Annotated in this window: 42 protein-coding genes and 1 riboswitch; of the genes, 38 read left to right on the top strand and 4 right to left on the bottom strand. The window is 42.5% G+C overall.

Annotated features, from left to right (window positions below; genetic code table 11):
• The first annotated feature begins 181 nt into the window (after window positions 1-181).
• The 13 genes from BFU02S_RS04415 (at window position 182) to purD (ending at window position 13,445) form a co-directional block, all read left to right on the top strand.
• Window positions 182-379 carry an NETI motif-containing protein gene (locus BFU02S_RS04415; RefSeq protein ID WP_066367129.1) on the top strand — a complete coding sequence of 66 codons (198 nt, stop codon included), beginning with the start codon at window positions 182-184 and terminating at the stop codon, window positions 377-379.
• 85 nt (window positions 380-464) lie between these two features.
• A riboswitch (purine riboswitch) is annotated at window positions 465-566 on the top strand.
• A gap of 155 nt (window positions 567-721) precedes the next feature.
• Window positions 722-1,210 (top strand): 5-(carboxyamino)imidazole ribonucleotide mutase, encoded by a 489-nt coding sequence (gene purE, locus BFU02S_RS04410; RefSeq protein ID WP_066367127.1) that lies wholly within the window; start codon window positions 722-724, stop codon window positions 1,208-1,210.
• Window positions 1,203-2,351 carry a 5-(carboxyamino)imidazole ribonucleotide synthase gene (gene purK / locus BFU02S_RS04405; RefSeq protein ID WP_066367125.1) on the top strand — a complete coding sequence of 383 codons (1,149 nt, stop codon included), beginning with the start codon at window positions 1,203-1,205 and terminating at the stop codon, window positions 2,349-2,351. Before purE ends, purK begins: the two co-directional genes overlap by 8 nt.
• A gap of 3 nt (window positions 2,352-2,354) precedes the next feature.
• Complete coding sequence (gene purB / locus BFU02S_RS04400; protein ID WP_066367122.1) at window positions 2,355-3,653, top strand: adenylosuccinate lyase; 1,299 nt, start codon at window positions 2,355-2,357, stop codon at window positions 3,651-3,653.
• 127 nt (window positions 3,654-3,780) lie between these two features.
• Complete coding sequence (purC, locus tag BFU02S_RS04395; RefSeq protein WP_066367119.1) at window positions 3,781-4,494, top strand: phosphoribosylaminoimidazolesuccinocarboxamide synthase; 714 nt, start codon at window positions 3,781-3,783, stop codon at window positions 4,492-4,494.
• Window positions 4,487-4,741 carry a phosphoribosylformylglycinamidine synthase subunit PurS gene (gene purS / locus BFU02S_RS04390; protein ID WP_066367116.1) on the top strand — a complete coding sequence of 85 codons (255 nt, stop codon included), beginning with the start codon at window positions 4,487-4,489 and terminating at the stop codon, window positions 4,739-4,741. The genes purC and purS overlap by 8 nt, the downstream gene beginning before the upstream one ends.
• Window positions 4,738-5,421: a phosphoribosylformylglycinamidine synthase subunit PurQ gene (gene purQ / locus BFU02S_RS04385; protein ID WP_066367110.1), complete on the top strand. Its 684-nt coding sequence runs from the start codon at window positions 4,738-4,740 to the stop codon at window positions 5,419-5,421. The genes purS and purQ overlap by 4 nt, the downstream gene beginning before the upstream one ends.
• Window positions 5,405-7,630 carry a phosphoribosylformylglycinamidine synthase subunit PurL gene (purL, locus tag BFU02S_RS04380; protein ID WP_066367108.1) on the top strand — a complete coding sequence of 742 codons (2,226 nt, stop codon included), beginning with the start codon at window positions 5,405-5,407 and terminating at the stop codon, window positions 7,628-7,630. Before purQ ends, purL begins: the two co-directional genes overlap by 17 nt.
• Window positions 7,606-9,012, top strand: coding sequence for an amidophosphoribosyltransferase (gene purF / locus BFU02S_RS04375; protein ID WP_066367106.1), 1,407 nt, complete (start codon window positions 7,606-7,608; stop codon window positions 9,010-9,012). The genes purL and purF overlap by 25 nt, the downstream gene beginning before the upstream one ends.
• 5 nt (window positions 9,013-9,017) lie before the next feature.
• On the top strand, window positions 9,018-10,052 hold the full coding sequence (gene purM, locus BFU02S_RS04370) for a phosphoribosylformylglycinamidine cyclo-ligase (protein ID WP_066367134.1): 1,035 nt from the start codon (window positions 9,018-9,020) through the stop codon (window positions 10,050-10,052).
• Entirely contained in the window at window positions 10,049-10,651 is a 603-nt protein-coding gene (gene purN / locus BFU02S_RS04365) for a phosphoribosylglycinamide formyltransferase (RefSeq protein ID WP_066367105.1), read from the top strand. The genes purM and purN overlap by 4 nt, the downstream gene beginning before the upstream one ends.
• On the top strand, window positions 10,626-12,167 hold the full coding sequence (purH, locus tag BFU02S_RS04360) for a bifunctional phosphoribosylaminoimidazolecarboxamide formyltransferase/IMP cyclohydrolase (RefSeq protein ID WP_066367100.1): 1,542 nt from the start codon (window positions 10,626-10,628) through the stop codon (window positions 12,165-12,167). Before purN ends, purH begins: the two co-directional genes overlap by 26 nt.
• A gap of 15 nt (window positions 12,168-12,182) precedes the next feature.
• Window positions 12,183-13,445 (top strand): phosphoribosylamine--glycine ligase, encoded by a 1,263-nt coding sequence (purD, locus tag BFU02S_RS04355; RefSeq protein WP_066367099.1) that lies wholly within the window; start codon window positions 12,183-12,185, stop codon window positions 13,443-13,445.
• Here the strand turns inward: purD and BFU02S_RS17620 are convergent.
• Both BFU02S_RS17620 and BFU02S_RS04350 read right to left on the bottom strand, forming a co-directional pair.
• Window positions 13,426-13,542 (bottom strand): EYxxD motif small membrane protein, encoded by a 117-nt coding sequence (locus BFU02S_RS17620; protein ID WP_369690640.1) that lies wholly within the window; start codon window positions 13,540-13,542, stop codon window positions 13,426-13,428. The genes purD and BFU02S_RS17620 overlap by 20 nt on opposite strands.
• A gap of 149 nt (window positions 13,543-13,691) precedes the next feature.
• Window positions 13,692-13,961, bottom strand: a complete 270-nt coding sequence (locus BFU02S_RS04350; RefSeq protein WP_066367096.1) for a YgaP family membrane protein — start codon at window positions 13,959-13,961, stop codon at window positions 13,692-13,694.
• A gap of 165 nt (window positions 13,962-14,126) precedes the next feature.
• Here BFU02S_RS04350 and BFU02S_RS04345 point away from each other — a divergent pair, with 165 nt between their 5' ends.
• From BFU02S_RS04345 to BFU02S_RS04275, 16 genes are all read left to right on the top strand, one after another.
• Window positions 14,127-15,872 (top strand): adenine deaminase C-terminal domain-containing protein, encoded by a 1,746-nt coding sequence (locus BFU02S_RS04345; protein ID WP_066367095.1) that lies wholly within the window; start codon window positions 14,127-14,129, stop codon window positions 15,870-15,872.
• A gap of 62 nt (window positions 15,873-15,934) precedes the next feature.
• The gene (locus BFU02S_RS04340; protein WP_066367094.1) at window positions 15,935-16,249 is read left to right on the top strand and encodes a YerC/YecD family TrpR-related protein; all 315 of its coding nucleotides are present in this window, start codon (window positions 15,935-15,937) and stop codon (window positions 16,247-16,249) included.
• 260 nt (window positions 16,250-16,509) lie between these two features.
• Window positions 16,510-17,193 (top strand): heptaprenylglyceryl phosphate synthase, encoded by a 684-nt coding sequence (gene pcrB / locus BFU02S_RS04335; protein WP_066367093.1) that lies wholly within the window; start codon window positions 16,510-16,512, stop codon window positions 17,191-17,193.
• Window positions 17,194-17,265: 72 nt separating this feature from the next.
• Window positions 17,266-19,506, top strand: coding sequence for a DNA helicase PcrA (gene pcrA, locus BFU02S_RS04330; protein WP_066367090.1), 2,241 nt, complete (start codon window positions 17,266-17,268; stop codon window positions 19,504-19,506).
• A gap of 82 nt (window positions 19,507-19,588) precedes the next feature.
• Window positions 19,589-21,595, top strand: a complete 2,007-nt coding sequence (ligA, locus tag BFU02S_RS04325) for an NAD-dependent DNA ligase LigA (RefSeq protein ID WP_066367088.1) — start codon at window positions 19,589-19,591, stop codon at window positions 21,593-21,595.
• 13 nt (window positions 21,596-21,608) lie between these two features.
• Window positions 21,609-22,772: a CamS family sex pheromone protein gene (locus BFU02S_RS04320; protein ID WP_066367086.1), complete on the top strand. Its 1,164-nt coding sequence runs from the start codon at window positions 21,609-21,611 to the stop codon at window positions 22,770-22,772.
• Window positions 22,773-22,925: 153 nt separating this feature from the next.
• Window positions 22,926-24,473 (top strand): L-glutamate gamma-semialdehyde dehydrogenase, encoded by a 1,548-nt coding sequence (gene pruA / locus BFU02S_RS04315; protein WP_066367084.1) that lies wholly within the window; start codon window positions 22,926-22,928, stop codon window positions 24,471-24,473.
• A 178-nt stretch (window positions 24,474-24,651) separates the two neighbouring features.
• Window positions 24,652-24,885 carry a hypothetical protein gene (locus tag BFU02S_RS04310; RefSeq protein ID WP_066367082.1) on the top strand — a complete coding sequence of 78 codons (234 nt, stop codon included), beginning with the start codon at window positions 24,652-24,654 and terminating at the stop codon, window positions 24,883-24,885.
• Between the two features lie 20 nt (window positions 24,886-24,905).
• A complete protein-coding gene (locus BFU02S_RS04305; protein WP_066367081.1) occupies window positions 24,906-25,892 on the top strand; it encodes a hypothetical protein in 987 nt (328 codons plus the stop codon).
• 139 nt (window positions 25,893-26,031) lie between these two features.
• Complete coding sequence (gene cobA / locus BFU02S_RS04300; protein ID WP_066367074.1) at window positions 26,032-27,483, top strand: uroporphyrinogen-III C-methyltransferase; 1,452 nt, start codon at window positions 26,032-26,034, stop codon at window positions 27,481-27,483.
• Window positions 27,480-28,097 carry an NAD(P)-binding protein gene (locus tag BFU02S_RS04295; RefSeq protein WP_066367072.1) on the top strand — a complete coding sequence of 206 codons (618 nt, stop codon included), beginning with the start codon at window positions 27,480-27,482 and terminating at the stop codon, window positions 28,095-28,097. The genes cobA and BFU02S_RS04295 overlap by 4 nt, the downstream gene beginning before the upstream one ends.
• A gap of 166 nt (window positions 28,098-28,263) precedes the next feature.
• Window positions 28,264-29,856, top strand: a complete 1,593-nt coding sequence (aceB, locus tag BFU02S_RS04290) for a malate synthase A (RefSeq protein ID WP_066367069.1) — start codon at window positions 28,264-28,266, stop codon at window positions 29,854-29,856.
• Window positions 29,857-29,892: 36 nt separating this feature from the next.
• A complete protein-coding gene (gene aceA / locus BFU02S_RS04285; protein WP_066367063.1) occupies window positions 29,893-31,170 on the top strand; it encodes an isocitrate lyase in 1,278 nt (425 codons plus the stop codon).
• A 181-nt stretch (window positions 31,171-31,351) separates the two neighbouring features.
• Complete coding sequence (locus tag BFU02S_RS04280) at window positions 31,352-31,792, top strand: YueI family protein (protein ID WP_157075850.1); 441 nt, start codon at window positions 31,352-31,354, stop codon at window positions 31,790-31,792.
• Window positions 31,793-32,078: 286 nt separating this feature from the next.
• The gene (locus BFU02S_RS16245) at window positions 32,079-33,548 is read left to right on the top strand and encodes a Mur ligase family protein (protein WP_084360983.1); all 1,470 of its coding nucleotides are present in this window, start codon (window positions 32,079-32,081) and stop codon (window positions 33,546-33,548) included.
• Window positions 33,490-34,155, top strand: coding sequence for a type 1 glutamine amidotransferase (locus BFU02S_RS04275; RefSeq protein ID WP_169797572.1), 666 nt, complete (start codon window positions 33,490-33,492; stop codon window positions 34,153-34,155). Before BFU02S_RS16245 ends, BFU02S_RS04275 begins: the two co-directional genes overlap by 59 nt.
• Window positions 34,156-34,253: 98 nt before the next feature.
• On the opposite strand, the gene BFU02S_RS04270 is transcribed toward BFU02S_RS04275, so the two are convergent.
• A complete protein-coding gene (locus BFU02S_RS04270; protein WP_066367061.1) occupies window positions 34,254-34,706 on the bottom strand; it encodes an OsmC family protein in 453 nt (150 codons plus the stop codon).
• A gap of 229 nt (window positions 34,707-34,935) precedes the next feature.
• Here BFU02S_RS04270 and gatC point away from each other — a divergent pair, with 229 nt between their 5' ends.
• From gatC to BFU02S_RS16960, 4 genes are all read left to right on the top strand, one after another.
• The gene (gene gatC / locus BFU02S_RS04265) at window positions 34,936-35,229 is read left to right on the top strand and encodes an Asp-tRNA(Asn)/Glu-tRNA(Gln) amidotransferase subunit GatC (RefSeq protein WP_066367054.1); all 294 of its coding nucleotides are present in this window, start codon (window positions 34,936-34,938) and stop codon (window positions 35,227-35,229) included.
• A gap of 15 nt (window positions 35,230-35,244) precedes the next feature.
• The gene (gene gatA / locus BFU02S_RS04260) at window positions 35,245-36,714 is read left to right on the top strand and encodes an Asp-tRNA(Asn)/Glu-tRNA(Gln) amidotransferase subunit GatA (RefSeq protein WP_066367053.1); all 1,470 of its coding nucleotides are present in this window, start codon (window positions 35,245-35,247) and stop codon (window positions 36,712-36,714) included.
• Entirely contained in the window at window positions 36,714-38,141 is a 1,428-nt protein-coding gene (gene gatB, locus BFU02S_RS04255; protein ID WP_066367052.1) for an Asp-tRNA(Asn)/Glu-tRNA(Gln) amidotransferase subunit GatB, read from the top strand. The genes gatA and gatB overlap by 1 nt, the downstream gene beginning before the upstream one ends.
• A gap of 67 nt (window positions 38,142-38,208) precedes the next feature.
• Window positions 38,209-38,352 (top strand): hypothetical protein, encoded by a 144-nt coding sequence (locus BFU02S_RS16960; protein WP_169797573.1) that lies wholly within the window; start codon window positions 38,209-38,211, stop codon window positions 38,350-38,352.
• Window positions 38,353-38,654: 302 nt separating this feature from the next.
• Here BFU02S_RS16960 and BFU02S_RS04250 read toward each other — a convergent pair whose 3' ends face one another.
• Window positions 38,655-39,086: a VOC family protein gene (locus BFU02S_RS04250; protein WP_066367047.1), complete on the bottom strand. Its 432-nt coding sequence runs from the start codon at window positions 39,084-39,086 to the stop codon at window positions 38,655-38,657.
• A gap of 209 nt (window positions 39,087-39,295) precedes the next feature.
• On the opposite strand from BFU02S_RS04250, the gene BFU02S_RS04245 reads away from it, so the two are divergent.
• From BFU02S_RS04245 to rlmD, 5 genes are all read left to right on the top strand, one after another.
• A complete protein-coding gene (locus BFU02S_RS04245) occupies window positions 39,296-39,850 on the top strand; it encodes a thioredoxin family protein (RefSeq protein WP_066367045.1) in 555 nt (184 codons plus the stop codon).
• Window positions 39,851-40,086: 236 nt separating this feature from the next.
• Window positions 40,087-41,028: a diacylglycerol kinase gene (locus BFU02S_RS04240; protein WP_066367042.1), complete on the top strand. Its 942-nt coding sequence runs from the start codon at window positions 40,087-40,089 to the stop codon at window positions 41,026-41,028.
• Between the two features lie 125 nt (window positions 41,029-41,153).
• Entirely contained in the window at window positions 41,154-41,699 is a 546-nt protein-coding gene (locus tag BFU02S_RS04235) for a cysteine hydrolase family protein (RefSeq protein WP_084360982.1), read from the top strand.
• Window positions 41,700-41,761: 62 nt separating this feature from the next.
• Complete coding sequence (locus BFU02S_RS04230) at window positions 41,762-43,222, top strand: nicotinate phosphoribosyltransferase (RefSeq protein ID WP_066367038.1); 1,461 nt, start codon at window positions 41,762-41,764, stop codon at window positions 43,220-43,222.
• A gap of 127 nt (window positions 43,223-43,349) precedes the next feature.
• Complete coding sequence (rlmD, locus tag BFU02S_RS04225) at window positions 43,350-44,726, top strand: 23S rRNA (uracil(1939)-C(5))-methyltransferase RlmD (protein ID WP_066367035.1); 1,377 nt, start codon at window positions 43,350-43,352, stop codon at window positions 44,724-44,726.
• Window positions 44,727-44,890 lie beyond the last annotated feature (164 nt).

Here is a 44,890-nt window from a genome sequence, read left to right as displayed (position 1 = left end):
CAATAAAAAAGGACAATCTGTAAAGATTGTCCTTTTTTATTGTTTTCCTCAATTTTGAAAAACAAATATAACATTTTGCCCCTTTTGTTCCATATCTTAACGTATTTAAGGGGGATAATTATTGAAAATTAAGAAATAAGAAATAGGTATAGAGGAAATTAGGAAAAGGAGTTATTATAGAATGAATAAAAAGAAAATGCTATTTGAAGTTCAGGAAAATGAAACAATTGAACAGTGCCTGAATCGGATGAAGCAGCAGGGATATACACCTGTTCGGAGATTGGAAAAGCCAATTTTTCAAGAGATCAAAAGGGATAGTGAAACGATTTACGAACCAATTGGTCGTCAAATCATCTTTGAAGGCAAGATTTTAGAGTAAAACACGAACATTTTTTTTGTTAATTCGATAAATGTTCGATATATTGGTTGACAGTCAGTGATATTAGTTGTTATGATTGAGTTGTTAATTGAAATGTTTGCACCCTCGTATATCCATGGGAATATGGCCCATAAGTTTCTACCCAATAACCGTAAATTATTGGACTATGAGGGAAAGTCAATATGTTCGGCAACTACTAGGGGATGTTCCCCCTATTTTGTGATGATCATTTTAATGCCCGGACAAATGGCTTTCTCTTAAAGAGAGGCCATTTGTTTCGGGCTTTTTTATTGAGATTGAATGTACTCTATATATAAAAGTTACAAGATTAGGGGGATGAGGATGAAGAATTTAGTTGGTGTTATTATGGGAAGTAAATCAGACTGGGAAACGATGAAGCATGCTTGCGAGATTTTGGATCAGCTTGAAATATCCTATGAGAAAAAGGTCGTTTCCGCCCACCGTACCCCTGATTTGATGTTTACTTATGCAGAAAAAGCAAAAGAAAGAGGAATAAAAGTGATTATTGCTGGAGCCGGCGGGGCAGCGCATCTTCCGGGTATGGTGGCTGCTAAAACTACTTTGCCGGTCATTGGGGTTCCAGTACAATCACATGCTTTAAATGGCTTAGACTCTTTGTTATCTATAGTGCAAATGCCAGGTGGTGTGCCGGTTGCAACCGTAGCAATCGGTAAAGCAGGCGCCTTGAACGCGGGCTTGCTGGCAGCGCAAATTTTAGCAGTAGAGGATGCAGAACTGGCGGGGAAATTAACAGCAAGGCGAGAAGCAATTAAAGATGAAGTGCTAGAAAGTAGTGATCACCTTGAATAACAAAACGATTTTACCCGGGGCGACGGTCGGAATCATCGGCGGAGGTCAGCTTGGAAGGATGATGGCATTGGCTGCGAAAGCGCAAGGCTTTCGAATTGCTGTTTTAGAGCCAACCGAAGATTCACCATGCGGCCAGGTGGCTGATATAGAAGTCATCGGTGCCTATAATGACCGCGATGCCATTAGTAAGCTGGCAGAAGTAAGTGATGTTATAACATATGAGTTTGAAAATATAGATGCCGATACGTTAGGATGGCTTGTAGAACGGGCATATGTGCCGCAAGGGAAAGACTTGTTAACCATTACGCAGGACCGGATTAAAGAGAAAGCTGCGATTCAAGGAGCGGGTGTAGAAGTTGCACCATACGCCGTTATTGAAAGTATGGAAGACTTATTGGTTAGCATTCATGAGATTGGTTATCCCGCTGTTTTAAAAACCGCGCGCGGGGGTTATGATGGAAAAGGCCAATTGGTCATAAAAAGTGAGCAGGATCTGGCCAATGGAAGGGAACTTTTAGCAGTTGGAGAATGTGTATTGGAAAAGTGGATTCCGTTTGAAAAGGAAATATCAGTTATTGTTTCGCGGAGTGTCAAAGGAGAAACCTCTATTTTTCCAGTAGCGGAAAATGTTCATAAAGAAAATATTTTACACAAAACGATCGTTCCGGCAAGAATTTCAAAAGATATTCAGGCTGATGCTATCGAAAAGGCAAGAAAAATTGCGGATGCTTTAGGTGTCATCGGAACGCTCGCTGTTGAAATGTTTGTAACCGAAAATGGTACGATTTATATTAACGAATTGGCGCCCAGACCGCATAATTCAGGACATTTTTCAATTGATGCCTGCGTGACGTCGCAATTTGAACAGCATATCCGTGCGATCTGCGGCTGGCCATTAGGAAGTACGGAACTGTTAAAACCTGTCGTAATGGTCAACCTATTAGGAGAGCATCTGGAAAGGCTGTATACAGAAATACCATCTGTGGAAAATTGGAAAATTCATTTGTATGGAAAAAAAGAGCCCAAGGTGAAGCGAAAAATGGGGCATGTGACATTAATGCGTGATACAGTAGAAGATGCTCTTCATGAAATTCAAGGAAGCAGCATTTGGAGCATAGCAAAGGAAAAGATCGGAGGATAAAAGATGATTGATCGTTACACAAGACCCGAAATGGGAGCTATTTGGACGGAAGAGAACCGTTTCAAGGCATGGCTTGAGGTGGAAATTCTAGCATGTGAAGCATGGTCCGAATTAGGAGAAATCCCGAAAGAGGATGTACAAAAGCTTCGCGAAAATGCCTCATTCGATATCAACAGAATTAAAGAAATTGAGGAAGAAACACGGCATGATGTCGTGGCGTTTACCCGGGCGGTATCCGAAACATTGGGCGAAGAACGGAAATGGGTGCATTACGGACTAACCTCGACTGACGTTGTCGACACAGCCCTTTCCTACTTATTGAAACAGGCCAATGCGATTTTATTAAAAGACATTGAAAACTTTATTGAAATATTAAAAAATAAGGCCATTGAACATAAGTTTACAGTGATGATGGGACGGACACATGGTGTGCATGCCGAGCCAACTACATTTGGACTGAAAATGGCCCTTTGGTATGAAGAAATGAAACGCAACTTGGAGCGTTTTAAGCAGGCAGCAAAGGGTGTGGAAGTTGGAAAAATATCTGGTGCTGTCGGCACTTACGCTAATATCGACCCGTTTGTGGAACAGTATGTTTGTGAAAAATTGGGACTCGCCAGCGCACCGATTTCAACGCAAACACTGCAACGCGACCGCCATGCTCACTATATGGCCACGCTTGCGCTAATTGCAACATCTATTGAAAAATTTGCTGTAGAAGTTCGTGGATTGCAAAAAAGCGAAACACGTGAAGTTGAAGAATTTTTCGCGAAAGGGCAAAAAGGGTCATCGGCAATGCCGCATAAACGAAACCCAATCAGTTCAGAGAATATGACGGGGATGGCCCGTGTGATTCGCGGTTACATGTTAACCGCTTATGAAAATGTGCCGCTTTGGCATGAACGCGATATCTCTCATTCTTCTGCTGAACGGGTGATCTTGCCAGATGCGACGATTGCATTAAATTATATGTTGAACCGTTTTGGCAATATTATTAAGAACTTGACCGTTTTTCCGGAAAATATGAAGCGTAACATGGACCGGACTCTCGGCTTAATTTATTCACAGCGCGTGCTTTTAGCATTGATAGACAAAGGATTATCCCGTGAAGAAGCATATGACACTGTACAGCCAAAAGCAATGGAGGCATGGGAAAAACAAGTACCATTCCGCGGACTGATAGAGGCCGATGCCAAAATTACATCTTTACTATCACCAGCCGAAATTGCTGATTGCTTTGATTACAACTACCATTTAAAGCATGTAGACACTATTTTTGAGCGATTAGGGCTGAATGAATAACCTTGCCGGTCTTACTCGACCAAGATGTATAATGCCGAAAAACAAAATATGGGGGCAAACTGCCATGCAAAATGCCCCCTCATTATAATGAAGATTCCCAACATTCCGAATAAGGAGCGATTCACAAATGAAAGAACTGCTGTATGAAGGAAAAGCGAAGCGTATTTATACAACAGAAGAAGAACAAGTTGTTTTGGTGGAGTATAAAGATTCCGCTACTGCCTTTAACGGAGAAAAAAAGGCAGAAATCACTGGTAAGGGTCGTTTAAACAATGAGATTACGAGTTTGCTATTTTTAAAGTTAAAGGAAAAAGGCATTGATTCTCATTTTATTAAACGGATTTCCGAAACCGAACAGCTTGTGAAAAAAGTGTCCATCATCCCGCTTGAAGTGGTTGTACGTAATGTAGCGGCAGGAAGCTTTTCAAAAAGATTGGGAATCGAAGAAGGCCGTCCGCTGTCAGCACCGATCGTTGAATTTTATCTGAAAGATGACTCTCTTGGTGACCCGCTGGTTACTGTTGACCATATTCGGGAATTAAAAGTGGCAACAGCTGAAGAGATTGAAATTCTGAGGGAAAAAGCATTGAAGGTGGATGCGGTTTTATCGAGCTTTTTTGCAGAACTTGGCATCAGATTAATCGATTTTAAACTCGAGTTCGGCAAAGATGCACAGGGACAAATTTTACTAGCAGACGAAATCTCTCCCGATACTTGCCGCCTATGGGATCAGCAAACGAATGAAAAGCTGGATAAAGATGTATTCCGCCGTGATTTAGGTAGTTTAACAGAAGCATATGAAACGATCTTAAAAAGACTTGGAGGGCCACAACATGTATAAAGTGAAGGTATTTGTTACATTAAGAGAAAGTGTTTTAGATCCGCAGGGAAAAGCCGTTACCCATTCTTTAAATTCATTGAATTATCATGAAGTGACCGATGTCCGAATCGGCAAATATATGGAATTAACAATCGAAAAATCTGAACGCAATATTGATGAAGTGGTGAATGAAATTTGTACGAAGCTTTTGGCAAACCCGGTTATTGAAGATTACCGTTACGAGGTAGAGGAGGTTGTCGCTCAGTGAAGTTTGCAGTGATCGTCTTTCCGGGATCCAATTGTGATGTCGATATGTACCATGCCATTAAAGATGAGCTTGGCGAAGAAGTTGAATATGTATGGCATGATGCCGAAAGCCTAGACGAATATGACGGAATCCTTCTCCCTGGCGGATTTTCCTATGGTGATTACCTCCGGTCAGGAGCCATTGCCCGTTTTAGCAGGGTGATGCAGGAAGTAGTCAAAGCAGCTGAAGCAGGCAAACCGGTCCTAGGGGTATGCAACGGATTTCAAATTTTGCTGGAAGCAGGCTTGCTTCCTGGCGCAATGAGACGAAACGAAAGTCTTTCCTTTATTTGTAAACCGGTTGACTTAGTCGTCCAAAACAATCAAACCATGTTTACTGGCGAGTACCAGCCAAATCAAACCATTTCTATTCCTGTTGCCCATGGGGAAGGCAATTACTACTGTGACGAGGAAACTTTGGCTGCACTAAAGGCCAATCATCAAATTGTGTTCACATACCGAAACAATCCGAACGGAAGTCTCGCTGATATTGCCGGCATTGTGAATGAAAAAGGAAATGTTCTTGGGATGATGCCTCACCCTGAGCGAGCAGTTGATGTTCTTTTAGGCAGTGCTGATGGGCTGAAATTGTTTCAATCAATCGTAAAAACTTGGAGGGAAGCACATGTTGTCAACGCTTGAACCAAATGCGGAACAAATTAAGCAAGAAAAAATCTATCAGCAAATGGGTTTGTCCGATGAAGAGTTTGCGATGATCGAAAAAATTCTCGGCAGAACTCCGAATTATACAGAAACAGGACTATTTTCGGTCATGTGGTCCGAGCATTGCAGCTATAAAAACTCCAAGCCTGTTTTAAAAAAATTCCCAACAACCGGTGAAAAGGTCCTTCAAGGTCCTGGTGAAGGTGCAGGAATTGTTGATATCGGTGACGGCCAGGCAGTTGTGTTTAAAATTGAAAGTCATAACCACCCATCCGCTATTGAGCCATATCAAGGCGCAGCAACGGGTGTTGGCGGGATTATCCGCGATGTTTTTTCTATGGGAGCACGTCCGATTGCCCTATTAAATTCGCTTCGTTTCGGCGAACTGGATTCCGCAAGAGTCCGCTATTTGTTTAAAGAAGTGGTAGCAGGGATTGCCGGTTACGGTAACTGTATTGGCATTCCGACAGTTGGCGGTGAAGTTCAATTTGATCCATGTTATGAAGGAAATCCGCTTGTCAATGCGATGTGTGTCGGGCTAATCGATCATAAGGATATTAAAAAGGGACAGGCACATGGTCTTGGCAATACGGTCATGTATGTAGGGGCAAAGACGGGACGTGATGGAATCCACGGTGCGACATTTGCTTCGGAGGAGTTAACGGAGCAGTCTGATGAAAAACGGCCGGCCGTACAAGTGGGCGATCCATTTATGGAGAAGCTGTTGCTGGAAGCCTGTCTTGAACTGGTCCAATCTGATGCGCTTGTCGGAATTCAAGATATGGGTGCGGCGGGACTTGCTAGCTCTTCATCGGAAATGGCCAGCAAAGCTGGTATGGGGATTGAGCTGAATCTTGATTTGGTACCTCAACGGGAAACTGGCATGACCGCTTATGAAATGATGCTGTCCGAATCACAGGAACGGATGCTTATTGTTGTGAAAAAGGGCAGGGAACAAGAAATTAAAGATCTTTTTGCAAAATATGACTTGGAATGTGTGGCAATCGGCAAGGTTACGGATGATAAACAATTCCGTCTGCTACATAAAGGAGAAGTAGTGGCGGATATCCCAGTGGACGCCTTGGCTGAGGACGCTCCGGTTTACCATAAACCATCAAAAGAACCGGCTTATTTTGCTGAATTCCAAGCGATGGATAATGAAGTTCCACAGGTTGATAATCTAAAAAGTACATTGCTGCAACTTTTAAGCCAGCCAACCATTGCCAGCAAGGAATGGGTATATGAGCAATATGATTACATGGTGCGTACCAATACAGTTGTTTCTCCTGGTTCTGATGCCGCTGTAACCCGAATTAGAGGAACTCGTAAAGCATTAGCGATGACGACAGACTGTAACGCAAGATATGTCTATCTCGATCCTGAAACCGGTGGGAAAATTGCTGTTGCTGAAGCAGCTAGGAATATCATTTGCTCCGGCGCCGAGCCGTTGGCCATCACCGATAACCTTAATTTTGGAAACCCGGAAAAGCCGGAAGTATTTTGGCAGATTGAAAAAGCGGCAGATGGCATCAGCGAAGCGTGCCGTGTCCTAGGAACACCAGTCATTGGCGGAAACGTATCACTTTATAATGAAACAAGTGGAACAGCCATCTACCCGACTCCAGTAATCGGCATGGTAGGCCTTATCACTAACCTTGACCATATTACGACTCAGCATTTCAAGAACGCTGGCGACTTAATTTATCTAGTTGGGGAAACAAAGGGTGAATTTGGCGGCAGCGAACTACAAAAGCTGCTTTATGGCCGGATTTTCGGCAAAGCACCAGAAATTGATATGCAAGTTGAAAGAGAAAGACAGGCACAGGTTCTGGCAGCTATTCGCACTGGAATTGTTCAATCTGCGCATGACTTGTCAGAAGGCGGCCTGGCGGTTGCCTTGGCGGAATGTCTATTTGCCGGAAACGGGCTCGGTGCAACAGTGACGATTACTGGAAACCAGGCATCGGCCCTTTTCAGTGAAACGCAATCCCGCTTCTTGTTATCCATTAAAAAAGAACACCAAGCTAAGTTTGAAAGTTTAGTAGAAGCGCAATTGATCGGGGAAGTTAATCAATCTGGAATGTTAACAGTTGCAGCCGAGGGAGAAACAGTTCTTGAGAGCACAGTAGAAGAACTAAAAGCTGCCTGGAAAGGAGCGATCCCATGCTTGCTGAAATCAAGGGATTAAATGAAGAGTGCGGAATTTTTGGTGTGTGGGGTCATAAAGATGCAGCCCAGCTGACCTATTACGGGCTGCACAGTCTCCAGCACCGCGGCCAGGAAGGAACCGGAATTGTTGTTTCCGATGGGAAACAGTTAACCGGTGTAAAAGGTGAGGGGCTTGTTACGGAGATTTTCACGGCAGAAGCCATGAAGCAGTTAAACGGACATGCTGCCATCGGCCATGTACGCTATGCCACAGCAGGCGGGGGCGGTTATGAAAATGTTCAGCCCCTCCTGTTTCATTCGCAAAGCGGCAGTCTGGCACTCGCCCATAACGGCAATCTAGTCAATGCAAATTCTTTGAAGCATCAGCTTGAATCACAGGGAAGTATTTTTCAAACAAGCTCAGACACTGAAGTGCTTGCGCATTTGATTAGAAGAAGCGGATATAAAGAAATGAGAGACCAAGTGAAAAATGCCCTTTCGATGTTAAAAGGGGCGTATGCCTATCTAATTATGACCGAAACAGAGTTGATGGTGGCACTTGATCCGCATGGTTTAAGACCGCTGTCGCTCGGCTGTCTTGGCGAAGCCTATGTCATTGCCTCAGAAACATGCGCGTTTGATGTCATTGGTGCTGAATACACCCGGGACATCATGCCTGGGGAATTATTGATAATTAATGAAAAGGGACTAACCTCTGACCGATTCGCTCTTAGTACAACAAAATCGATGTGCATGATGGAGTATGTTTATTTTTCAAGGCCTGACAGCAATATTCATGGCATCAATGTCCATACAGCACGTAAAAATATGGGGAAACGTCTAGCATTTGAGGCGCCAATTGAAGCGGATGTTGTAACAGGCGTGCCAGATTCCAGCATTTCAGCGGCCATCGGTTATGCCGAAGCAGCGGGGATTCCTTATGAAATGGGTTTAATTAAAAATCGTTATGTTGGCAGAACGTTCATCCAGCCGTCACAGTCATTACGTGAACAGGGCGTTAAAATGAAACTTTCCGCTGTTCGCGGTGTTGTGGAAGGAAAGCGTGTAATTATGGTCGATGATTCGATCGTCCGCGGAACGACAAGTAGACGAATTGTTTCCTTGTTAAAAGAAGCCGGAGCAACAGAAGTTCATGTGGTCATTAGCTCACCGCCAATTACCAACCCGTGTTTCTATGGAATTGATACATCCACAAAGGAAGAATTAATTGCTTCGGATAAAAGCGTGGAGGAAATTCGGCAGTTGATCGGTGCGGATTCCTTAACATTCTTAAGTTTGGAGGGCATGGTAAAAGCACTTGGCCAAGATGGAGAGCCCAAATTCTGCCTCGGCTGTTTTACCGGTAATTACCCTACCGAAATTTATCCTGATACATTGCAATATTATTACCAGAGGGGGTAAGGATGATGGCAAATGCCTACAGAGAAGCCGGAGTTGATATTGAAGCAGGCTACGAAGCCGTAGCCAGAATGAAGCAGCATGTACAAAAAACAGCAAGGGCAGGCGTCATCGGAGGTCTCGGTGGCTTTGGCGGCATGTTTGACCTTTCTAGCTTAAACTACAAAGAGCCGGTCTTGGTGTCAGGCACCGATGGAGTCGGAACCAAATTGAAAATCGCTTTTATGATGGATCGTCATGATACGATTGGCATTGATGCGGTGGCTATGTGTGTGAATGATATTGTCGTTCAAGGAGCCGAGCCGCTTTACTTTTTGGATTATATTGCTCTTGGGAAAGCCTTACCGGAAAAAATCGAGGCCATTGTAAAAGGTGTCGCGGACGGATGTGAAGAGGCGGGCTGTGCTTTGATCGGTGGAGAAACAGCGGAAATGCCCGGGCTTTATCGGGAGAACGAGTACGACTTGGCTGGGTTTGCTGTCGGTGCCTGTGAGAAATCGAAGCTGATCACAGGTGAACGGGTAAAGCCGGGAGATGTGCTGATTGGTCTGGCGTCAAGCGGGATCCATAGCAATGGTTACTCACTTGTTCGGAAGGTCTTTAACAACTGGTCGTTAATCGAATATGTTTCAGAACTTGGCTGTACATTAGGCGAGGAATTATTGAAACCGACAAAGATTTATGTGAAGCCGATTTTATCCGCTTTGGAGAAATTCACGATTAAAGGGATGGCCCATATTACCGGCGGCGGTTTTATTGAGAATATTCCGCGGATGCTCCCCAGTGGATTTGGTACGGAACTGGATGAAAAAAGCTGGAACATCCCTTCTATATTCAAGCTAATTTCTGAAGTTGGACAAATTGACTATAATGAGATGTACAATATTTTTAACATGGGAATTGGCATGGTCATTGCTGTCAGCCCGGAAACTGCGGCACCGCTAATGGAGCACTTTCAGCAAGTGGGCGAAACAGCTTATCAAATTGGTGTTGTGACGGAAGAATCAGGCATTCGCATTCATGGCAGAGGTGGCCGCCAATGAAAAAGATCGCCGTATTTGCATCAGGAAGCGGAAGCAATTTTCAGGCGATCATTGATGCCGTAAGAAAAGGCGAACTAGAGGCGGCGATTTCGTTGCTTGTTTGCGATAAACCTGGCGCTTACTGTATTGAACGGGCAAGAACAGCGAACATTCCAACTTTTGTATTTAACCCTAAGAATTATCACAGTAAAGCTGATTATGAACAGGAAATATTGCGGCTGCTTGAGAATGAAAAGGTTGATTTTGTTATCCTTGCCGGTTATATGCGGCTGATTGGCCCAACTTTATTAAAGGAGTACCAAGGGCGCATTGTGAATATTCATCCTTCGCTTCTGCCGGAGTTCCCTGGAAAAGATGCAATCGGCCAGGCTTTGGCAGCAAAAGCAAAATGGAGCGGAGTCACAATCCACTATGTGGATGAAGGGATGGATACAGGTCCGATTATTGCTCAAGAGCGGATAAGACTAGAAGAAAATGAAACAAGAGAGAGTTTGCAACAGAAAATTCATGCGATTGAACACAAACTATATCCAGCAATTCTGCAAGTGCTGTTGACGAAAGGAGAGGTTATAAGTGGCAAGAAAGCGTGCACTTATTAGTGTTTCAGACAAGAATGGAGTTGGTGAATTCGCAAAAGAGTTAGCCAGCCTTGGCTTTGAAATTATTTCAACCGGTGGAACGAAAAAAATGCTTCAGGAGCTGGGACTGCCTGTCTTAAGTGTCAGTGATGTTACCGGGTTCCCGGAAATTTTAGAAGGACGTGTTAAAACGTTAAACCCGTTTATCCATGGCGGCCTGCTGGCGAAACACGATGACGAATCTCATCAAAAGCAATTGCAAGAGCATAGCATTGAGCCGATCCAGCTTGTAGTAGTCAACCTCTATCCTTTCCAGCAGACGATTGAAAAACCGGACGTGACGGTAGCTGACGCGATCGAGAACATTGATATCGGTGGACCGACGATGCTTCGCGCCTCAGCAAAAAATCACCAATATGTAACGGTTGTAGTGGATCCAACTGATTATGAGACAGTGTTAAATGAGTTAAAGACAAGCGGTGAAACAACCCTTGAAACGAGGGCAAAGCTGGCTGCTAAAGTATTCCGCCACACGGCAGCATATGATGCCTTAATCGCTGAATACATGACAAATCTTGCAGGGGAAGAAACACCAGAAAAATTAACGGTTACCTATGAATTGAAGCAGACACTACGCTACGGGGAAAATCCGCATCAAAAGGGAGCGTTCTATAAAAAACCGCTTGGTTCCGAATTTTCCATTGCCTATGCAAAACAACTTCATGGCAAGGAACTATCTTACAATAATATCAATGATGCCGATGCCGCATTGCAGATTGTGAAAGAGTTCAAGGAGCCTGCTGCTGTTGCAGTGAAGCATATGAACCCATGCGGTGTTGGTACTGGCAAAACAGTTTTTGAGGCATTTGAAAAAGCATTCGCTGCAGATCCAGTTTCAATTTTTGGCGGAATTATTGCCTTTAACCGTGAAGTTGATGCGAAAACGGCTACCAAACTTCACGAGATCTTTCTAGAAATTATTATTGCTCCCTCTTTCTCGGAAGAAGCTGTTGCTATTTTAACGGAAAAGAAAAAGAATCTGCGCTTATTAACCATTTCCTTTGAAAAAGAAAACAAGGCAGAACTCAAAATGACAACGGTCGAGGGTGGCTTGCTCGTACAAGAGCAAGATGATTATTCACTTGATGATGCTAACATTACCATTCCAACCAAAAGACAGCCGACTCCTGAAGAGTGGGAAGCATTAAAACTCGGCTGGAAGGTTGTTAAACATGTGAAGTCCAATGCTATTGTTGTTTCAAATAAAGACATGACCCTTGGGATTGGTGCCGGTCAGATGAACCGTGTAGGATCCGCAGAAATTGCGCTTAAGCAAGCAGGCAGTAAGGCTGAAGGTGCTGCACTTGCTTCAGATGCCTTTTTCCCAATGGATGATACCGTTGAGGCAGCGGCAAAATCCGGTATTACCGCTATTATACAGCCGGGTGGTTCAGTTCGTGACGCGGATTCGATTAAAAAAGCGGATGAATATGGCATCGCCATGGTGTTTACCGGGGTAAGGCATTTTAAACACTAAAACGGGGTGAAAATAGTGAAGGTGCTAATTATTGGGCGCGGCGGCAGAGAGCATGCACTAGTGTGTAAAGTGAGCGAAAGCCCGCTCGTAGAAAAAGTATTCGCGGCTCCAGGCAACGTCGGAATGGAGAATGTGGCAGAACCTGTCCCCATCGACGAATCAGAACACGAGAAACTGATTGAATTTGCTTTAAATGAAGGGATTGGCTTAACGATTATTGGGCCGGAAGTGCCGCTCTTAGAGGGTCTGGCTGACAAGTTTCTAGCGGCCGGTTTAAAGGTGTTTGGTCCAAGTAAAAAAGCTGCAGAAATTGAAGGCAGTAAGTCATTCGCGAAAGAATTAATGAAGAAATACAACATCCCGACTGCTGATTATGCGGTGTTTACCTCATTTGAAGAGGCACGTGACTATGTGGTTGAGAAGGGTGCTCCTATTGTTATTAAAGCAGATGGACTGGCCGCTGGAAAAGGCGTGTCTGTCGCCATGACAGTGGAAGAAGCCTTGGAAAGTCTTGAAGACATGCTTGTAGATCAGAAATTTGGTGCCGCCTCTTCCCAGGTCGTTATTGAGGAATTTTTAAGCGGCGAAGAATTTTCGTTAATGGCATTCGTTAACGGAGAAGTTGTGGTGCCGCTTGAGATTGCTCAGGACCATAAGCGAGCATTTGATGGGGATAAGGGGCCAAATACCGGAGGCATGGGTGCTTATTCACCTGTCCCGCATATTGGTACGGATACAGTTCAAACCGCTGTCGATACGATTTTGATTCCGGCAGCAAAAGCAATGGTGGAAGAAGGGCGAAGCTTCTGCGGGATTCTTTATGCAGGACTAATGAAAACAGCTGATGGTCCAAAGGTGATTGAGTTTAATGCCCGCTTCGGAGATCCGGAAACCCAAGTGATATTGCCAAGACTATCATCTGATTTAGTTAAAGTCATATTGGAGCTTTTAGAAGGGGGTACGCCAAAGCTTGAATGGGATCCGCAAGCCATGCTTGGGGTAGTAGTCGCTGCCAATGGCTATCCTGAGAACTATGAAAAGGGTGCCGTTCTCGAGGGCTTAGAAAATATTAACGCTTATATTTTCCATGCTGGAACAGTTAAAAATACCGCCGGCTTTATTTTAACAGCCGGCGGCAGGGTTCTCCTTGTCGGTGCAAAAGCCGATCATTTACAAGAGGCTCAGGCAAAAGTCTATACAGAATTGGAAAAATTGTCATGCAAGGACATTTTTTACAGAAAAGATATCGGTGCAAAGGCTATCGGGCACGTCTTCTAGTGCGACTGGCAAGCGCATAGTAAGTAGCTACAATCCCGCCAATCACTAAAGCAATGACAAATGACGTGTCAGTAACGTATTCTAAATACTGATACATGAGCCATCAACTTCCTTTCAGTGAGGCTGTCCGCAAATGCGGGCAGCCGTCATTTTTTTGAAATAACATTATACGAGAGTGTTCATGCAAGTGTAATCCGTAATTTCAAGTGTGATATGGGAATAATCACACTTCTAAAAGTTTTATCACTATGTCGGATTGATTGGCGTTTCTTCGGTATTTTCATTTGTTAGCTTTTCTTGTTTCGTCATATATTGGCATTTTTCATATAAAGCGGTCAAAGGGCAGTAGCGGACAATTCCTTCGGCCACCTTCATAGCAGCACAGATGGCAATTAAGAAATAAGAATCCCTCCAAGGGTGCTTAACCAATTTAGCAGTGCACCAAGAAAGAATTGCAAATCCGATAGTAATGCGTATGAGCGCGTTTATAATCCCGATGTTTGGTTTACCATACATCTTGTTCACCTCTTCACGAAATTTTTACAGTATTTTTCAATTCTTTACTGTTTTAAATAGAAAAGTATGATAGTATAGTATCAAGTGAATTTTTTGTAAGGGTTTTCTTTATGGAAAAATTATGTTTTTTCAAAATAGATACGTTAATTTAGGGAGGGATATCGTATGCTTGAGCAACGCTACCGCTGGAAAAACAAACATATACGCATGCATGTATCCGTTTTGGATGGAGTTCAATCCCCCACGATTCTTTTGAAAAACGCCTTATATTTAAATCAAACATTTCGAAAGTGGATGAGAGCAAATATTTGGATTTATCAAGACCGGATTGTTTATGTTGGAGATAAACTTCCAATAAACACGGAAAACTGTGAAATCATTGACTGCACCGATCAAATTTTGGTTCCTGGATATATCGAACCGCATGCTCATCCATTTCAATTATATAATCCCCAATCACTGGCGTCTTATGTATCACAGTTTGGAACAACGATGCTGATCAATGATAACATGGTATTGGCTTTACATTTAAAAAGGGAGAAAGCGTTTTCATTGGTAAGGGATCTTAGCTCACTACCGACAACAATGTTTTGGTGGTGCCGCTTTGATTCGCAGACGGAAATATTGGATGAAGTTGAAATTTTTTCGCATAGTAATATTAAATCATGGCTGGAGTTTGATGCCGTTCTTCAAGGTGGAGAATTGACCGGATGGCCGAAATTATTAAGCGGCGATGATTTAATGCTTCACTGGATTCAGGAAGCAAAAAGGATGCGCAAACAAATTGAAGGGCATTTCCCTGGTGCATCGGAAAAAACATTGGCCAAAATGATGCTGCTGGGCGCTGATTGTGATCATGAGGCAATGACAGGGGAAGAAGTATACGACCGGTTAATGCAGGGCTATACCGTATCATTGAGACATTCGTCCATTCGCCCTGATCTTCCGCAGCTTTTGGATGATATGAAACGATTGGGTATAGACGTATATGACCGTTTATTTTTTAATACGGACGGGGCGTCATCTTCCTTTTACGAACACGGCATCACAGACCAATTAATCCGCATTGCGATTGAAAAAGGGGTTCCGATTATTGATGCCTATAATATGGCCACCGTCAATATTGCAAGATACTACAACATCGCTCATTTACATGGTAATATTGCCACGGGAAGAGTAGCAAACATCAACTTTTTACCAAGCATTGAAAATCCTACACCTATCTCTGTTTTGGCCAAAGGGAAATGGGTAAAACGTGAAGGTAAGAGGGTAGAAGATGCTTATCCATCTATGAATTGGAATGAATATGGCTTAAAACCAATGGAACTTGATTGGAACTTATCAATGGATGATTTGCAATTTTCGATGCCATTTGGGATTAAAATGGAGAACTCCGTTATTACCAAACCTTATTCAATTTCCATCGATGTTTCCGGAGATGAACTTTCAACCGTTCATGATGAATGCTTTTTTACATTAATTGATCGTAAAGGAAAATGGCGGATTAATACATTATTAAAAGGATTTGCCACGAATTTGTCCGCATTGGCAAGTTCTTATTCAAATACGGGGGATATTATTTTAATTGGGAAAAATAAGCAGGATATCCTGCGCGCTTTTAATAGAATGAAAGAGTTAGGCGGCGGCATTGTCTTGATCGAGAATGGCGAAGTAGTGTTCGAACTGCCTCTTCCACTAAATGGAATTATGTCGGATCTTCCTGTTGAACAATTAATTGTTCATGAAAAAAAACTTTTCGATGAACTAAAGAAGCGTGGCTATTCCTTTTCGGATCCAATTTACAGCCTGTTATTCTTTTCCTCAACGCATTTGCCATATATTCGGATTACTCAGCAGGGGATATATGATGTAATGAATAAAGCAGTTCTCTTTCCTTCAATAATGCGTTAAAGTATAATATATTAATAAGTTAAAGTGTAAAAGTTTGGATTTTATTCAAGGAGGGAAAGAAGATGCAAATTGATAAATTACGCGGCAAAGAGCTTGATCAATTATTTAGAGCAATTCTTTCGTTAAGGGATATAGAAGAGTGCTATCGATTTTTCGATGATCTTTGCACGATAAATGAAATACAATCACTAGCACAAAGGCTTGACGTTGCCAAAATGCTCCGTGAAGGCAATACGTATCATAAAATTGAAACAGAAACCGGCGCTAGTACCGCTACGATTTCACGGGTAAAACGTTGTTTAAATTTCGGCAATGATAGCTATGAAATGGTGCTCGAACGGATTAAAGAAGAAAACAGTAAAGCGATCAAAGATTAATCCAACCGAAAGAACAAGTCTTTCGGTTATTTTTTTGTTTATGAGATTGGAAGGCCAAGAAAAATTAAAATGATTTCGGCAAACTTTTGGACAAAATGAAGGGATCTCAACAGACTTTAAGAAGAAATCGACAAATTTAGGCTGATAACAATAAACACACCCAAATATTTCAAAGTCTAGATTCATTGTTTTCTTTTTGAATCGAGAGGGCAGATGCTATAATGGTTAAATGGAAAGAACGAATGGGAGGACTCCTTTAGATGTATGATGTTCGTGAATGGCGTCATGTATTTAAACTTGACCCAAACAAAGAGATTTCTGATCAAAGATTAGAACAAATATGTGAATCTGGGACGGATGCTGTAATTGTCGGGGGAACCGACGGAGTAACCCTTGATGGTGTACTGGATTTAATGGCGAGAATCCGGAAGTATACAGTTCCGTGTATTCTTGAAGTTTCCAGTATTGAGACGATTACCCCTGGCTTTGATTTCTATTTCATCCCGACCGTGTTAAACAGCAATGACACCGCATGGATTACCGGACTCCATCATCAGGCGGTGAAGGAGTTTGGTGAAATCATGAATTGGGATGAAATGATGATGGAAGGTTATTGTATTCTGAATGAAGATTGTAAAGCGGCAAAGCTGACTTCTGCTCAAACACGCCTGACTAGAGAAGACGTGAAGGCCTATGCGATCATGGCAGAGAAAATGTTCCGGCTGCCGATTTTTTATTTGGAATATAGCGGTAAATACGGTGATGCGGCGTTGGTGGCGGATGTGAAAAAAGTGCTCAAGAAAACAACGCTGTTTTACGGTGGAGGCATCTCGACCTTTACACAGGCAGCAGAAATGGCCAAGCATACTGATGTCATTGTCGTCGGCAATGCTATTTATGAAGACTTTGTCCAAGCGTTAGAAACAGTTAAGGCAGTACGGTAGTATTTTCTAATCAATTCATAATCTAATATGATAAAAAACGGAGAACGAATGTTCGTGATTGTAGGTGGGAAAATGCAATATTTAACCGATAAGCTTTTAAACGGTTTGAATCCGGAACAGCAGAAGGCTGTCAAAGCAACTGACGGCCCACTTTTGATTATGGCCGGTGCCGGAAGCGGCAAAACGAGGGTGTTAACACATCGAATTGCCTATTTAATTGTAGAAAAACAGGTGAATCCCTATAACATTTTAGCGATTACCTTTACAAATAAAGCGGCCCGTGAAATGAGAGAGAGAATCGGCAAAATGATGGGAGGCACGGCAGAAGAAATTTGGATTTCCACGTTCCACTCCATGTGTGTTCGAATTTTACGCCGCGATATTGACCGGATCGGCTTTAACCGCAATTTTACGATTTTGGATACAACTGATCAACAGTCGGTGATTAAAGGGATTTTAAAAGATAAAAATATCGACCCGAAAAAGTTTGATCCGAGGGCTATTTTAGGCTCTATCAGTTCAGCGAAAAATGAATTGATGGATCCGGAAGAGTACAGTAAAATGTCGGGCGGATATTATGAGCAGATTGTTAGTGATGTGTATGAAGAATACCAGAAGAGGCTGCGGAAAAATCAGGCCCTCGACTTCGATGATTTGATTATGATGACCATTCAATTGTTTAAACGGGTTCCAGATGTATTGGAATATTATCAGCGCAAGTTTCAATACATTCATGTTGATGAGTATCAAGACACCAACAAAGCCCAATATATCTTAGTGAAATTATTGGCAAACCGCTTTAAAAATCTTTGTGTAGTTGGTGACTCGGACCAATCGATTTATCGTTGGCGCGGCGCTGATATTACCAATATTCTTTCTTTTGAAAAGGACTATCCAAATGCAACAGTGATCATGCTGGAGCAAAACTATCGTTCAACGAAAAGGATTCTTATGGCAGCCAATAAGGTGATTGAGAATAACTTAAACCGTAAGCTGAAGAATTTATGGACGGAAAATCCCGAAGGAAATAAGATTGTCTATTATCGTGCAGACAGCGAGCAAAGTGAAGCACAATTTGTTGCGGGGAAGATTAAAGAATTAACTCGAAACAATGAATATTCACTATCCGATATTGCAATTCTGTACCGGACAAATGCGCAATCCCGTGTGATGGAGGAAGTGCTGTTAAAATCCAATATTGGGTATTCTATTGTCGGTGGAACCAAGTTCTATGACCGGAAAGAAATTAAAGATATGCTAGCTTATTTACGTTTGATTTCCAACCCGGACGATGATATCAGTCTTCAGCGAATTATCAATGTACCGAAACGGGGAATTGGGTCTACTTCTTTTGATAAAATTGCGGATTTTGCCGCTATGCATGATTTATCGATTTTTCAAGCTTTGGATTCTATTGATTTGATTGGCCTAAGCCCAAAAATTACGAAAGCGGCAAAAGAATTTCGTGATCTAATTAAAAATTACACACAAATGCAGGAATATCTTTCGGTCACAGAATTAGTGGACGAGGTCCTGGAAAAGACCGGTTACCGTGAAATGCTAAAGGCGGAAAAATCTCTAGAAGCACAAAGCCGCTTGGAAAACCTTGAGGAATTCATGTCAGTGACGAAGAATTTTGAGGAAACAAATGAAGACAAAAGTCTGATTGCTTTTTTAACAGACTTGGCTCTTGTCGCTGATATTGATTCATTAGATGAAGACGGGGAAAAGGCTGATTCAGTTGTATTAATGACATTACACTCAGCCAAAGGATTAGAATTTCCAGTTGTCTTCTTGATCGGGATGGAGGAAGGCGTGTTTCCGCACAGCCGCAGTTTGATGGATGAGGTTGAAATGGAGGAAGAACGGCGGCTTGCTTATGTAGGGATTACAAGAGCAGAAAAAAGCCTATTCCTAACGAATGCTCAAATGAGAACGTTGTTTGGCCGCACGAATATGAACCCGCCATCACGTTTTATCAGCGAAATCCCGGATGAACTGGTGGAAGGTGTTGAGCCGGAAAGAAAGAGTGCGTTTGGGTCAAGGCCGTTTGGGGCTTCAGGTTCAGCACGTACGTCCTTTGGCGGTTCAAATCCGGCACGCAAACCGGTAACCCGCCCTGTTTCAGCAGCGTCGGGCGGGGAGGAAGTTGCCTGGAAGGTTGGCGATAAAGCTGAGCACGGCAAATGGGGAATCGGAACGGTGGTCAGCGTCAAAGGTCAAGGTGAAAGCACCGAGCTTGATATTGCCTTCCCAAGTCCAATTGGCATTAAACGCCTGCTGGCCAAATTTGCGCCAATTCAAAAAGCATGACAAATGTAAATAGCTTAACAATTGTCCTAAATAAGTGCTCTGCATTATAATAGATGAGATTTTTTATGAAAGGGCTGAATGTATGGACATGCAAACGGCTGAACAAAGAATTGATGAATTAAAACGTCTGTTAACGCAATATGGCTATGAATATTATGTGCTGGATAAACCTTCTGTTCCCGATGCTGAATATGACAGGTTAATGCAGGAGCTATTAGCGCTTGAGGAGCAATTCCCACATTTGAAAACAGCAGATTCTCCTTCTCAGCGCATCGGCGGAGCGGCTCTGGAACTGTTTGAAAAAGTAGAACACCGCACTCCGATGTTAAGCCTTGCGAACGCCTTTAATGAACAGGATTTAAGGGATTTTGACCGAAGGATCCGCAAGGCTGTCGGTGATGATTTTTCTTATGTTTGCGAATTGAAAATTGATGGTCTTGCTGTGTCCTTACGCTATGAAGACGGTTTATTTGTACAAGGGGCAACGCGCGGGGATGGCATTATCGGAGAAGATATTACCTCCAATCTAAAGACGATCAAATCCATTCCGCTCCGCTTATCTGAAGAAGTGTCGATTGAAGTACGCGGCGAGGCTTTTATGCCTAAGCTTTCCTTTGTGGCGTTGAATGAAAGAAGGAAAGAGCGGGGTGAAGAGCAGTTTGCCAACCCAAGGAATGCTGCTGCCGGTTCCTTAAGGCAGCTTGATCCGAAAATCGCTGCCTCAAGGAAGCTGGATGTGTTTTTATATGGAATCGGTAATCCTGAGGCGGTCGGTGTCGTTTCTCACAGCGAGGGACTAGATTATTTGGACCGGCTTGGTTTTAAAACGAATCATGAGCGTAGAAAATGCGCCACTATTGAAGAGGTAATGGAATTTATAAAGGAAAAGACAGAACAGCGCCACCAGCTTGCATATGACATTGACGGAATTGTGATTAAAGTCGATTCCCTTCACCAGCAGGCAATTCTTGGAACAACCGTAAAAAGTCCGCGGTGGGCGATTGCATATAAATTTCCTGCTGAAGAAGTGGTAACCACTCTGTTAAATATCGAATTAAGTGTCGGACGTACCGGGGTGATCACCCCAACAGCAGTTTTGGAACCTGTAAGAGTGGCTGGAACTACTGTTCAACGCGCTTCCTTGCATAATGAAGATCTCATTCGTGAAAAGGACATTAAAATTGGCGATAAAGTTGTCATCAAAAAAGCCGGTGACATTATTCCTGAAGTCGTAAATGTTTTAGTAGATCAGCGGACAGGCATGGAAGTGGATTTTTACATGCCAACCCATTGTCCGGAATGTGAAAGTGAGTTGGTCCGTCTAGAAGGTGAAGTGGCATTAAGATGCATCAATCCCAAATGCCCTGCGCAAATCCGTGAGGGGCTGATTCATTTCGTTTCAAGAGATGCAATGAATATTGAAGGACTTGGGGAAAAGGTCATCAGTCAACTGTTTGCAGAAAATCTGATTACTGATGTAGCTGATATTTACAAGCTGACTCGCGAGCAGCTTTTAGCCCTTGAACGAATGGGCGAGAAATCCGTTTCTAAGCTGTTAGCAGCTATCGAGGCTTCAAAGAGCAATTCATTGGAGAAGTTGTTATTTGGCCTTGGAATCCGCCATGTCGGAGCAAAGGCTGCTAAAACACTGGCTCAGGAATTTGGTACAATGGAAAAATTGGCAGCAGCCTCAAAAGAAGAATTAATCGCGATTAATGAAATTGGCAATAAAATGGCCGATTCGATTGTCAGCTTTTTTGAACAGGAAGAGGCTCGTGAGCTTATAGAAGAGCTAAGAAACGCCGGTGTAAATATGGAGTACAAAGGACCGAAGCCGATTTCTGCCTCGGAATCTGATTCGATCTTTGCCGGAAAAACTATTGTTCTAACAGGGAAATTGGAACATTTAACAAGAAATGAAGCCAAAGAGAAAATCGAAGCTCTCGGCGGTAATGTAGCCGGGAGTGTCAGCAAAAAGACCCACCTTGTAATCGCTGGCGAGGATGCCGGTTCGAAGCTCACGAAAGCACAAGAACTCGGAATTGAAGTGTGGGATGAGGAGAGGCTCCTTGAAGAATTAAAAAAGTAAGAGGTGGAACAACGTGAGAAAGCTTTCAGTACTTGCCATCTCCCTGGTGTTGTTATTAAGTGCCTGTGCACCAAAATTACAAGGGCAGAATCAAGTTGTGAAAACAGATAAATCGAAGGGGAAAGCAATTATCCCAAGCTATAATATTTCTGACAACTACTATCGAACGATTTTGCCTTTTCAGCCAGGGAAAGCCCGCGGACTGGTTGTAAATGATATTAATACTAGATATGATTTAAATGAATTTGAAATGGGATTGATGAGAATTGCCCAGCATAGTTTTGATACAAAGAAATATTATTTTCAAGAGGGTCAGGAAATCTCAGGAGACACAATTAAACTGTGGCTGAACCGTCAATATACACCTGAACAGCTGAAGAAAAACGGCATCAAGCCCTCGGATAATATCGGCCTAAACCCGGTTGATACTGGTACACCGGAGGCGCCAAGCAGCCCAATTTATTTAGCTCATATATTAGAGCATGACTATTTAACGAAAGATGACAAAGGCAATGTGTCCTTAGGCGGTGTCGCTATTGGCCTTGCCCTTAATTCGACCTATTATTATCGGGTAACCCAAAGCAATGGCGGATTTATCGAAATGGAGAAAAGTATACCGTATGATGAAATGGAAAGCCAGGGGAAGAAAATTGCCGCAGAAGTGGTCAAACGAATGCGGAGTATGAAGGGTTTAGAGGATGTACCGATTACGATTGCCTTGTTTGAGCAGCAAAGCAAGACTTCGATTGTTCCTGGAAATTTCATTGATTATGCAACAGTCGATAAAGGAAGCACAAATTTAAATTCATGGCAGAAAGTAAACGAAAAATACTACCTATTTCCTTCCGATGAAGCTCAAAGCGCTCACCGTGATGATGAAACACAATTCCTGAACTTTAAACAGGATGTTGAACAGTATTTTCCAAACTTTAATGGGGTAATCGGCAGAGCTTTTTATGTAGATGACCAGTTGCAGGATTTAAATATTACGATCCCTATTCAATTTTACGGGAAAACCGAAGCGGTGGGCTTTACCCAATATGTGACCGGACTTGTGATGGAGCATTTTCCAAAATATCTTTCCGTTTCTGTCAATGTGACCTCGGTTAATGGGCCGGAAGCCTTGATTGTCAAGAAAGCAAATGACACCGATCCATTTGTCTATATTTATCAGTAAGTCCCCGAATTTTTCGGGGCTTTTACTATTGTCATTTGCCTGTCGGGGAATGACCAAGGCGCCTACGCATTTCTTAACTATTTGCGGCAACAATAGGAATGAGGTAGAATGTTCTTTGGGTGAAATCGTTTACTATATAGGAGGGATTTAGAAATGGTACAACCATACAGACATGAACCGTTCACCGATTTTACGCTTGAAGAAAACCGACAAGGCTTCCTTCAAGGATTAAAGACAGTGGAAAGCTATTTAGGTCAGAACTATGACTTATTAATCGGCGGTGAAAGGATTTCTACTGAAGATAAAATCGTTTCCTATAATCCGGCAAATAAAGAAGAGGTTATCGGCCGTGTTTCCAAAGCAAACAAAGAGTTGGCTGAAAAGGCAATGCAGGCTGCGGTCGAAGCATTTAAAACATGGCGAAAAACAAAGCCTGAAGTCCGTGCTGATATTTTGTTTAAAGCAGCCGCCATCATCCGCCGCCGTAAACATGAGTTTTCTGCACTTTTGACAAAAGAGGCGGGGAAACCATGGCGCGAAGCAGATGCCGATACGGCAGAAGGAATCGACTTCCTTGAATATTACGGCCGTCAAATGTTGTCTTTGAAAGACGGTGTACCTGTACAAAGTCGTCCAAATGAGCATAATCGCTATAACTATATTCCTCTTGGTGTAGGGATTATTATTTCACCATGGAACTTCCCGTTTGCGATCATGTGCGGAACAACCGTAGCAGCGATTGTTACCGGCAATACAGTTCTGTTAAAACCGGCATCTACAACGCCAATCATTGCTGCAAAATTTGTTGAAGTCATGGAAGAAGCAGGGCTTCCAAAAGGTGTCCTGAACTTTGTACCAGGAAGTGGTGCCGAAGTAGGCGACTATTTAGTTGACCATAAAGATACCCGCTTCATCAGTTTTACTGGTTCACGAGATGTGGGCTTGCGCATTTTTGAACGTTCTTCCAAAATCAGTGAAGGACAGATCTGGATGAAACGCTTGATTGCTGAAATGGGCGGAAAGGATACGATTGTAGTAGATGCTGAAGCTGACCTTGAACTGGCAGCACAATCGATCGTGGCATCTGCATTCGGATTTTCCGGTCAGAAATGCTCTGCCTGCTCACGGGCTGTAATCGTGGAATCTGTGTATGATCAAGTATTGAACCGTGTCGTTGAATTAACCAAGGAATTAACGGTTGGAAATCCTGCAGAACAAGGAACTTTTATGGGGCCGGTTATTGATGGCAGTGCCTACAATAAAATCATGGAATATATTGAAATCGGTAAGAACGAAGGCCGACTGATGACTGGCGGGGAAGGCGACAATTCAAAAGGCTTCTTCATTCAACCGACTGTTATTGCCGATTTAGATCCGAAAGCCCGCATCATGCAGGAAGAAATTTTTGGCCCTGTGGTCGGATTCTGCAAAGCGAAAAACTTTGATGAAGCACTTGAAATTGCCAATAATACTGAGTATGGCTTAACTGGAGCGGTCATCTCGAATAATCGCGCCCATATCGATCAAGCTATTGAAGACTTCCATGTCGGTAACCTCTATATTAACCGCGGCTGTACAGGTGCCGTTGTCGGCTATCAGCCATTTGGCGGCTTTAACATGTCCGGAACTGACTCTAAAGCAGGCGGTCCTGACTATTTGCTGCTCCATATGCAGGCGAAAACAACATCAGAATTGTACTAAAATCCAACAAATCAACCTCTTCCTATTACAGGGAGAGGTTTTTTCAGGAAGAAAAAACTGTAACTTTTATGAACTGCTTTCGTTTATAATATTGTAAAATACTCCAAAGTGGGAAAGGAATTATCATTTTGTGTAAAAACTAAATACACGAAATTAAATGAAGATGGAGGAAAGAGATTTGCTGCCATTCTATCTGCTTCACGTTACCAACGTACCGCATGATGACGGTCCTGGTGTGATTGGGTCATTGCTAATTTGCAATCTATTCGTTGTTACGGCGGGAATTATTTTTATCTATCGATTATTTACGCTAAAAAAAGTTCTGAAATATGGCATCATGTTTGGAGTCGCTATCGTCATCAACTATATCTTGATTGCCATCTATGGTGACATTTTTGATTTGCTTGGATAAGAAAAGGGGGAATAGCTAAATTGAAATATTACCGATTATGGGTAGTGGCATTTTTATTGAAATTCATTGGCTCGGCTTGGGATGCGTCTTATCATTTTAAATATTTATTCGAGGAATACTCGATTCCTCATATTGTTAATTTTATGGGGTTTGCCCTAGGCGCATTTTTGCTTATGAAAGAATGGCGGAAGCTCCAATATATGACTGAGTTTTCCAGGAATTTGACAACAATCGGGTATGTTTTATTTCTAATAGGAATTCCACTCGATTTTAGCTACCATATTGCATATGGGATTGATTTAACAACCTGGAGTCCTACACATTTCATTTATTATATTGCTACTGATATTATGATCATTGGTGTCTGGCATGGTTATTTTTCTCACACTTATGAGGAAAAACCATCTTGGAAGTCATTGCATACATGGTTTGCGATGTTTCTTCTGGAGTGCTTTCTATTCCCAAATATGCAGCAGGAAAATGGAGCAATATCCTATAACCAATATATCCATGGAAAATCAATTGCATCAAAGGAAATTCTCGAACTTATTTCCGATCCGAAATCACAAATTTTTGGCGGAATTCCTGAATGGATTTACCCTATTTATTCAGTTTTTGTGGTAACCTTGCTCACGGTAGTAACGATCAGAAGTTGTAAGAATTTTTCTATCCCCGTGATGGCTGCATCACTTTATATCCTAATAAGGTTTGTCTTCAAGTCCGTTTTTTATGTAGTACATTACCCAACCTCCTATGTACCGATGACGATCATCTTTATACCGCTGTTCTTTCTCCTGTTTAAAAGAATCAGTTGGCTGGCATCGATTTTGGGAAGTCTGATGTACTTCTTTACAGTGTTTGCAATTTATAAGACAGCCATCTTAATTACCCCGCCGCTGCAATTGTGGGAAGCAGTGCCCGCTGCATTAATCGGAATTCTTGTGACATGGATTGTTCCATTAATAAAAATTTCTCCGATTCTGAAAACAAAGCATAAGCACACTTAGGGTGTGCTTTTCTTAAGTCCAAGTTTTGGTATATAAAGTTTGCATGGAAGATGATATAATCTTTATAAAATTCTAATCTTACAATTTAAGAAAATTTGGTGTATACCTTTTTTATACAATTACTACAGGGAGGCTGCGGATGAAAACAGGGAAGGTATTTTTAGTTGGTGCCGGGCCAGGGGATATAGGATTACTAACATTAAAGGGCCTGGAGGCTATTCAAAAGGCGGATGTGATTTTGTATGACCGGCTTGCGAATCCAAAGTTATTGGAATTTTCCAAGGATAATTGCGAGCTGATTTATTGCGGTAAATTGCCAGACCGTCATATTTTGCGGCAGAACCATATTAACGAACTTCTTGTTGCAAAAGCTTTAGAAGGGAAAACCGTTGTCCGTCTGAAAGGCGGCGATCCCGGAGTTTTTGGCAGAGTCGGAGAAGAAGCAGCGGTTCTGGCAGGGTATCAGATTCCATTTGAAATTGTACCTGGTGTTTCATCTGGGATGGCTGTACCGCTTTATGCTGGAATTCCTGTGACCCACCGCGAGTATGCAGAATCATTTGCGGTAGTGACTGCCCACGACAAATCGGCAGACGGAAAGCCGCTCTTAAATTGGAAAAGTCTCCAAGGCGTGGATACGATTGCTTTCTACATGGGAGTCGGAAATTTGCCATTTATTTGTGAAAATCTTTTACAACATGGAAAACCGGCTGAAACACCGGTAATCATGATCCAATGGGGAACATTCAGCCGCCAGAAGACATTGCAGGGAACACTTGCGAATATTTGCGCAAAAGCAGCGGCAGAGAACTTCAGCAATCCGGCAATTATTCTAGTGGGCGATGTTGTTTCTCTCCGGGAAAAAATCAGCTGGTTTGAGAAAAAGCCGCTGTTTGGAAGACAAATCTTGCTAGCCCGTACGGGTATTGGTCCAAGCCGCTTAGCAAAGTTTCTAATGGACCAAGGTGCAGATGTCATTGAATTTCCGAAGTGGACAAGGATCCCACAGAGAGTGGATCTATCAAGCATATATGCTTATGATGAAATTGTATTTTCTTCACCCGAAAGTGTCACTGAATTTTTCGAAGCAGTACAGGCCGCTAGCATAGATATTCGAACCATAACAGCTGACTTCCTTGGTGCTTCGATAAAAACGATAAAAGCGCTAAATGAACAAGGCTTTCTTGCTCAAAGATTCGATCATCTGCCCCAAACAGGGAATGTTCTTGTTGTGGGTGATGAGAGCATTCGGAACAAATATGTTGGGGTTGATTGTTTGGTGACTAGCAGAAAAGAGCTTGACCGACAGTTCCTTCCAATTTTAAAAAGAATGCTGGAAGAAGCAGATGTAAACACAGTTGTTTTCCCATGCAGCGCTTCTGTAGATCCGGTTTTTCAGGTACTGAAAGAATGTGGCATAGATACAAGCCAGTTTTTAAACAAAATTCAAGTTGTGGCCAAGGGAGAAAGGACACTTTCGGCATTGGCTGATGCAGGATTGAATGGGGCAGTGGCGCCGGAAACATCAACAAATGAAGCATTGATAAAGGTTTTAACTGATAAATGTCCAATTGAAGTGAGCTCTCCATGAATTCTTATTACCCCATTATGCTCCGGCTTATAGGGAAAAAGGTGGTAGTGGTTGGCGGGGGCAAGGTTGCTGAGAGAAAAGTAACCGGTTTGCTTGAAACAGGGGCCCGGATTACGGTGATCAGTCCAACTGTCACTGGGAAACTTCAAAGACTTGCCAACGAAAAGAAAATAATATGGTGTCCAAGGCCATTTACGGCGGATGATGTAAAAGAGTCACAGCTGATTTTTGCAGCAACGAATGATCCACAAGTAAATCGGTTTGTGAAAGATTCGGCAAAACCGCACCAGTTGGTGACGATTGCCGATTGTCCGGATGCTTCCGATTTCCACCTGCCTTCGCAACTAAAACGAGGCAGGTTAACAATAGCTGTTTCAACAGGAGGAGCTAGTCCCATTCTAGCACGAAAAATTCGCATGGATCTTGAGCAGCAATTTGATCAATCATATGACGATTATTTAGAATTTCTATTTGTCAAACGGCAATGGATTCGGAAAAATGTAGAAAATCCTGTTTTGAAAAAAAAGCTGTTAACTGCGATTGTCAGCGAAGCATTTTTAACAAGCGGCAATCGGGAAGAAGACTTTCAGCAATTATATAAGGAATGGAGCTAAAGCGAGAGCCAAGATAATGGCCCTCGCTTTTTATTTTTTTACTATCGGGGATAAATTTACCGATTTTTTTAAAAATTTCAGAAAAGTAGTTCCATTTTTGAATATTGTGTTATATAATACAAATCGAGGTAACTTACTGTATTATAACAAAGAGGTGATCTAGTTTATGTCGACGCAAACAAGAGGCATTGAAGTTGTAGGAAACTTGAAAGCCCAATATGACGAGATTTTAACACCGGAAGGCTTGCAATTTGTTGAGGAATTGGAGCGAAACTTCGGCCCAAGAAGAGTGGAACTGTTACAGTTGAGAAAGAAACGTCAGGAAGAAATTGATAATGGAAAACTGCCAGACTTTCTTCCCGAAACGAAACATATCCGTAATGGTGATTGGACAATTGCGCCGCTGCCGGAAGATCTTCAGGACAGGAGGGTGGAAATAACTGGGCCGACCGACAGAAAGATGGTCATTAACGCGTTAAACTCAGGAGCCAAATTGTTTATGGCGGATTTTGAAGATGCTACTTCACCGACTTGGGAGAATATCGTCGAAGGACAAATCAACCTAAGAGATGCAGTAAATCGGACGATCAGCTTTGAAAACCCGGATGGGAAGAAATATAAATTAAACGACAAAACAGCCGTGCTGATCGTAAGGCCGCGGGGATTGCACCTAGAAGAAAAACATATGCTGCTTGATGGAAAGCCGATGTCCGGTAGTTTCATCGATTTTGGATTGTATTTTTTCCATAACGTACAAAATCTTTTGGCAAGTGGAACCGGTCCATATTTCTATTTGCCAAAGATTGAAAGCCACTTGGAAGCTCGGCTTTGGAACGATATTTTCGTTTTTGCCCAAGAAAGACTGGGCATCCCGCAAGGAACGATTAAAGCAACCGTATTAATTGAGACGATCTTGGCGGCATTTGAGATGGATGAAATTCTGTATGAGTTAAAAGAGCATTCGGCAGGGCTAAATTGTGGAAGATGGGATTACATTTTCAGCTACCTGAAAAAACTCCGTAACCAAAAGGATGTCATTTTACCAGATCGTTCACAAGTGACAATGACGGTACCGTTCATGCGATCATACTCACTGCTCACGATTCAAACATGTCATCGCCGCAAGGCACCGGCAATGGGTGGCATGGCTGCGCAAATCCCGGTTAAAAATAATCCGCAGGCGAATGAAGAGGCTTTTGCGAAAGTACGCGCTGATAAAGAACGGGAAGCCCGCGACGGTCATGATGGAACATGGGTTGCTCATCCGGGGCTCGTACCGGTTGCAATGGAAGCTTTTAACCGCGAGATGCCGATGCCAAACCAAATTCATTCTGGAAAACAACAGAAAATTACCGTTACAGCGCAAGATTTGCTGGAAGTGCCTAAAGGAACCATAACGGAAGAAGGTGTCCGCACCAATATCAATGTAGGAATCCAATATGTGGCTTCCTGGTTATCAGGAAGAGGTGCTGCCCCTATTCACAACTTAATGGAGGATGCCGCAACAGCGGAAATTTCTCGGGCTCAGCTTTGGCAGTGGATCCGTCATCCCAAAGGGGTTTTGAATGATGGTCGGAAGGTAACGGTTGAAATGTATCAGCAATTGAAGGAAGAAGAATTAGAAAAGATCAAACAGGAAGTGGGCGAGAAGAGCTTTGCTGAGGGGCGCTTCACTGAAGCGGCAGAACTGTTTGACCGATTGATTCAAAATGACGAATTTGTTGATTTCTTAACTTTACCTGGATATGAGCTTTTATAAAAAAATATTTTAATAGATAAATAGGAGGAATTAAATATGACAGATGTAAGAGTCGCTAAATTACAAGAAAGCTGGGAAATGGATTCACGTTGGAAGGGAATTACAAGACCATATACAGCAGAGGATGTTATCAAATTACGCGGTTCCATTGATATTGAACATACATTGGCACGACGGGGCGCTGAAAAGCTTTGGAAACTATTAAATGAAGAAGACTACATTAATGCTCTTGGTGCATTGACTGGAAACCAGGCTGTTCAACAGGTGAAAGCAGGGTTGAAAGCAATCTATTTAAGCGGCTGGCAGGTGGCAGCTGATGCCAATCTTGCTGGACAAATGTACCCCGATCAAAGTTTATATCCGGCCAATAGTGTGCCAAATGTTGTGAAACGAATTAATCAGGCACTTGAGCGTGCTGACCAAATCCACCATGCAGAAGGTGATAACTCGATTGACTGGTTTGCCCCAATTGTGGCTGATGCTGAAGCGGGCTTTGGCGGTCAGTTAAACTGCTTTGAATTAATGAAAGCGATGATTGAAGCTGGTGCTGCCGGGGTTCATTTTGAGGATCAGCTGTCTTCCGAGAAAAAATGCGGCCACTTAGGCGGCAAAGTGCTGCTTCCAACGCAAACAGCGGTACGTAACTTAATTGCTGCCCGCCTAGCCGCCGACGTAATGGGTGTTCCGACGGTGTTAATAGCTCGCACAGATGCAAATGCAGCTGACTTGATCACGAGCGATATTGACCTTAATGACGCACCATTCATCACCGGCGATCGCACACCGGAAGGTTTCTTCCGCACAAGAGCAGGCATTGATCAGGCAATCAGCCGCGGCCTTGCTTATGCTCCATATGCCGATTTAATCTGGTGCGAAACTTCCGAACCAAATATTGAGGAAGCACGCCGCTTTGCTGAAGCAATCCATGAGAAATTTCCTGGCAAACTACTTGCCTACAACTGTTCACCATCTTTCAACTGGAAGAAGAAACTTGACGAAGAAACAATCGCGAATTTCCAACAAGAACTTGGCAAAATGGGCTACAAGTTCCAATTTGTCACACTTGCCGGCTTCCACGCATTAAACCACAGCATGTTCGAACTCGCTCGTGGTTACAAAGAGCGCGGTATGGCTGCCTATTCCGAATTGCAGCAAGCTGAATTCGCCAGTGAGCAATATGGCTATACAGCAACCCGTCACCAGCGCGAAGTTGGTACAGGTTACTTTGACCAAGTATCCATGGTCATCTCCGGTGGAACTTCTTCAACTACTGCATTGAAAGGCTCAACTGAAGAAGCTCAATTCCAGAAATAATGTGAAAAACAAAATCCTTCTCTCCATCGCGAGGGAAGGATTTTTTTGAGAACTGTGCCCAGCACGTAGAAGCCGTTTACTTGCTCAAAGGGAAAAAGCTCAAATGACCATTTTTCAAAAAGGAACCTTTCGATCCCTATTCTCATACATAGTAATAGCTTTTGATATGGAGTTGATTCTTTTGAAAAAGCCTGGCGTTGAAGAGGTTTTAAAACAAGGGATGCATGGCCCGCTGGAAACAAAACCAGAGGAGCGAAAGAAATATTTAGGTACATTACGGGAGAGGATTATCGTCGCATTAACCAAAAAGCAAGTAGCAGAAGCAAAGATTTATCCACAGGTTGAGAAATATATAAAGGATTACCCTAAAGCCCGTTTGCTTTTAAATGGCACTTTAAATTACACGGAAATTTCCAAGTACATTAAAATGGCATCTACATTAAAAATTGACCACACAATTGTTACAAACAATGTACAGGATACCGATATTGGACTCGTTCTGGCAATGGACTACGCAATTGACAAAGAAGAAATTTTTCTCTCCAAAAAAAATGTCCCTTATCCACAAGGAAAGAAGAGTAGCAGTATTTTACAGAAGATTTTTAAACGTGGGAAGAAATAAGGCTAAATTTGTAAATAGAGGTAATAAAAATAGCGAAAAAAAACTAGATATAACAAGGAATTTATTTGTATTTGTCGAATGTATATGGTAATGACCTAAAATCTTTCGACTGAGGAATAACCAAATTTACCTAAACAATCTAATATTGACCAAATGAGTAATAATAATTCCAACGGTCATAGAAAGCTTATGGGTACATAAAATACTAAAGCAAAGCGAAGTGGCCGCTTTGGTTTATGTTCCCAAATTATCTAGATATTTTGGCACTTCCGTTGGAGGGATAAACATGAAAGCACAAATAGCGATATGGGCGGGAAAAACGGCTGGGACATTGAGCAAAGTAATGGGAAATAGCGGCAGCACCATTCCTGGAGTGGTAGCGAGAAAAGTAGACGGCAGTTTTTTGCATCATCTAAGAAAACATACAAACACTGTCGTTTATATTACGGGAACCAATGGTAAAACCACTACCACAAACTTGATTGCACACCTCCTCGAGTGTTCAGGAAAAAGAATCATCACGAATCGGGAGGGAGCGAATATGGTTACAGGTATTGCCGCTGCCATGGTTCATAATGCTCCTCTTTTAGGATGGGCTAAGAATGATGTGGCTGTAATGGAAGTGGATGAAGCAAGTCTTCCTAAAGCAGTTTCTGATTGCCCGCCGGATTATCTCGTAGTGATGAATTTTTTCCGTGACCAGCTGGATCGGTATGGTGAAGTAGATCTGCTAATAGAAAAAATGAAAGATTCTTTAAAAACGATTGACGTGAAACTAATTTTGAATGCAGATGATCCGTTTGTCCATCGGTTTTCAGATCTTAACAAAGAAAATGTATATGTAGGTTTGGCGTCAAATGCCTGCCAGTTTCCGAATTATTCCGTAAGTGAGTCCAAATATTGCCCTCACTGTCAAAGTGAACTGACTTACAGTAATATTCATTTTGCCCAGTTAGGACACTACCAATGTACTTGCGGGTTTGGAAGACCCAGGACCGATGTAAGCGCCGAAAAAGTTATCCAAAGTCCAAATGGAATTCGACTTGTTGTTGATGGAGAGGAATATGTAACTCCATTAAAAGGCATGTACAATGCTTATAATGTCTTATTTGCCATTAGTTTATGTAAGGAACTGGAAATGACGTCGAGTGAAATTCGGAAATGTCTTGTTAAGAGTCAAAGGGCAGACGGAAGAATGCAGGAGTTTATGATTAATGGCGAAATGTGGCGGTTAAATCTTGTGAAGAATCCTGCTGGAGCGAATGTCACGTTGTCTGAGTTTTTCCAGTCAAAACAGAAAAAACAGCTGATTTTTTGCCTTAATGACAATCTTGCAGATGGCGAGGATATTTCATGGATTTGGGATATTGATTTAGAGATGGCCAATCGGCTAGAAGTCGAGAGTTTTATCGCCAGCGGCAAACGGGCGCATGATGTGGCTCTCCGAATGAAATATGCAGGAATTCCTGAAGAAAAAATCAACATTATCCCAAGTTTAAAACAGGCTGTTACCCATGCAAAAGGAAAGAACACTCCCGCTTATATTATGGCTACATATACTTGTCTTGCTCCGCTTGTTGGCATTTTGTCGGAAGAACAAAATCTAAGGGAGGAGGAAACCTTTGGAGCTGATCCTGTACCACTTTTGTCCAGATACATTAAACCTATATGGGGACAAAGGAAATATCATTTGCTTAATGAAACGGTGCGAATGGCGTGGAATCAACGTTCGGGTCGTCGAAATCAAGAACCCTGATGATGCTAAAAACTCAGGCTGCGACATTTTTATGATTGGCGGTGGCAGCGATAGGGAACAAGCCATTGCGACCAAACGGCTTGCCCCCCTTGTGAAAGAAATCAAAGCATGGGTAGAAGATGGAGTTTCTGGCTTAACCATCTGTGGCGGTTATCAGTTTCTCGGTGATTATTATGAAACGAAAACTGGGGAAAAATTAACCGGCATGGGGATTCTGCCATTTTACACGAAAGCGGAAGATAGCAGGCTGATGACGAATATTTTGGTGGAATCTCAAACATTTGGCCGTATCGTTGGTTTTGAGAATCATGGCGGCAGGACTTACCATCATTTCCCGACGCTTGGCAAAGTGGTAAATGGTTTTGGCAATAACGGAGAGAGCGGTGAAGAGGGCCTACATTATCACAACCTAATTGGTACGTATCTACACGGGCCGATTCTCCCGAAAAATTCACAAATTGCCGATTATCTGATTGGACAAGCTTACGAACGCAAAACAGGAAGGAAACTTGAACCGCTGCCTGATGAAATGGAGAAGATCGCCAATCAAACGGTCTGGGAGCGATTTTTAAATACGAAGCCGACAAAATACGCAAATGAAAGATGACAGGGAGCTTGCATGGCAAGCTCCTATTCATCATGTATAAATTGACTTCGAAAATTGTCTAGCCCTACAAAAAGATACAACAGCAGACTTGCGCTTTGCTAATCGGCCGCAGTTTCTATTTTTATTTGAAGTTCCATTTCGACATTACCCTGAATAGCCCGGCTGATCATGCAAGAGGTTTCAGCCTTTTTGGCAAGTCTCTGTGCCAGCGTAAATTCTTTCTCGGATGCATTTTGTTTTAAAATGATATGAGGTCGATGGATGATCTTTTTAAAAGTTAAAATACCATTTGTTACATCAACAATCGCTTCTGATTCCATTGTTAGGTTTTCCTTTTCCAGGCCGCTTCGCTGCATCATCGCAGCAAGGGTGATAATATAGCAGGTTGCCGCTGCACCCAGCAGCATTTCATCCGGATTTGTACCGATCCCCGGGCCATCCATTTCCGAGGGGATGGATACTTTCGTTTTTAAATTCTTTGCCTCAATTTCTCCCACATCATTACGCAATCCCGGCCAGTGTACTTTTAATAGAAAATGGTGTTCTGCCATTTTGCTTCCTCCTAAAGTTTTGGTTTTTATTTTGTTGAATTGGGAAAAGAAACATGCTAATTTTTATACGTTTAATTATAGTCGAAAGATTGATAGAATTGTGAATCATAAGCTCCTTTTTCTAAAATAGTTTATTCTTGTCCATAATGAAGGAGTAATCATTGCGGTAAAGTAAAAAAGTTTGCTATTATCATTATTATGAATATTCAATGAGCGGAGGTCACCTATTATGTCACGAATTTCAACGGAACAGGTTAAGCATGTGGCTAATTTGGCGCGCTTGGCAATATCTGAAGAAGAAACGGAAAAATTCACCAAGCAGCTGGATGCCATTATTACATTTGCCGAACAGTTAAACGAACTGGATACGGAAAATGTAGCACCTACCTACCATGTGTTAGATATGAAAAACGTCTTGCGCGAGGATATGCCAAAACCGGGACTGCCGCGTGAAGAGGTGTTGAAAAATGCACCGAACGTTCAGGATGGGCAATTTAAAGTACCGGCAATTTTAGGGGAGTAAGAGGAGGATAGAAAGGTGAGTTTATTCGATCATAAAGTTTCAGATTTACATGAGCTGATACATAAAAAAGAACTAAAAGTTTCGGACCTTGTTGAAGAATCCTTTAAGCGAATTGCACAAGTAGAGGACAAGGTTCAGGCTTTCTTAACATTAGATGAAGAACAGGCACGAAATACGGCAAAAGTTATGGATGACAAGCTGGCATCAGATTCCGCCAAAGGCTTGTTGTTCGGCATGCCGATTGGAATTAAGGATAATATCGTCACAAAAGGGCTTCGGACAACCTGTGCCAGCAAAATTCTAGAAAATTTTGATCCGATATACGATGCCACCGTTGTGCAAAAGTTGCAACAGGCTGAAACGGTTACGATTGGCAAATTAAACATGGACGAGTTTGCCATGGGTTCTTCCAATGAAAATTCAGGCTTCAAAAAGACCTATAATCCTTGGAATTTAGAAAGGGTACCAGGCGGATCCTCAGGTGGCTCTGCTGCAGCGGTCGCGGCCGGTGAAGTGCTATTCTCACTTGGTTCAGACACTGGAGGTTCCATCCGCCAGCCTGCGGCTTTCTGCGGCGTTGTCGGATTAAAGCCGACATATGGCCGTGTTTCCCGTTTCGGTCTTGTGGCATTTGCTTCTTCGCTGGACCAAATCGGGCCTATAACGAGAACGGTAGAGGATAATGCTTATCTCCTGCAGGCGATCTCCGGCGTTGACCCGATGGATTCTACCTCGGCAAATGTGGAAGTACCGGACTTTGCAGCAGCCATGACAGGTGATGTAAAAGGATTAAAAATAGCCGTTCCGAAAGAGTATCTTGGTGAAGGGGTGGCGGAATCTGTCCGCCAGTCTGTACTGGATGCCTTAAAGGTTCTTGAAAAACACGGAGCCGTGTGGGAAGAAGTGTCATTGCCGCATTCTAAATATGCGCTTGCCACTTACTATTTACTGTCATCTTCAGAAGCATCCGCCAACCTGGCTCGATTCGATGGTGTCCGATATGGTTACAGGACACCGGATGCTGAGAATCTCTTGGATATGTATAAAAAGACAAGAGCGGAAGGCTTCGGCGATGAAGTAAAACGGCGGATTATGCTTGGAACGTTTGCATTAAGTTCCGGTTACTATGATGCTTACTATAAAAAGGCACAAAAAGTACGTACATTGATTAAACAAGACTTTGAAAATGTATTTGCCAATTACGATGTAATTATTGGGCCGACAACCCCAACTCCTGCCTTTAAAATTGGCGAAAACATCGAGGACCCGATGACCATGTACGTGAATGATATTTTAACCATTCCAGTAAACTTGGCAGGTGTTCCGGCTATTTCTGTGCCGTGCGGCTTTGATGGCGGGCTGCCTTTAGGTCTGCAAATCATCGGCAAACATTTTGATGAAGCGCTCCTTTACCGTGTCGCTCATGCGTTTGAGCAGGCAACAGATTACCATAAACAAAAGCCGCAATTAGAGGGGGTGAAATAATGGAGTTTGAAACAGTCATTGGACTAGAGGTTCATGTAGAGCTAAAAACAGAATCTAAAATCTTTTCAGCCAGTCCAAACCATTTTGGTGCCGAGCCGAACTCTAATACATCTGTTATAGATCTTGGCTATCCGGGTGTTCTGCCAGTCTTGAATAAAAAAGCTGTGGAGTTTGGCATGAAAGCAGCAATGGCTTTGAACTGTCAAATCGCAACACATACAAAGTTTGACCGTAAGAACTATTTTTACCCGGATAATCCGAAGGCCTATCAAATCTCACAATTTGACCAGCCGATTGGCGAGCACGGCTGGATTGAAATTGAAGTGAATGGCTATAAGAAAAAAATTGGCATTACAAGAATTCACTTGGAAGAAGACGCAGGTAAATTGAACCACGGCAAAGGTTATTCATTGGTAGACTTCAACCGCCAGGGAACGCCGCTCATTGAGATTGTGTCAGAGCCGGATATTCGTACACCTGATGAAGCTTATGCGTACTTGGAAAAATTAAAATCCATTATCCAATATACAGGTGTTTCTGATTGCAAAATGGAAGAGGGCTCGCTCCGCTGTGATGCCAATATTTCCATTCGCCCAGTCGGTCAAAAGGAATTCGGCACAAAAACGGAATTGAAGAACTTAAACTCATTCAACTTTGTCCGTAAAGGGCTGGAATATGAAGAAAAGCGGCAGCGGGAAATTGTGCTGAGCGGTGGAAAAATTGAGCAAGAGACACGCCGTTTTGATGAAGCAACGGGAACGACCATCCTAATGCGAGTCAAGGAAGGATCCGATGACTATCGTTACTTCCCGGAACCGGATTTGCTAGAGCTTTATATTGACGAAGACTGGAAGGCACGGATTCGTGCAGAAATCCCTGAACTCCCTGATGAACGGCAAAAACGTTATGTAGAGGAGCTCGGTCTGCCTGTTTATGATGCCAAAGTACTGACCGTCACGAAAGAAATGGCAGATTTTTTTGAAGTCACTGTGGCCGCAGGAGCCGACGCAAAACAGGCCTCCAACTGGATCATGGGCGAAGTTTCCGGCTATTTAAATGCAGAAGGCAAAGAGCTTGAGGAGGTTCCATTAACGCCAGAAGGCCTTGCCAGCATGATTAAGCTGATCGAAAACGGAACAATTTCCTCTAAGATTGCCAAAACTGTCTTTAAGGAATTAATCGAAAACGGCGGCAATGCTGAACAAATTGTGAAAGAAAAAGGTCTTGTGCAAATTTCCGACGAAGGAACACTTTTGAAAATTATTTCAGAGGTACTTGATCACAATCCGAAATCGATTGAGGACTTCAAGGGTGGCAAAGCGAAAGCTACCGGCTTCCTTGTCGGCCAGATTATGAAAGCGACAAAAGGACAGGCCAATCCGCAAATGGCGAACAAATTACTGTTGCAAGAATTGGATAAAAGATAGGTTAATCAGCTGGCAGATTTACATCTGCCAGTTTTTCTGTGTGAAAAAAGTCGAGGAAATCTTCGACATGGTTTATGGAATTTCCCGGGAAAAAAGCTTTACTGTTGCGGGTTGGGGAAGTTTTTACTCAAACGTTTGCTTAGAAGGAATATTTGTCGAAATGCCTATAAATAGAGAAAAACTGCTGAATTTCATCAGAAATCCAAATTAAAGGAGTAGTTACCGACAATTTTTTTATCCAAATGGATGAAGAAATCTTTATAGAAATGAGCAAAATGTCAGTTTAATTAAACGTTTGTTTATTTTTTTAAACGACAAATTTCAAGGTGAATTTAAATGAGAATTTATTGATCGAACAGGGATCAGCAGCCATTTAACCAAACGTTTGTTTAATAAAAAAGAAGGGGCAGAAGTAGGGCTGATGGGGAAGGCATGGAGCAAAAAAGGCCCAGGATGCCATAAGAATGATAGGCGCCCGAAGCCATAAAGAAAAAAGAGCTAATCAATATAAAACTAGAACGAAATCATTCCACCTCTTTCATCGAAAACGGAACTAGGATTCCAGGCAACCTCCCACAGATTATTTTCAGGGTCGGCAAAATAGGAGGTCCTGCCGCCCCAAAAAGCATCGCTTGGTTCCCGAAGTATTTTACCTCCTGCCCTTCTGATGCTTTCAATCACATCGTCAACCTGGTCGGGAGATTCTACATTAATAGCAAAGGTAACAGGCCGATAGGAATCAATAGATTGCGCTATTTCAATGCCGGCATCTTTGGCCAGTTCTGGGACAGGGAACAATGAAAGCAGCACACCGGCAGTTTTAAAAACGGCATAATCATCAGAACTAATTTCAGTCTCCTCCCATCCTAACCCTTTATAAAAAGACCGAAGAGCTGGTAAATCAAAAGCGCCAATTGTCAGCAAGCTTACTCTTTGTGGAACCATAAATCCTCCTCCTTACGATATTATTGACAAACCTACTCAAAACACTGCTACTATCGAATACTTCGGAATATTCTTTCTTCAGATGAACTAAAAAATCCTTTATAAAAAAATGCTTTTATGGTTTTTCATAATGAAATCTATCAAATCATTCCAATGGTACAGTTCCCGAAAAACTTATAATATAAAGGTAAACGAAAGGAGGACATGGTATGGATTTAAATGCATGGTTTGAAAAAGGGTTGACAGCAGATGAGTATATCCAATCTATGAATCGGAATAAACAGGAGATGCTAAGCATCCTTAACCAATTCTCATTAAGAGATGCTGATAAACACCAACTTGAACAGTTACGTCCGCGTAAATTACGGGCAATCGTATTGACAGAGGATTGGTGCGGGGATGCAATGTTAAACAATCCAATTTTATTAAAAATCGCTGAAACAGCAGAAATTGATGTTCGCTTTATCCTTCGTGACCAAAACCTTGAACTGATGGACCAATACTTAACAAATGGCACATCACGGGCCATTCCCATCTTTATTTTTATTAACCAAGATGGTGTTGAAGTGGGGGTTTGGGGGCCGCGTGCACCAGAAATACAGGCGAGGGTGGACAAAGAACGTGCTGCCTTGCCGGATAATGATTCTCCAGACTTTCAAGAAAAGCAAATGGCCATGTACAAGCGCCTTTCTGCATCCTATCAAACAGATCCAGCTATTTGGCAAACCGTAGCAGACAGCATTATTTCGTTGCTTTTAAAATAAGGATCTATTCATCTACTCTGTCAACTGGCTCAAAGCAACCCAAGAACTTTAAATTGGCAATAAAAGAAGGAGACAATTTTTTTGATAGTTGCTCCTTCTTTTATTGCAAAAAAATAAAACAAAGGTATTATATAAGATGGACATTTTTGACTGGATCTTGGTTATATTGTAAGCGTCGTTCATAGCTGATAGAATATAATCTTAGGAAATGTGACTTCAGAAATAGGATGATGATGATGAAACGTGCAAGACTGATTTACAATCCCACTTCAGGACGCGAATTGATCAGGCGTCAGCTGCCGGACATCCTTGAAAAATTAGAGAAAGCCGGATACGAAGCTTCTTGTCATGCAACGACAGGTGCTGGTGATGCAACAAATGCTGCTCGAATGGCGGTTGAGCGTCAGTATGATGTTGTCATTGCAGCGGGCGGCGACGGAACAATTCATGAAGTGGTAAATGGTCTCGCGGAACAGGAGTACCGGCCTAAATTAGGCATTATTCCGGCCGGAACAACCAATGACTTTGCCAGGGCTTTGCAAATTCCGAGAGATGTCGGTACAGCTGTTGATATTATTACCAAAGGGGATCTGATTCCTGTTGATATCGGACGGATTAATGATAAATATTTTATCAATATTGCTGGCGGTGGAAGAATCACAGAGCTGACATATGAAGTACCAAGCAAACTAAAAACACTGCTTGGCCAGCTTGCTTATTATTTAAAAGGTATTGAAATGCTGCCTTCCATTAAAGCGTCAGATCTTCGGATAGAATATGACGGAAAGCTGTTTGAAGGAGAGGTCATGATGTTTCTTGTCGGATTGACCAATTCCATTGGCGGATTTGAGAAGCTTGCTCCTGATGCCTCCATCAATGACGGCTTGTTTTCCCTGTTAATTTTAAAAAAGGTAAACCTCGCTGAGTTTATTCGGGTCGTTTCCCTGGCATTAAGGGGAGAGCATATTCATGATCCGAATATCATTTATACACAGGCAAACAGAATTAAAGTTTATTCTGAAGAAAAAGTGCAATTAAATTTGGACGGAGAATTTGGTGGTCTGCTGCCGGCAGAATTTGAAAACTTATACCGTCATTTAGAGGTATTCGTTCCGCTGAATAATATTCGCCCGAACGATCGGCCGACTGACTGGGTTACTGGGCAAAGATATAGTTGAAAAAAGTTCGTTCCCCAGAAGGAGCGGGCTTTTTTTCGATCCATCATTTTTTCTTCCAGCTATCTTGAAAAATATGTATAATGAAAAAAGATCGTTGTCAAGACAATGGAAGGAGCGATGGGCGAATGAAAGCTTTGATTAATATCGATTATACATATGATTTTGTGGCGGATGATGGGGCACTAACCTGCGGCAAGCCGGGACAGGAGATTGAAGGGAAAATCACTGCATTGACAAAAGAGTTTATTGATAATGGAGATTATGTTGTATTCGCAATTGATGTCCATGATAAGGGGGACGAATATCATCCGGAAACGAAATTATTCCCACCGCATAACTTGAGAGGAACTTCCGGCCGGCATTTATATGGCAGCCTTCAGGCAGTTTATGAGGAAAACAAACTGCGCAGCAATGTCGTCTTAATGGATAAGACGAGATACTCTGCATTTGCCGGCACGGATCTGGAACTAAAATTACGCGAGCGGGGAATCACAGAAATTCATCTTGTAGGTGTCTGCACCGATATTTGTGTACTTCATACAGCTGTCGATGCGTATAATAAAGGTTTTAAGATCGTGATTTATAAAGATGCTGTTGCGTCTTTTAATCAAGCAGGACATGAGTGGGCCCTTGGGCATTTTGCACAATCGCTTGGTGCTATGGTTAGATAGCCTTTTTAATGGTATGATGGAGATACGCTTGAAAGTTGCAATAGTATTCCGGAGGACCGATTATGAGAACTTATCATGACGATAGCTTTACACTGCACACGGATCTTTACCAGATTAATATGGCCGAAACGTATTGGCGGGATGGAATCCATAAGAAACGTGCCGTCTTTGAGCTTTTTTTCCGAAAGCTTCCGTTTGGAAATGGTTATGCTGTTTTTGCCGGTCTGGAGAAAGTCATTCAATTTATTCAAAATTTCCGTTTTAGCGAAGAAGATCTAGAATATTTGAAAAATGAAGTAGGTTACAAGGAAGATTTTTTAGCCTATCTCAAAGACCTTCGTTTTACGGGAACGATTCGCTCAATGAAAGAAGGAGAGCTAGTTTTCGGTAATGAGCCGATTTTGCGAGTGGATGCCTCGCTGGCTGAAGCACAATTGATCGAGACCGCCTTGCTTAACATTGTGAATTACCAAACATTAATTGCTACGAAGGCTTCCAGAATAAAGCAGGTCGTTGGCGATGATGTTGCAATGGAATTTGGGACAAGAAGGGCGCAGGAAATGGATGCCGCCGTCTGGGGAACAAGAGCAGCTTACCTCGCCGGTTTTGATGCGACAAGTAATGTAAGGGCCGGCAAAATGTTTGGCATTCCGGTGTCAGGCACCCATGCCCATGCAATGGTACAAGCTTACAAAGATGAATATACTGCCTTCCATAAATATGCCGAAACCCACAAGGATTGTGTTTTCTTAGTAGATACATATGATACGCTTCGCCTTGGCGTGCCAAATGCGATCAAAGTAGCAAAAGAGCTTGGCGATCAAATTAATTTTATTGGAATTCGTCTCGATAGCGGTGACCTTGCATATCTATCAAAGGAAGCACGGAAAATGCTGGATGAGGCAGGATTTAAAGATGCTAAAATTATTGCCTCAAGCGATTTGGACGAGTATACGATTATCAACTTGAAGGCGCAAGGGGCCAAAATTGATAGCTGGGGAATCGGCACGAAACTGATCACAGCTTATGATCAGGCAGCACTTGGTGCTGTGTATAAACTGGTCGCCATTGAAGATGAAAATGGCAAGATGGAAGATACGATTAAAATTTCCTCCAATCCGGAAAAAGTAACGACCCCGGGTTTAAAGAGGATTTATCGCATTATTAACAATAAAAACAACCATGCTGAGGGTGACTACGTGGCGCTGGAAAATGAAAAGCTGCCGGAAAAAAGACTTCACATGTTCCATCCGACGCATACGTACATTAACAAGGTCGTCACCAACTTTACAGCAAAAGAACTCCATGAAGATATTTTTGTCAATGGAAAGCTCATTTATAACATCCCATCTTTAGAGGAATCCCGGGAATACTTGAAACAAAACCTAAATTCCCTTTGGGAGGAATATAAGCGTACCATGAATCCTGAAGAATATCCTGTTGACCTGAGCCAAAACTGTTGGAGCAATAAGATGAAAAATATTGAAGAAGTGAAAGAAAAAGTTGCGGCAATGAAGGAATAATGTTTGAGGCGTCTCCCCAATGGAGGCGTCTTCTTGCTTTTTAGCGGTCGAACAACCGTCCATTTCGTATTTCCTGCCATTGTATGGTACAATCTTGCTAGTCAAAATCGAGAAAAGGAAGAAACAAATGAAGAGAACATTGCCGGTCAATAAAAATGATTATATAGATGTTGTATTTGAAGATTTAACCCATGATGGAGCAGGCGTGGCGAAAGTAGAAGGTTACCCGTTGTTTGTTCCGAACGGCCTGCCAGGTGAAAAAGCCAAAGTGAAAGTAATTAAGGTGAATAAAAGCTACGGAATTGGCCGCCTGATCGAGCTTTACGAAAAAAGTACGTACCGTGTAGATATTCCTGCAACTGAAAAAAATAAATACGGCGGCTGCCAGTTGGAGCATATCAGCTATGAAGGCCAGCTGAAATATAAAGAAAATCAAGTCCGTCAAGTGCTTTCCCGCATTGGCAAACTGGAAGATGTCGTGGTCCATCCAATTATAGGAATGGATCACCCATGGCACTACCGCAATAAAGCCCAAGTGCCTGTCGGTGAGAAAGACGGCAAATTGATCGCCGGCTTTTTTAAACCAAGAAGCCATGAAATCGTGGACATGGATGAAAGTGTCATCCAGCTCCCGGAAGTCAATGAAGCCATACAGACTGTAAAGGAAATTTGCAGTGAGCTAAGCATTCCTGCGTATCATGAAGAGTCTCATCAAGGGGTCTTAAGACATATTATGGCTCGGTTTGGGAAGCAGACTGGTGAGCTCATGGTTGTCATCATTACCAAAACAGCAGATATACCTCATAAAAATAAACTGGTCGAGGAAATCATCTCCCGCTTGCCCAAAGTAAAATCAATTGTTCATAATGTCAATTCAAAACGGACAAACGTGATTTTAGGGGAAAAGACGAAAGTATTATGGGGGAATGAATTCATTTACGACTATATTGGTGATGTCAAATTTGCCATTTCCGCTTTATCCTTTTACCAGGTAAATCCGGTACAGACAAAAGTGCTGTATGATAAGGCACTTGAGTATGCTGATTTAAGTGGCACGGAGAGCGTCATTGACGCTTATTGCGGCATTGGCACCATTTCGCTATTCTTAGCCCAAAAGGCCAAAAAGGTTTTCGGGGTGGAAGTCGTACCTGAAGCGATTGAAGATGCAAAACGGAATGCCAAATTAAACGGAATAGAGAACGTCGAATTCACTGCCGGAGAAGCGGAAATTGTGATCCCGAATTGGTATAAACAAGGAAATGCCGCCGATGTATTAGTGGTAGACCCGCCGCGCAAAGGCTGCGACGAAGCCCTGCTGCGAACCATTTTAGAGATGAAGCCGAAAAGAATAGTCTACGTGTCCTGCAACCCATCCACCTTAGCCCGTGACCTGCGGATCCTTGAAGACGGCGGGTATAAAACGTTAGAAGTGCAGCCGGTGGATATGTTTCCGCAGACGATGCATGTTGAGACGGTAGTATTGATGTCAAGGGTTGAGAAATAGGAGTGTTCAAAATACTGATAAATAAAGGGTTTTCAAGGTTGGAAGGTTTTCTGCCTGATGTATGATGGTGCCTTTTAATCTTAGAAATCCTTATTTTTATTTATTGAGGAAACTGGTCGACTGTAAAAAAATGCTTGGGGTCGAGTTGACAGGTTAGATTTTTT

The organism is Neobacillus fumarioli NBRC 102428, assembly GCF_001591485.1.
Taxonomy (GTDB): Bacteria; Bacillota; Bacilli; order Bacillales; family Cytobacillaceae; genus Neobacillus; species Neobacillus fumarioli.
Note: the sequence above shows the minus strand (reverse complement) of the source record. Positions and strands in the feature narration are given on the sequence as shown.

Coding starts and splice junctions, on each gene's coding strand:
- purE (WP_066367127.1), top strand. CDS start 722: ATGAAGAATTTAGTTGGTGTTATTATGGGAAGTAAATCAGACTGGGAA.
- purL (WP_066367108.1), top strand. CDS start 5,405: ATGTTGTCAACGCTTGAACCAAATGCGGAACAAATTAAGCAAGAAAAA.
- BFU02S_RS16245 (WP_084360983.1), top strand. CDS start 32,079: ATGAAAGCACAAATAGCGATATGGGCGGGAAAAACGGCTGGGACATTG.
- pcrB (WP_066367093.1), top strand. CDS start 16,510: ATGTATGATGTTCGTGAATGGCGTCATGTATTTAAACTTGACCCAAAC.
- purF (WP_066367106.1), top strand. CDS start 7,606: ATGCTTGCTGAAATCAAGGGATTAAATGAAGAGTGCGGAATTTTTGGT.
- BFU02S_RS04340 (WP_066367094.1), top strand. CDS start 15,935: ATGCAAATTGATAAATTACGCGGCAAAGAGCTTGATCAATTATTTAGA.
- BFU02S_RS17620 (WP_369690640.1), bottom strand. CDS start 13,542: ATGTATCAGTATTTAGAATACGTTACTGACACGTCATTTGTCATTGCT.
- BFU02S_RS16960 (WP_169797573.1), top strand. CDS start 38,209: ATGGTTTATGGAATTTCCCGGGAAAAAAGCTTTACTGTTGCGGGTTGG.
- BFU02S_RS04240 (WP_066367042.1), top strand. CDS start 40,087: ATGAAACGTGCAAGACTGATTTACAATCCCACTTCAGGACGCGAATTG.
- BFU02S_RS04270 (WP_066367061.1), bottom strand. CDS start 34,706: ATGGCAGAACACCATTTTCTATTAAAAGTACACTGGCCGGGATTGCGT.
- BFU02S_RS04275 (WP_169797572.1), top strand. CDS start 33,490: ATGAAACGGTGCGAATGGCGTGGAATCAACGTTCGGGTCGTCGAAATC.
- aceB (WP_066367069.1), top strand. CDS start 28,264: ATGTCGACGCAAACAAGAGGCATTGAAGTTGTAGGAAACTTGAAAGCC.
- rlmD (WP_066367035.1), top strand. CDS start 43,350: ATGAAGAGAACATTGCCGGTCAATAAAAATGATTATATAGATGTTGTA.
- purS (WP_066367116.1), top strand. CDS start 4,487: ATGTATAAAGTGAAGGTATTTGTTACATTAAGAGAAAGTGTTTTAGAT.
- BFU02S_RS04295 (WP_066367072.1), top strand. CDS start 27,480: ATGAATTCTTATTACCCCATTATGCTCCGGCTTATAGGGAAAAAGGTG.
- BFU02S_RS04230 (WP_066367038.1), top strand. CDS start 41,762: ATGAGAACTTATCATGACGATAGCTTTACACTGCACACGGATCTTTAC.
- cobA (WP_066367074.1), top strand. CDS start 26,032: ATGAAAACAGGGAAGGTATTTTTAGTTGGTGCCGGGCCAGGGGATATA.
- BFU02S_RS04415 (WP_066367129.1), top strand. CDS start 182: ATGAATAAAAAGAAAATGCTATTTGAAGTTCAGGAAAATGAAACAATT.
- aceA (WP_066367063.1), top strand. CDS start 29,893: ATGACAGATGTAAGAGTCGCTAAATTACAAGAAAGCTGGGAAATGGAT.
- BFU02S_RS04235 (WP_084360982.1), top strand. CDS start 41,154: ATGAAAGCTTTGATTAATATCGATTATACATATGATTTTGTGGCGGAT.
- gatB (WP_066367052.1), top strand. CDS start 36,714: ATGGAGTTTGAAACAGTCATTGGACTAGAGGTTCATGTAGAGCTAAAA.
- purM (WP_066367134.1), top strand. CDS start 9,018: ATGGCAAATGCCTACAGAGAAGCCGGAGTTGATATTGAAGCAGGCTAC.
- BFU02S_RS04350 (WP_066367096.1), bottom strand. CDS start 13,961: ATGTATGGTAAACCAAACATCGGGATTATAAACGCGCTCATACGCATT.
- BFU02S_RS04245 (WP_066367045.1), top strand. CDS start 39,296: ATGGATTTAAATGCATGGTTTGAAAAAGGGTTGACAGCAGATGAGTAT.
- pcrA (WP_066367090.1), top strand. CDS start 17,266: ATGCAATATTTAACCGATAAGCTTTTAAACGGTTTGAATCCGGAACAG.
- purN (WP_066367105.1), top strand. CDS start 10,049: ATGAAAAAGATCGCCGTATTTGCATCAGGAAGCGGAAGCAATTTTCAG.
- purC (WP_066367119.1), top strand. CDS start 3,781: ATGAAAGAACTGCTGTATGAAGGAAAAGCGAAGCGTATTTATACAACA.
- purB (WP_066367122.1), top strand. CDS start 2,355: ATGATTGATCGTTACACAAGACCCGAAATGGGAGCTATTTGGACGGAA.
- BFU02S_RS04345 (WP_066367095.1), top strand. CDS start 14,127: ATGCTTGAGCAACGCTACCGCTGGAAAAACAAACATATACGCATGCAT.
- pruA (WP_066367084.1), top strand. CDS start 22,926: ATGGTACAACCATACAGACATGAACCGTTCACCGATTTTACGCTTGAA.
- BFU02S_RS04250 (WP_066367047.1), bottom strand. CDS start 39,086: ATGGTTCCACAAAGAGTAAGCTTGCTGACAATTGGCGCTTTTGATTTA.
- ligA (WP_066367088.1), top strand. CDS start 19,589: ATGGACATGCAAACGGCTGAACAAAGAATTGATGAATTAAAACGTCTG.
- gatC (WP_066367054.1), top strand. CDS start 34,936: ATGTCACGAATTTCAACGGAACAGGTTAAGCATGTGGCTAATTTGGCG.